This window comes from Actinoplanes sp. NPDC021490 (assembly GCF_055562135.1).
Genome location: NZ_JBVHFW010000003.1, coordinates 1 through 54,880, shown reverse-complemented (window position 1 = coordinate 54,880; position 54,880 = coordinate 1). Strand labels below are relative to the sequence as shown.

The following is a 54,880-nucleotide window of genomic DNA, read 5'->3' as shown; positions in this document are numbered from 1 at the left end:
ACGTGCTGGCCCCGGACACGCCGCGGGCATCGCGGACCACCGGCACCACGTACGAGCCCCGCAGCGCCCACCTCGAGCATTACGCCCACCGGCGGTCACAGTTCTCGGAGCTCTACGACTCCCTCGTGCGCCGCTAAGGCCCTTGGCGTTCGTCGTCGGCGATCACGTCGGCCAGCTGGGCGAAGAAATCCAGGATGACTGTTCGCCGGCTTTCCGGCAGGGCGGCGCAGACTTCGTCGATCTTCCCGATGATCGGGGCCCAGGCCCGGACCGAGGCCTGCCGGGCGGCCTCGGTCTCAGTGACCATGACGCGGCGGCGGTCGGTGGTGTCGCGCTTGCGCTCGACGTGACCGCTGCGTTCGAGCCGGTCGATCAGCAGGGTCACCGACGCCGTGCGAATGCCGAGGTGCTGTGCCAGCTCGGTGGCGCCCATCGGCCCGTGCTGCACGAGCGCGCCGATGGCCGACATGTCGGTGGCGTTCATGTGCATCCGCTCGGCCATCCGGCCGACCAGTTCCCGCGACCCGCCGATCAGGTCGCGTACGGCCAGGGTGGCGGGATCGAGCCCGGCGAACGGCTCGGGCGGGTCGTGGGGCATGACGGTATTTCACCACGCCTGAGAACTAGGTCTCCTAGTGGCTAGGCTGCCTAGAGAGGCGCGAGGCGCGGCGGGCCTGACGCTTGGCCAGGGCCATCCGCCACAGGAACGCCGGGGTGGGCGGGACCCAGCCGAGCTGGGCGGCCATGCCGAGGTCGTCGCGGTTGGCCCAGTGTTCGATCACCAGGCCGTCCCGCATGCGGAACCAGTGCGTCTGGGTGATCGCGAACGTGCGGCCGGTCGGCGGAAACGCCTGAGCCACCTCGCCGTGCTCGTCGTAGGCCACGAACGGCCCGACCTGGCGTCCCGACATCGTGCAGTGCACGACGACCAGATCGCCGTCGGACACCGCGTCGTGGACGTCGAACTTCAGATCCGCGAACCCGGATCGCAGCCAGTGGGCGGTGGCCTCGAACGCGGCCGGCCCTTGCCCCCGGCAGGCCGGCGGCTCGTCCTTGGCTTCCCGGTTGGTCGCTTGCGGATGCACCACCCGGGCCAGCTCGGCGAGGTCGCCCGAAGCCATGATGTCCATGGACCGGATGCAGGCGTCGGTGTCGATGGTGTGCATGAAGGCCTCCACAGAAGAATCGGTTACAGTGGAGAAGTATTCGATACTAGTGAACGGTACTCAATGACTCGTCGGGCATACGACAACAGCCGCCGCACCGAACAGGCGCGCCTCACCCGCCGCCGCGTGATCGACGCCGCCCGGGAGTTGCTGGTCGAGCGGGGTCCCATGGCGGTCACCATGCGCGACGTGGCCGAGCACGCCGACGTCTCGCCCGAGACGGTCTACAAGACGTTCGGCACCAAGGCCGCCCTGATCAAGGACGTGTACGACGTCACGCTGGCCGGCGACGACGAGCCCGTCCCGATGATCGACCGCCCCGACATCCAGGCGGTGTTCGCCGCCACCGGCCCCGAGGACAAGCTGGCCCGGTACGCCTTCGCCGCCCGCCGGATCGCCGAGCGCACGGGTCCGCTGCTGGCCAAGCTGCTGGCCGGCGCGCGCGGGGGAGACCCCGACCTGGCGCAGTTCCGCGAGACCACCAACCAGGAACGCATGATCGGCGCCGGCGGGGTCGTGCAGCACCTCGTGGCCACCGGCGGCCTGCGCCCCGGCCTCGAGCCCGGCCGCGCCCGCGACATCGTGTGGACGTTGATTGCCCCCGAGGTCTACGAACTGCTCGTCGGGGACCGGGGCTGGTCCCCCGAGGAGTACGAGCAGTGGCTGGCCCGGGCGCTGGCCGACGCCGTCGCCGCCCGCGGTTAGAGTCGAGGGGTGTCGGACCCTGGAGACGTGCCACCGGACATCCTGGACCGGCTGCGGCCGATCTGCCGGGGGCTGCCGGAGACGTACGAGGAACCGGCCTGGATCGGTGTCCGCTGGCGGATCCGGCAGAAGACCGTCGCCCACGTCTACACGCCGGACCCGCAGCGCTATCCGGTCTATGCCCACCCTGGAACGGCCGGCGAGGCACCCACCGTGCTGTCGTTCCGCGTACCGGTCGACGACCTTGACGGCCTGACCGCCGGCGGCTTCCCGTTCGTCCGCGCCGACTGGGGCCGCAACGTCGTCCGCGCCTTCCTCGGCGACCACACCGACTGGACCGAGATCGCCGAACTGCTCACCGACAGCTATTGCGAGATGGCCCCGAAGTTCCTCGTGGCCCGGGTCGCTCCGCCGGCCGCCGGCTGACGTCGCGACGTCGGCGACAACCTCGACCATCGGGCCCGCCGGACGGCTCGGCTTCGACGGTCACCACGGCGTACCGGGACCCGCGGCCGGTCTGCCGCAGCAGACGGAAGGTGGTCACGCGCCGATCATGTCAGCCGGATGCCATGATCTACGCGATGTCTTCCTCTGTACGTTTCGTGCGCCTGCCCCCGACGGCCCTGCAAGCCCTGCTCGACGGCGATCTGGCCGCCGCCCGCGAGGTGTCCGGGGTCCGGCTCTCGGACTGGTTCCTGTCCAGCGAGATCACCTGGCTGTGGCGGATGCGCCTCGACCAGATCGCCGGGGACCCGGCCGCGGCCGACTGGATCGTCCGGGCCGCGGTGTCCATTCCCGACGACGTGGTGGTGGGCGCGGCCGGCTTCCACGGCCCGCCGGACGGCGACGGCATGGTCGAGATGGGGTACAGCACCGCCCCGGAGTTCCGCCGGCAAGGGTATGCCCGGGCGATGGTGGCCGAGCTGCTGCGCTGGGCGGCGGCCGAACCGTCGGCGATCACGGTGCGGGCCAGCATCAGTCCCACCAACGAGGCTTCGCTGGCCACCATCGCCGGCTTCGGCTTCGCTCATGTCGGCGAGCAGTGGGACGACGAGGACGGCACCGAGTTGCTCTACGAGCGCCCGGCCCGATAGGTCAGGCGTCCACGACCGGCGAGTCGCCCCGGATCCGGGCGTGCAGGTGCATGTCGTGACGGCCGTCGGCGTGCACGGCCTCGCTGCGTTTGGTGCCCTCGAGACGGAACCCGGCCTTGAGGGCCACCCGGCACGAGGCCTCGTTACGGGTGGAGTGGCTCAGATGCACGCGGTGGAAGCCGGCGTCGCTCAGCGCCCACCCGCTGACCGCGGTCAGGGCCCGCGAAGCCACACCCGAGCCGCGGGCGGCGGGCAGCACCCAGTAACCGCATCCGGCGACGCCGTCGTCGAGATCCATGCTCCCGATGGCGATGCGGCCGAGCACTGTGTCACCGTCGCTGGTGACCGCCCAGTGCGCGCCCTTCTCCTGGAGCCAGTTCTGGCGATACAGCTCGAACCATTCCCGTACGTCATCCTCGGACGCGGGCTGGCGGGTGTGCCAGCGCTGAATGGCCGGATCCTGGTACGCGCCCAGGAAGACCGCCGCGTCGGACGATTTCCAGGGGCGCAGAACCAGGCCGCCCTCGGCGGTGAGAAGCGGTTGCGGCCCGGCGGCGATGCTGCCGGCGCGAATAGCGGGCGCAGTGGTAAGCGGCGATCTCACGGCCCCATTCTGCCCGCCGCGGCATGCCATGATGAGGCCGGGAGTGCGACGTGAACGTAGAGCTGGGCGCGGAATTCGACCGCTGGGAGCGCCGGGAGTCAGCGGTCCTGCGGTTCCTGCCGTACGCCCTCCTGGCCGTCTGCACGCTCGTCGCCCTGCTGTTGCCGCTGTGGGAGGCGTCGCACCAGCTCCCGGCGACGCTCGGGCTGTCGGCGGTGACCGCGGCCTGGATGCTGTGGTTCCACACCCTCCACCCTGGATGGCACGGCCGGACCCGGCTCATGGGGCTGTATTACGCGGTGCTCCTGGCGCTGGCGGCCGCCCTGGTGGTGATCGCGCCCTGGTACGGCCTGTTCGCGTTCGCCGGATACCCCCAGGCCTTCCTCTGTCTGCGCGGCCGGTGGCGCTACGCCGGCGCCACCGCCACCTCCATGATCATGGCGGTGTCGTACCTGGGCGGCATCGACACCCTCCGGGGCGGGTTCTGGTGGGCGTGGCTGGCTATCAGCCTGATCAGCACGGTGCTGGCCTGGGGGTCGTCGCGCCTGCTGGAGATGGCCGACCGGCGCGACCGGCGGCAGCGGCAGGCGCTGGCCGAGTTGCACGAAGCAAACGTCAGGATCGAGGCGGCGCTGGCCGAGAACGCGGGCCTGCACGCCGAGCTGCTGGTGCGGGCGCGCGAGGCCGGGGTGCGCGACGAGCGGGAACGGATGGCCCGGGAGATCCACGACACCCTGGCCCAGGGGCTGACCGGCATCCTCACCCAGCTTCAGGCCGCGCAGCAGGCGATGACCGGGCCTCCGGCGTCGCACCGGCACGTGACCAACGCGATCACCCTGGCCCGGGAGAGCCTGACCGAGGCCCGCCGTACGGTCCACGCGGTGGAGCCGGAGGTGCTGGCCCGGGCCCAGCTGCCGGAGGCGATCGGCGACGTGGCCCGGCGCTGGTCGCAGGTCTACGGGGTGGACGCGGTGCTGACCACGACCGGCGACCCGCGGCCGATGCACGCCGACGTCGAGGTGACGTTGCTGCGTGCCGCGCAGGAGGCCCTGGCCAACGTGGCCAAGCACGCGAACGCCACTCGCGTCGGGCTGACCCTGTCGTACATGGAAGATCTGGTGACCTTGGACGTGCGCGACGACGGCGTCGGATTCCGGCCCGGGGCCGAGCGGACCATCGGTTCCCCGTACGGCGGTTTCGGGCTCACCGGCATGCGGCAGCGGGTGCAGCGTCTGGCGGGCCGGCTGGACATCGAGTCGGAACCGGGCGGCGGCACCGCGATCTCGGCCTCCGTCCCGGCGCTCCCGGCCGCGGAAGGCATGTAGTAACGGCTCAGCGGGTACCTCGGGATGGACCGGGGGGTGATCATGCTGAGTACCGTTTTTGCGGTGGCCGGCACCGTACTGATTCTGTGCGGGCTGGTCCTCGTGATCGTGCAGGGAATCAGCGGTGACACCGGATACGGCCGGATGCGGGGCGAGAGCGCCGAGACCCGCCGGGCCGTGCGCCGGGCGATCCGCGAAGGCGAAGCCGATGACGCCCGGGTCGACGAGCTGGCCCGCCGGGCCCTCAAGGCCTCGCCGAAGGGCCGCCGGATGCGGTACGTGTTCGCCGTTCTCCTGGCGGCGGCGGTCGCCATGCTGATCGCCGGCCCGCACACGGCCACCGACATCGCGCTACGCGTCTCCCAGATCCTCCTCTGGGCGGGCGCGATCGTGCTGAGCGTGGTCAACCAGCGCCGCGCCGACCGCTATCGCGGGTTGCGATCCGCCCCCGCGGCGGCCGGTTACACTCCGCCGCCATGAGGTTGTTCAGGAAGAAGGCCCGCCCGGAGGCCGAGACCATCGCCGAGTTCTGGCAGTGGTGGGCCACCGCCCGCGGCGACGTGGCCGCGGCCATCGGCAAGGGCACGATTCCTGAGCTGTCCGGCGAGATCGGGCGCCGGGTTGAGGCGATCCACCCCGACCTGCACTGGGAACTGGCTCCCGGCGGCACGTCCGCGCACGCGCTGGCCGTCACGCCCGGCGGGCAGGCCGAGATTCGTGCGGTCGCCGCCCGATGGCTGGCCGCCGCCCCGCCGGCCGACGAGGTCTGGTCCTACCGCAATGTCCGGGCCGCCGACCCGACGACGTTCGAGTCCACCATCGAGCTGGGCGGCCACCGGCTCGAGCTTTCCGAGATCCGGTTCGGCTTTGCCGTACGGGATCAGGCCCGTCAGATCGATGTCGTCTGCTACCACCCCGGGTTCGCCGGCCTGCCCGACGACGCCCGGGGCCAGATCACCTTCCTCTCGCTCGACTGGGCGCTCGGCGAGAACGACGTGGAGATCTGGCTCGGCGAGATCACCTGGACCGACACCGAGCCTGCTCAGCCCCGCACTCCGGCCGAACTGCGTAAGGCCGTCGACACGGTGGCCGAGGGCGACGACTCGTGGGCGCTGTTGCAGGGCGAGCGCAACGGCCTGCCGCTGGTCGCCACGGTGGCGTCGCCGCTGCGCCCGGCCCGGTGGCCCCGCTTCGACCTGCACGTGCCCATCCGCCTGCCCTTCCAGCACTACAATCAGGGTCTGCTGCCGGTCGAGGAGTCGCTGACCGCCCTGCGCCGGTTCGAGGACGAGCTGAGCGCGGCCCTCGGCCCCCGCGGCGCGCTCGTCGCCCACGAGACGAGCGATCGGCTGCGCACCCTGCACTACTACGTCGACGCCCAGACCAACGCGCGGGCCGAACTTGAGTCGCACCTGCCGCAGTGGCGGGAGGGCCGGGCCTCGACCGCCGTCCGGCTCGATCCCTCGTTCGACCAGATCCGCCACCTCATGCAGTGACTCAGCGGAACGCGTCGACGTGACGTCGTCGGCGACGCGGCTGGAGAAGACGCTAGTAGCCTCGGGATAGTAGGTACCTGGAGGAAAGTAATGGCTTTATGGCGGAGGGCACGTGAAGCAATCGGCCGATCCTGAGCTGGCCTGCCCGGTGGCGCCGGTCGTCGACATCGTGTTCAGCCGGTGGACGACGCCCATCCTGTGGAGCCTGCACCAGCACGGCCGGCAACGGTTCGTCGAGTTGGAGCGCCGGCTGACCAGCATCACGCCCAAGGTGCTCACCCAGCGGCTGCGCCAGCTCGAACGCGACGGCCTGATCTCCCGCACGTACCACCCCGAGGTGCCGCCCCGCGTCGAGTACGAGATCACCGAGCTCGGCGCCGGCCTCGGGCCCTTGTTCGCGCACCTGGCCACCTGGGCCGACGCGAACCTGCCCGAAGTGGAGCGGGCGAGACAGGCCTACGACGCCGGGCGGTGACGCGACGGTCAGCGCGAGGCCAGGAACGTCGCGCCGGTCAGGTTCTCGGAGATCTGCCAGATGCGCTCGGCGTCCTCGGGGCTGCGCAGGCGGGTATAGACGGGCTGCTCGGCCGGTGGGCCGCTCAGATGCGCGAGACCGTTCGGACCGTAGAAGCGGCCACCGCGCGCCTCGGGGGAGGTGGCAGCCATCAGGGCCGGCCCGCCCGCCGACTCGACCGTGCCGGCCAGGATGCCGCGGCGGGAGAGCGCGCGGATCAGCCGTACGGACGTGGTGTCCTTGGCCCTTCCCAGCTGCGGCTGGGCGGCCAGCAAGTTGGTCGGGGCGATGCCGGGATGGGCGATGTTGCTGGTGATGCCCCAGCCGCCGGCCTGGGCGCGCCGGTCCAGTTCGAGCCCGAACAGGCCGAGCGCGATCTTGGACTGGCTGTACGCGCGGCGCCCGTTGTAGGACTTCTCCCAGTTCACGTCGTCCCAGTTGATCGCGCCCTGGTTGGCCGACACGCTCAGCTGCGAGGTCACCCGGGCCCGCCCGGCCCGCAGCAGCGGCATCAGATGGGCGACCAGCGCGAAGTGCCCCAGGTGGTTGCAGCCGAACTGCAGCTCGAACCCGTCCGCGGTGACCGCGCGCTCGGGCGGGGTCATCACGCCGGCATTGTTGATCAGCAGGTGGATCGGCCGCTCCTCGTCACGCAGCGTGGCCCCGAGCGCGGCGACCGACGCCAGCGACGACAAGTCGAGATCGCGCAACGACACGGCGGCTCCCGGGTGCTCCTGCTTGATGCGGGCGATCGCCTTCTCACCCTTCAGGCGGTTCCGTACGGGCATGACGACCTCGGCGCCGGCCCCGGCGAGCCGGGCTGCGATTCCCAGCCCCATGCCGTCGCTCGCGCCGGTGACGACGGCGATTTTGCCGGACAGGCCGGGAACGGTGAACCCGGAGGATGTGCGTGCCATTTGCGGGCGCCTTTCTGCGCGGTGCTGGATGCCATTTCAGGCTGCACCGGATCCGCGGGCACATCCACGGCCTGGCGATCCCAGGCTTGAAGGCCCGTCAAAGGGGGATTGGCGGGCCGAGGATGCGGTGCCGGATCGGTGATAGAACGAAACGATGATTGATCGCACCGGACTGGCCGAGTTCCTGCGCCGCCGCCGGGAGTCGCTGCAACCCGGGGACGTCGGCCTGCCCCGCGGTCAGCGGCGTCGCACGGCCGGGCTGCGCCGCGAAGAGGTCGCCACGCTCTGTCACATCTCCACCGACTACTACAGCCGCCTCGAGCGCGAGCGGGGCCCGCACCCGTCCGAGCAGATGATCGCCTCGATCGCTCAGGGCCTGCACCTGTCGCTGGACGAACGCGACCACCTGTTTCGCCTGGCCGGGCACAATCCGCCGGCGCGCGGCACGACCAGCGAGCACATCAGCCCCGGCATGCTGCGGATCTTCGACCGGCTCACCGACACCCCGGCCGAGATCGTCACCGAGCTCGGCGAGACGCTGCGCCAGACGCCACTGGGTGTAGCGCTCACCGGCGACCTCATGCGCTACACCGGTCCGTCGCGCAGCATCGGTTACCGCTTCTTCACCGACCCGGCCAGCCGCGCCCTCTACCACCCCGACGATCACCCGCTGCACGCCCGCGTGTTCGCCTCCGGCCTGCGCCGGGTGGTCACGTTGCGCGGGCCGAATTCGTATGCCGCCCACCTGCAGCGTCTTCTGCTCGACAGCAACGAGGAATTCCGGGCCGTCTGGGACGAGCACGAGATCGGCATCGGGTACAGCCACACCAAACGTTTCCTGCACCCCGAGGTGGGCGACCTCGAATTGGCCTGCCAGGGACTCCTGGATCCCGAACAGTCACATACGCTGCTCGTTTACACCGCCATTCCGGGCAGCGAGAGCTACGAAAAACTGCAACTGCTTTCGGTCATCGGCCATCAGGACCTGCTTGCCCGTACGCCGCCCGTCGCCTGACGCCGCGGGGCCAGCAGCCCGCGCGTCGGCACCGAGAACACCTGCACCGGCCGTACGCCGTGCCGGCGCAGAATGGCGTTGGCGGCGGTCGCGGCCGAGGCGGCCGAGCGTTCCATCAGCGCGCACGGGAACGGCATGCGAACCCAGTCGCCGGCCAGGAACAACCCGTCGGCGGCGGTGATCACGCCGGGGCGGGTGGCGTCGCTGCCCACCCCGAACGACGGCGCGTCGTGGCCGACCCGGCTGTCGCTGTCGACCATCCGCAGCCAGCCCGCCTCCCGCCAGATCCCGGCCAGCTGCGACCACATGTCCTCGGCCGCCCGACCGGCGTCGATGCCGGGGTCCGCGGCGTACGCGTGCAGTTCCACGACCGCGCCCCCGGTGCGCCGGGCCCATTGCGCCGCGCCGCGCTCGACCCGGTGGAACAGGCTGACCGAGTCCAGCAGGGGCTCCCCGGCGACCCCGCTGAACATCGCGCGGCCGGCGGCGACGTCCTTGTCGGTCCAGAACCGGCTGACCGCGTACGGGGAAGTGGTCGTCACGGTTTTCATCTTGCTGGTCAGCTCGCCCGGCAGACCGGCCGACGCGGCGAGGATGTCGCCCGTGGACGCCGGATCGGCCGCCAGCACCACGTGATCGGCCCGGATCTGCTCGCCGCCGGTCAGCGTGACCGTCCAGCCCGGTTCGACCCGGTCGACGGTGGCCCCGGTGCGGATCTCCCCGCCGAGCGCCTGCAGCCGGTCGCTCAACGGCCCCCAGATCGCCGACTGGTAGTCGTCGTCGGGCGCGTCGAAGTCGAGCCCTTCCGGATTACGCAGGAAATAGAAGTGGAACTGCATGATCATTTCGGCCGCCGACATCTCGGTCGCCGGGTTGAAGAACGAATGCGCGAACACGTCGAACAGCAGCGCGCGCGCCCTTTCCGGCATGGCCAGCCGATCGAGGAACTCGGCCGCCGACATGTTGTCGTACTCGCGATAGGTCTCGGCCCGCGAATAGCGCACCAGCGCCAGCGAGGCCGGACCGTCGACATCGCGCATCTCACGCATCGGCAGGCTGGGGGAGCGGGCCAGCAGGCCGAGCAGATTGAACGGCGGCCGTCCCGGCAGCCCGCCGAAATCCTCTTCGGGCCATTGCCGCGACACCACCGGATAACCGTCGGCCGGACGCAGGAACGACAGCGACGGATCGATCCGGCGCAGCATGTTGCGCCAGTTGTAGTACTGCCGGAAGAACGCGTGAAACCCGTGGCCGACCATCTGATGCGAGCCGTCGGCCAGCTTCTTCGGCCACGCCGAGAGCCGCCCGCCGAGCCGCTCGTCGCGTTCGAGCAGGGTCACGCTGACGCCGCGCTCGGCCAGCAGCAGCGCCGCCGTCATCCCGGCAATGCCACCGCCGGCCACCACCGTACGCACCGGGTGCTCGACCGTGCGGGGCAGCGAACGGTCGACGCGCACGAGACGACGGGCATGACGGCTGGTGGCAGGACCCCCGCTGATAACTGGCATACCCCCAGGTTCCCAGACGCCGGTGATCCAACCACCGGCGCGGCGGGCCGTGGCGTGCGTCGCGATCGGCTTTCGGGTCGTGTCGATCCGGGCGAGACTCGTTCGACCTGTGGGTGACCGGGCCGAGCGGCGGCCCGTCGGACGAGGAGAACGCGATGCCGAAGTACCTGCTGATCATGCGGGGCACCGACGAGTCGAACGCGGCCATGATGGCCGGCATCGAGGAGTTGATGGCCCGCACCCACGAGTTCGTCGACAAGGCGGTCAAGGCCGGTGTCCTGCTCGCGGCCGAAGGCCTGGACGACCCGGCCAAGGGTGTGGTGGTCGACTTCAGCGGCGACGCCCCGGTGGTCACCGACGGCCCGTACGGCGAGACCAAGGAACTTTTCGGCGGCTTCTTCATGGTCGAGGTCGCCTCGCAGTCGGAGGCGGTCGAGTGGGCCAAGCGGGTCCCGGTGGCCCGCGGCGCCAAGATCGAGGTCCGGCGGGTCCCCGGCGACGACGAGGTCCCGCAAGCCGGCTGATGATCGGAGGCCGGCCGGGGACGCGTACGGGGAAACCGGCCGGACCGATCTATCGTGTGCGGGTGGGTGATCGCGACGGCTTACGGACCGCGGGTCAGATCGTGCTGGGCGGGTTCCTGCTGTTCACCGGCATCGGACATATGACCTTCGCCCGTACGGAGTTTCGCGCGCAGGTGCCGGCGTGGGTGCCGCTCGACGCGGACCTGGTGGTGATCGCCTCCGGCCTGGTCGAGCTGGGCCTCGCGATCGCTCTGCTCGCGACCTGGCGGCAGCCCGCCCGCGGCATCGTGGGCGCGGTCACGGCGGCGTTCTTCGTGGCGATCCTGCCGGGCAACATCGCCCAGTTCACCGGGCACCGGGACGGCTTCGGCCTGGACACCGACGCCGCCCGGGCGATCCGGTTGCTGTTCCAGCCGCTGCTGGTGCTCTGGGCGCTCGCCGTGACCAGCGCCGTCCCGGTTCTGCGTTCCCTACGCCGGCGCCGCACCTGAGCGGCCGCTCGGCACTTCCAGGCCGGCCGCTCCCAGCACGTCGTCGGCCTCCACCTCGGCCACCGTCAGCTTGGGCTCGCGTACCCGGGGCAGTGCCCAGCCGACCAGCGCGGCGGCCAGGGCGGCCAGAATGGCGCCGGTCACGAACACGGTCACGAACTGCTTCTCCTGCGGCAGCGGCACGGATGCCGAGATCGGGTTGCGGGTCATCATGGTGATGACGAACGCGGTGCCCAGCGACATGCCGACCGAGCGGGCGATCGAGTTGACGCTGTTGGCGATGCCGGTCTCGGCCGGCTCGACGTGGGCGATGAGCAGCGCGGGCAGGGCCGCGTAGCCGAAGGTGACGGCGGTGTTGACCACCAGGGCCCCGACGACGACTTCCCAGGTGGACGCGTGCAGCAGCGCCAGCATGCCGAAGCCGAGCCCGGCCAGGACCGCGGCGATCACCAGGGTCGCCTTCGCCCCGAAGCGGGCGACCAGCCGGCCGCCGAGCGGCGCCGAGATCACGCCGCTGGCCGTGCCGGGCAGCAGATAGACCAGGCTGGCGGCGAGGACGGAGGCGCCGAAGCCGTAGCCGGCGACGTCGTGCGGCGTCTGCACCAGCGCGGAGACGGCCAGGAAGACGGCGAACATCGCGAAGCCGAGGAACAGCCCGGCCGCGTTGGCCACCACGATCGGGCGGTGGCTGAGCATCCGCGTGCTGACCAGCGGGTGGGCGATCCGCCGCTCGAACAGGACGAAGCCGGTCAGCACGACGACCGCGGCGGCCAGCGAGCCGAGCACCCGGGCCGAGCCCCAGCCCCAGCCGTTGCCCTCCTCCAGCGGCAGGATGAGCAGCACCAGGCCGAGCGCCAGCAGCGCGGCGCCGGCCCAGTCGAGCCGGCCGGTGGCCGCACCGGCGCGGCGGGGGAGTTGCCACACCCCGGCCAGGCCGATTGCGGTCATCGCGGTGGCCAGCCAGAACAGCTGGTGATAGTCGCCGCCGCCGCGCATCAGCAGCCCGGTGACCACGAGGCCGAACCCGGCGCCGACCGACAGCATGCCGCTGACCAGAGCCATCGCCGCGGTCAGGCGCTGCGGCGGCAGTTCCTCGCGGAGCATGCCGATGGCCAGCGGGAAGAGCCCGAAGCTGGCCGCCTGGGCGACCCGGCCGAGCAGCAGCAGCGGCAGGCTGCTGGTGGTGGCGGCGAGCACCGAGCCGAGCAGCACGACGACCAGCACGCCGAGCATCACCGGGCGGCGGCCGTGCAGGTCGCCCAGCCGGCCCAGCGCGGGGGTGAACACCGCGGCGGCGAGCAGGTTGGCCGTCACCACCCAGCTGGCGGCGCTGGTCGTGACGCCCAGGTCGGCCTGGATAGTGGCGACGACCGGGACCACGAGGGTCTGCAGCGCCGAGACGAGCAGCACCACGTAACAGGCGACGGGTAGCGCGAGGCGCGCTTTGAGGCTCATGAACTCGAACGCTAGACGCGTAGCCCACAGTTCTCAACACCGTGTCGAAAATTAAGGATGTGATGTCGATTTCAGCCGATGGACGGTAAAGTCGACGCCGTGCCAGCCATCCGGAGCCGCCGAGCCCCCACCAAAGGCGACCAGCGCGAGCAGGCGCTGATCGACGCGGCCCGGGCCGTCTTCCGCGACAAGTCGATCAGCCAGGTCACGATCGACGAGCTGGCCGGGGCGGCCGGCATCGCGCGCTCCGGCTTCTACTTCTACTTCGAGTCCAAGCAGGCGCTGCTGGCCGCGCTGGTCGACCAGCGCCTGGCCGAGGCCGATCTCGAGATGGCGGAGTGGCTGGCCTCCGACGGCGTCGACCGGGACGCCCTGCGCCGCGGCCTGGCCGCGGGACTGGCCCGGTGGAAGGCCGACGGGCGCTGGCTGCGCGAGGCTTTCATCACGCCCGACCCTGGCCCCGAGGTCCGGCACGTCCGTGACCGGCTGGTCGACGAGGGCTGCACGATGTTCAGCCGGCGCATCGAGCGCGACGCGCGCGCCGGCCGCACGGTGGCCGGCCCGCCCGGCCTGATCGCCAAGATGGCCGTCCATCTGCGCAGCATCACCTTCGCCGACGCGTACGCCAATCCGGGCGCCCACGACGAGGACGAGCTGCTCGACACCCTCACCGACGCCATCCTGCGCCTGGTCTACGGCCCGCCGCCCGCCGTCCGCGCCTGAGCCGGCGGTTCTTGGTGGGACGTCGAAAGTAAACATCCGGTTAATTGATTTGGATGCCATTCGGTTCTGCCGATTTACCGGTGACGGCGGCCAGCCGTATCGGAATCGAATGCGGAGTGGGCCTCGTGGGCGTTGCGAACTGGGTACGGAACCGAAAAGTTGCCACCAAGGTCATGATGGTCGCGGGCGTGGCCGTCGCCGGCACGATCGTGGTCGGGTCGCTGAGCCTGGTCGGAATCGCGGACCTGCAAGCCACCCGCTCGGCCGAACTGCAACGGGCGGTCCCGTACATCACCAGCCTGAACAATGCCGCCCTGGCTGCCAAGTCGGCCGCCAACGACGAACGCGGCTTCCTCATCGCCGGTGACGCCGACTTCCGGGACGAGGCACTGGGCCGCAAGAAGGATGTCGACGACGAGCTGCTGGCCGCCCGCGCTCTCGGCGTACCGGCCGAACAGGCCACCATCGACCGGATCAGTGCGGCCACGGATGCCTGGTTCGCCGCCCTGGAGGCCGAGTTCGCGGCCTTCGGCGGCAGTCCCCGCGAGGCGACGACTGCCGCGCTTGGCACCAACCGTGACCTTCGCAAGGTGTACGAGTCGCTGCTCGACGACGAGATCACCCGGGCCAACGACGCCTTGGTGGCCGGTCAGCAGTTCGACGCCACCGTGCAGCAGACCCGGACGATCGTGCTCACCGCCTTCGCCGTCTCGGTCCTGCTCGCCGTCGTGCTGGCGCTGCTGGTGGCCCGAATGATTGTCGCGCCGCTGCGCAAGGTGTCCACCGTGCTCGAGGCCGTCGGCGGCGGCGACCTGACCCAGGAGGCCCACGTCGATCAGCGCGACGAACTCGGGCAGATGGCGGTCAGCCTGAGCCGCGCCACGGCCGCCATGCGCGGGACCCTGAGCGACCTGTCGGCCCACGCTGTCGGGCTGGCCGAGGCCGCCGCCTCACTGACCGCCTCCAGCGAGAAGAGCGCCGCCGGCTCGGAGGACAGTGCCCACCAGGCGGCCGAGGTGGCCAGCTCGGCCGGCACGATGTCGTCGAACATCCAGACGGTGGCCGCCGGCGCCGAGGAGATGGGCGCGTCCATCCGCGAGATCAGCCAGAGCGCGTCCCAGGCGGCGCAGGTCGCCTCGCAGGCGGTCCAGATCACCGCGGCGACCAATGACGTGATGGCCAAGCTCGGCGAGTCGTCGGCCGAGATCGGCAACGTCATCAAGGTCATCACCGCGATCGCCGAGCAGACGAACCTGCTGGCGCTCAACGCCACCATCGAGGCCGCGCGCGCCGGTGAGTCCGGCAAGGGCTTCGCCGTCGTCGCCTCCGAGGTCAAGGATCTGGCCCAGGAAACCGCCAAGGCGACCGAGGACATCGGCCGCCGGGTCGCCACGATCCAGGGCGACACCAACGGGGCCATCAGCGCGATCGAAGAGATCAGCCAGATCATCGCGCGCATCAACGAGTTCCAGGTGACCATCGCCTCGGCCGTCGAGGAGCAGAGCGCCACGACGAGCGAGATGTCGCGGAGCATCGCCGAAGCGGCCGGAGCCGGCAGCACGGTGGCCGACACCGTCAACCGGGTCGCCTCGTCCGTCCGGACGACCAGCGCCGGCATCGACGAAGCACACCAGGCCGCCGGTCAGCTCGCCACCATGTCCACGGAGCTGCGACGCATCGTCGACCGGTTCACCATCACCCGCTGAGCCCATCCGGCTGACCGCCCGGCGCGGACCCGCGATGCATGATGTGGCCGGTCGCGGCGAAGGCCTCGTTGCCGGCCAGCGCGCCGGTCCGCGTCTCCGTGATGGTGAAGCCCTCGCTCAGGTACAGCTGCAAGGCGGCCGGGTTGCCGTCGAGGACGGTGACCTCCACCCGGGGCCCGGCCGCCTCGAGCGCGTGCCGCAGCAGAGCCCGGCTGACGCCCCGGCGGTAGCGCTGCGGATCCACGTACAGCCAGGTGATCTCGTCGTCGAGCGCGACGAACCCGGCCACGCCGCCGCCCGCTTCGGCCACCCCCAGGTGACCGTCGAACAGTCCTTCGCCTTCGGCGGTCTGCGCGAGCCGATTTCTCCGGGCCGGCCTCACGCGGCCGGGGCGGAGCCGGGCAGGGTGAACCAGAAGCGGCTGCCGCCGCCGGGGTTCTCGGTGACGCCGATGCGGCCGCCGTGGCGTTCGACGATGCGGCGGCAGATGGCCAGGCCGAGACCGGTGCCGGGGCGGCCGCCGGTGTTGGTGCAGCGGTGGAAGGCGTCGAAGATCCGGGAGCGGTCCGCGCCGGGGATGCCGATGCCGCGGTCGGCCACCTCGACGCGGACGGTGCCGTCGGCGAGCGTGCGCGCCTCGACCGTGATCTGCGGCGTCGTGCCCGCGGGCGAGTACTTGACGGCGTTGCCGATCAGGTTGTCCAAGACGTGCCGCAGCAGCCCGGCGTCGGCCGTCACGGCCGGCCACGAGCCGCTCAGCGTGGCCAGGACCTGACCGGGCGCGGTGATGTGGTCGGCGAGGACCTCGTGGGCGAGGTCGCGCAGCTCCACCGGCGCCAGTTCGAGGGTGTGGTCGGCCCGGGCGTACTGCAGCAGGTCCTGGGCCAGCTGGTTCATCCGGCGCAGACCCCGCTCGATGGCGGCGATGTCCTGCTGGAAGCCGTCACCCAGGGTGGTGCCGTAGTCCTCGTGCAGCATCTGCACGTGAGCCGAGACGCTGGCGAGCGGGGACTTCAGGTCGTGCGAGGCCATCGCCATCAGGGCCCGCAGTTCGGCCTCGTGGCTGTCCGCTTCGTGGGTGTCGTCCTGGGCGGGGGTGGTGGTGAGCTGGGTCGGCATGGTGTCCTCCGGTTGACTGGCTGATGGCCCCAGTCGATCGCCGGTTCGGGTGTTCACCGATCTGCGGCGAACACTTTTCGCTGCTCAGAGCGTGTGTCCGGGCCTGGCACGTCCACCGTTCGGGCAGGCCTGGCGAACAGGCCGAACACCGGAGGACCGGGCGGATAGCCTGCGAAGGTGGCCACTTTGGGTGAGCAGGAAGTAGCGCCCGGTGCTGCCCCCGTGGGGGATCATCGCCGGCTGCACGACCTGCTCCTCGAGTTGCGCCGGCGGGCCGGGGAGCCGTCGCTCCGGAAGATCAACAGCACGGCCGGGGTGTCGGTCGGGCACCTGAGCGAGATCTTCGCGGGCAAGACGGCGCCCGGCGCCGACGTGGCGGTGCGGATCGCCCAGGCGTTGCGGGCCACCGACCGCGAGCAGGCCCGGGCGCGTTTCTACGCCGAAGGCGTCGAGGCCGATCGCTCCGCGCAGCGCGCCGGTGAGGGCCGGCGGACCACCCGGCCGACGTGGGAGGGCTGCCCCTATCTGGGCCTCGCGGCGTTCGAGGAGCACCACGCGCGGATCTTCTACGGCCGGCGGGCGCTGACCGGCCAACTGATGCGGCGCCTGCGGGAGCATCCGCACGATGCGGGCGTGCTGCTGGTGCTCGGGCCGTCCGGGGCCGGCAAGTCGTCGCTGTTGCGGGCCGGGCTGATGGGGTCGCTGGCCCACGAGGAGCAGGCGACGGGTGGCCGATCGTGGCCGCGCCGGGTGATCACGCCGACCGGCGATCCGTTCCGGCAACTCGCCATCCACCTGGCCGACCTCATCGGCACCGACGCCATCTCCGTGCACGAGGCGCTGCTGGCCAACCCGGGCGCCGCGCATCTGCTTGCCGCGCAGGCGCTGGCCGCCGGCGGGCCGCCGGACGACGCCATCCGGCGCCTGGTCCTGGTCGTCGACCAGCTCGAGGAGCTGTTCACGCTCAACGCCGACACCAGCGCACAGCAGCGGTTCCTGGAGGCGCTGCACAGCATGGCCACGGTGCCGGCCGGCCCCGGCGACGCGCCGGCGGCGCTGGTGGTCGCCGGGATCCGCGGCGACTTCCTCGACCAGGCGCTGGCCTTCGCGCCGGTACGCCACGCGGCCGAGGCCGGGGTGTTCGCCGTCGGGGCGATGAGCGAGTCGGAGCTGCGCGAGGCCATCGTCGGCCCGGCCGCCGAGGCGGGCGTACGCGTGCCCGAACCCGTCTGTGCCGCGATCCTGGACGACCTGCGCGAGCGCAGCCTGCCGGTGGGCTTCGACAGCGGCGCGCTGCCGTTGCTGTCCCAGGTCATGTTCGTGATGTGGCCGGCCGGTGCCGCCACGGGTTTCACGGTGCCGGGATATCACCGCACCGGGGGCGTGGCCGACATCGTGCGCACCAGCGCCGAACGGGTCTACGAGAGCCTGGACCCGGACGGGCAGGAGTTCGCCCGGCGGATGTTCCTGCAGCTCACCACCGCAACCGACGGCAAGCTCCTGCGGCGGCCGGCTACCCGCGCCGCCCTGCGGGCCGTGGCCGGCGCCGGCGAGAGCGCCCCGGTGATCGAAGCGTTCGCCGCGCAACGGCTGCTCACCGTGGCCGACAACGGCCTGGTCACCATCGCGCACGAGGAACTGCTGCGCTCGTGGACCCGGCTGCACGACTGGCTGCGGCCCAGCCTCACCGATCAGGCCCTGCACCGGGCCCTCACCGATGACGTCCGGACCTGGCAGGAACGCGACCGCGATCCCTCGTACCTCTATCACGGCGGCCGTCTCGTGGCCGTGGGCCACGCGGTCGCCCGCTGGACCGCCGATCCCGCCGGGCAGCTACCCGTCGATCCGGCCGCCGCCGGCTTCCTGCAGGCGAGTCATCGTCGTGCCCAGCGCGGGCGGCGGGCCCGGCGGGCCGTCACCGTGGTCATGGGAGTGCTGCTCGTCGTCAGCGGCACCGCCGCCGTGCTCGCCTACCGCAACGCCGTCCACGCTGACGCGCAGCACGCGCTGGCGCTGTCCCGCCAGCTCGCCGCCGTCAGCGGCACCACCAGAGGCGCCGACCTGGCCACCTCCGAGCAACTCGCCGCCGCGGCCCTGGCCGCCGGTCCGACCGACGAGTCGTTCGACGCCGCCGGCGCGCTGCTGGGCGACGCCCGCAGCGTCCTGCCCGGCGACAACACCATCGTGTCCCTGCGCGCCGACGGCCGGCTGCTGGCCACCGCCACCGCGGCGGACAGCACAGTGCGGCTGTGGGATCCGGCTACCGGACGCCGCGTCGGCCGGCCGCTGGTGCTGCCGTCCGGACCGCTGAAGGCCGCCGCGCTGAGCCCCGACGGAGCCCGTCTGGCCACGCTGGCCAAGGACGACACGGCGGTACGCCTGTGGGATCCGGCGACCGGTCGCGAGGCCACGGCCCCCATCATCGGCCACGCCGGGCCGATCAACGGGTTCGACTTCAGCCCGGACAGCCGGCTTCTGGTCACCGTCGGCTCGGACGGCGCCGTACGCCGATGGGACCCGGCGACCGGCCGGCCGATCGGTACGCCGTCCACCGGTCACACCGGCCCGGCCCGGACCGTCCGGTTCAGCCCGCACGGCCGGTACCTGGCGACCACCGGCGACGACAAGACCGTACGAGTGTGGGATCCGGTCACCGGGCGACCGGTGGGCACGCCGGTGCCGATCAATCCCGGCCCGCACTACGGCACCACGTTCAGCCCGGACGAGAAGCTGCTGGCGGTCGCGGCCGGCGGCCGGACGGTGCGACTGTGGGACGCCGCCACCGGGCATCCGGCCGGCGTGCCCCTGACCGGTCACACCGCGACGGTGTACTCCCTGACCTTCAGCCCGGACGGCACCCGCCTGGCCACCGCGGGTCAGGACGCCACCATCCGGCTGTGGGACGCCGCCACCGGCCGGTCGATCGGCCCGCCGCTGACCGGCCACACCGCGCCGGTGCGGTCGATGCGTTTCAGCCCCGACGGCGCCCGCCTGGCCTCCACCGGAGACGACGCCACCGTCCGGCTCTGGGACCCGGCCACCGGGCGGGCGGCCGGTCCGCCGCTGACCGGTCACACCGCGCCGGTGTTCGCCGTGCGTTTCAGCAAGGACGGCAAACTTCTGATCACCGCCGGCCAGGACAGCACCGTGCGGCTGTGGGACCCGGCCGCGGGCCGCCCGCTCGGAGCGCCGCTGACCGGGCACACCAAGCCGGTGAACGCCCTGGCCTACAGCCCCGACGGCCGCCGTCTGGCCACGGCGAGCTCGGACGGCACCGTACGGCTGTGGGATCCGGCCACTCGGCGTCCGGCCGGTTCGCTGGCCGGTCACACCGGGCCGGTGCGGGCCGTGGCGTTCAGCGGCGACGGGACGACTCTGGCCAGTGCCGGCGACGACGGGACGGTCCGGCTGTGGAACGCGGCCACCGGGCGTCCGGGAGGCATCGGCCGGGGCGGGCCGATGTGGTCGCTGGCCTTCAGCCCCGGCGGACGGGTCCTGGCCACCGGCGGCGCCGACGGAAGCGTACGGCGGTGGGATCCGGCAACCGCACGACCGCTCGGCGCGGCGCTGACCGGCCACACCGGGCCCGTACGGGCGGTGAAGTTCAGCCCCGACGGCTCCCGGCTGTTCACCGCGGGCAGCGACGGCACCGTGCGGATCTGGGACGCGGCCACCGGCCGGCCGGTCGGATCGCCGCTCACCGGGCACACCGGCGCCGTCTACGCCCTGGCCGTCCGCGGCGACGGGAAACTGCTGGCCAGCGGGGGCGCCGACGAAACGGTCCGGCTGTGGGACCCGCGCACCGGCCACCGCGTGGGCGAGCCGCTGATCGGTCACGCCCAGGCGGTGTGGGCGGTGGCGTTCAGCCCCGACGGCAAGCTGCTGGCCGCCGCGAGCGAGAACCGCACCGTACGGCTGTGGGACCCGGCCACCGGCGAACGGGCCGGCGCCCCTCTTACCGGACACGCCTTTCCGGTCTATGACCTGGCGTTCAGCCCCGACGGCCGGGCCCTGGCCACCGCGAGCGGCGACACGACGGCCCGGTTGTGGGATCCGGCGGCATACCGGCGGCCCCGAACGGCTCTGTGCGACCGGTCCGGCGGCCTTCCCGAGGCCAAATGGCACCGGTACGCCGCGCACGAACCCGCGATTGACGTCTGCGCCGGCACGACCTGAGCCTCATCCGGACGCGGCCCGCGCGACCGTGCCGGCGAAGCGGTCGGCCAGGCGGGCGAAGGCGGCGGTCAGCTCGGGCGGCCCGACCACCTCGATGTCGGCGTCGAAGCGGGCGATGGCGGCGGCCAGGCTCGGCCACGACCAGGAGCCCAGGGTGAGCCGGCAGCGGTCCGGGCCGGCTTCCTCGACGATGCCGTCGCGGGTGTAGAGGGCCACGGTGGCCGCGGGCAGGTCGAGGATCACGGTGCCCTGGCAGGGCCAGCTGCCGTCGCCGGAACCGCGGAACTTCCCGATCACGTACGCCGCCACGTCGCCCCCGGGCAGCTCGCGCGGGGTGAAGCGGGGTCCGTTGGGTGTCCGTACGGTGATGCGGTCGGCTCGGAAGGTGCGCCAGTCCGCGCGGTCCAGATCCCAGGCGATCAGATACCAGCGCCCGTCCCAGGTGATCACGTGGTGGGGCTCGGCACGGCGGGCAGGCCGGTCCGGGCCGGGGTCGCCGTAGTCGAAGCGCAGCACTTCGCGGGCCTGGACGGCCGCGCTGAGCGTCAGAAGCACGTCGCCGCCGACCGCCGCGGCCGGTCGGGTGGCCGGTCGTTCGACGGCGGTGACCTGCAGCGCCTGGATGCGGTGGCGGAGGCGGGCCGGCATGACCTGGCGGATCGTGGTCAGCGCCCGGGCGGCCGCTTCGGCCAGGCCGTCACCCTCGCCCGCGCCGGTGGCCGCCACCTGCAGGGCGATGGTCAGGGCGACGGCCTGCTCGTCGTCGAACAGCAGCGGCGGCAGTTCGGTGCCGGCGCTGAGCCGGTAGCCGCCGTCGGGACCTTTGATCGCCGCGATCGGATAGCCGAGCTCGCGCAGCCGGTCGACGTCGCGGCGCACGGTGCGCAGACTGATGTCCAGGCGGTCGGCCAGCAGCGTGCCCGGCCAGTCGCGGCGCGCCTGCAGCAGGGAGAGCAGCGCCAGGAGCCGGGCGGAAGTTTTCGGCATGAATCCGAGTCTGCCCGAAGTAGGTGCCACACCCTGTCACCTACTGCTGTCAATCTTGGGTCCTCACCACCGAACAGGGAGTCACCATGGCGATCACCACCACGACCCACCTCAACTTCCGCGGCGACGCCCGGGCGGCGCTGGAGTTCTACCAGTCCGTCTTCGGCGGCCAGCTGACCGCCGTCACCTACGGCGACTTCGGCATGCCGAAGGAACTGCCCGACGCCGGCAACGTGGTCTTCGGACAGGTCACGGCGGACAACGGCTTCAGCATCATGGCGTACGACGTCCCCAGCCAGGCTGTCCCGGCCGCGCCGCTGACCGCCACCACGCGCGAGAACGGCGTGACGCTGACCGGCGAGCGGTTCTTCGTCTCCATCGCCGGCGAGACCAGCGACGAGGTCAGCGCGCTGTGGGACAAGCTGACCGACGGCGCCGAGATCGTCGAGAAGTTCGGCCCGTCGCCGTTCAGCCCCGGCTTCGGGATGCTCACCGACCGTTTCGGCGTCACCTGGATCCTGCAGGTCAGCGCGAGCTTCTGAGAGGACCGGCCATGCGCACCCGCCCTCTGGGCCGCACCGGCATCCAGGTCAGTCCCTTCTGCCTGGGCACCATGATGTTCGGCCCGTACGGAAATCCCGCCCCCGGCGACTGCGTCCGGATCATCCACCGGGCGCTCGACTCGGGGATCAACGTCATCGACACCGCCGACGTCTACGGCGGCGACGGCGAAACCGAACGGACGGTGGGCAAGGCGCTGCGCGGCCGCCGCGACGATGTCGTGCTGGCCACCAAGTTCAACGGTCCCATGGGCTCCGGCCCCAACCAGCGCGGCAGCAGCCGCCGCTATGTGGTCACCGCGCTCGAGGCGTCGCTAAGGCGCCTCGGCGTCGACCACATCGACCTCTACCAGGTCCATCACCCCGACCCGGGCACCGACATCGAGGAAACCCTGTCCGCCCTCACCGACCTGGTGCGGGCGGGCAAGGTCCGGGCGATCGGCCACTCCAGCCTGCCGGCCGCCGACATCGTGGAGGCCCAGTGGGTGGCCGAGCGGCGCGGTCTGGCCCGCTTCCGCACCGAACAACCGCCGTACTCGATCCTCAACCGCGGCATCGAACGCGACGTCCTGCCGGTCTGCGAACGCTACGGACTCGGCACGCTGGTCTGGAGCCCGCTGGCGATGGGCCTGCTCACCGATAGGCCCCGTGGCCGTCCGGACCAAGTCTCCAGCGCCCGCATGCACTGGGTGCCCAAGCACATGACCGACGAGACCAAACTCGATGCCGTCGAGCGGCTCCGGCCGATCGCCGGGCAGGCCGGGCTGTCGCTGACCCACATGGCCCTGGCCTTCGCCATCAGCCACCCGGCGGTCACCGCGGCCATCATCGGCCCGCGCACCATGGCCCAGCTGGACGACCTGCTCGCCGGCGCGGGCGTCACCCTGGGCGACGACATCCTCGACGCCATCGACGAGGTCGTTCCGCCCGGCGTGGACCTCGGGCCGATCGATGTCGCCTACGTGCCGCCCGCCCTCACCGAGCCCGAGCTGCGCCGCCGCCGCTTGTCCCGGGCTTCTACTTCGGCACCATGACTTTCTACTTCGGCACCATGACTCCTACTCCGGCATCATGACGACGATGCGGCCGGAGCGCAGGAAGTTGTCGACCTCGAAATCGGTCAGCTTCTCCCCGTTGCTGGCCCGCCAGGGGAACATGCCGGGCGACCTCTTCACGTACCACCGGTCGAGGGTCATGTCGTGGGCGGTCGTGCCGTTGGTCAAGTCAGCGGACTTCACGGTGGTGGTCACAGTCTCGGCTCCTCAATGGCGAAACGCCGGACTGGGTCTTTCAGCCGTCACTGGTTACGGATCCGCTGACCTCAGCCCTTCGGTCAGACGATAACGAGCACGGGCCGCACCTTTACCGCGTACCGGTCTTGCATCACCCCGTCGGCGGAACGGCGTTCGTCCGCGCAGGACATTTGTCACCGCGTACCGCGTATTGGCGGCTCTGCCGCGACCACGCCCGCGTTTCTAGCGTGGCAGGCATGAGTGACACGACGAGACATCACAGGCTGAGACGGTGGATCGGGCTGTTGCTGACGGCTCTGGTCACGGTGCTGACGGCACCGGAGGCGGCGGTGGCCGCGCCGGGGCCGGTCGTCCGCACCGATCGGGGGCTGGTCCGCGGCGTGACCGGCGACGGCGTCCGCACGTTCAACGGCATCCCGTACGCGGCGCCGCCGACCGGTGACCGGCGCTGGCGGGCTCCGCAGCCGGCGGCCGCCTGGTCCGGGGTCCTCGACGCCGGCGAGCCCCACGAGCGGTGCGCGCAAAACCCGATCTTCGGCCCGCCGGTCGGTGTGGAGGACTGCCTCTATCTCAACGTCACCGCGCCGGTCACGCCCGGCCGGCATCCGGTCCTGGTGTTCGTGCACGGCGGCAGCTTCCAGAACGGGTCGGGCGCCGACTACGACGCGACGCGGCTGGCCCGCCGGGGCGACCTGGTCGTAGTCACGATCAACTACCGGCTCGGGGTGTTCGGCTACCTGGGGCTGCCCGGGCTGGCCGGCTCCGGCACCTTCGGGCTGCAGGACCAGCAGGCGGCCCTGCGCTGGGTCCGGCGCAACGCGGCCGCGTTCGGAGGCGACCCGGCCGGCGTGACCGTCGCCGGGGAGTCGGCCGGCGCCGAGAGTGTCTGCGCCCAGCTGACCTCGCCGTCGGCCCGCGCTCTGTTCGACCGGGCCGTCCTGCAATCCGGGTCCTGCCTGACCGACTGGCCCGCCGGGCTGTTCCTGCCCAAGATTGCGGCCGGGTCGTCCTTCAGTCCCCGCGCGACGGTCGAGCGCACGGGGTCCGCCCTCGCCGCCCGGGTCGGCTGCCCGGCCGACCGGCCGCTGGCCTGCCTGCGCGGCCTCGACCCGGCCAAGCTGCTCACCGAGACGACCGGCACGGGCGCCGAGGCCTTCACGACCCCGGCCTACGGGACGGCGCTGCTGCCCGAGGCGCCCGCGGCGGCACTGCGGGCGGGCCGGGCGATGCGGGTGCCGGTGCTGGCCGGCAACAACCGCGACGAGCACCGGGCCATCATCGGCGTCGTCGAGATCGTCCAGGGGCCGTACACCGCGGCCGACTACGAGGCGGTGCTGCGCACGGCGTTCGGCCCCGACGCGTCGCGGGTCGCGGCCCGCTATCCGGCCGGTGCCTACGGGACGCCCGGCCTGGCGTGGGCGGCCGCGGCGACCGACCGCATCTGGGCCTGCCCGACGCTGACCACCCAGCGGCTGCTGGCCCAGCACGCGCCGGTTTTCGCATACGAGTTCGCCGAACGGCACGGGCCTGCACTGACCGACAGCTACCCGTGGGGAGCCGCCCACGGCTACGAGTTGCCCTACTTGTTCGACGTCGCCGGTTTCCTGACGGCCGGCACGGTCCAGCCCGGTCTGGCCGCCGAGATGATCGACGCGTGGGCGCAGTTCGCGGCCACCGGGCGGGCGCCCTGGCCCTCGGTCGACCCGGGCGAACGCACACCCTACGACCGGGCCTTCACCGCGGGCGGGCCCGGCCGGGTCGACCTGGGCGCCGAGCACCAGTGCGGGTTCTGGAACGCGATCGACGCCGCCGGTGGGCACCCGGCGGCGGGCCGCTGAGGGCCGCTACCGTGTCCTGCATGTCGCAGCCGGTCGCCGGGGTGCCCGGCTCGCCGGGAGTCGTCCGGCGACGCCGTGCCTTGCTGCTGCTCGCCGCGCACACGCTGTGGTTGTGGTTCCTGGTGCCGCCGGCTGCGGCGATCGCCCGGGGCCAGGTCCACCCGGCGCCGGTGGCGGCCGCCGGGCTGGCCGTCTTCGCGGTGCTCTACCTGGCGCTGGTGGCCGTGCCCGTGGCCGGCCTGGCCGTTGCCCCGGCCCGGCAGGCAGCGGGCCTGGGTCTGCTCGCGGTGCTCGGCATCGGGCTGGCCGCCGGGTTCGCGGGCGGACCGGAGGGCTGGCCGGTGCTGCTCATGTACGTGTGCTCGGCCGGCACCATCGGGCTGCCCCGGCCGGCGTGGGCGTTCGCGTGGATCGGCGGCAGTGTCGCCGCGGTGCTGACGATCGGGGCCGTTGATCGGCTACCGCTCGGTGACACCCTGCAGGCTGCCCTGGTCACGGCCCTGGCCGGATCGGTGACGCTGGGGTTCGCCGGTGTGGCCCGGCTGGTCGAGAAGCTGCGCGCCACCCAGCAGGAACTGGCCCGCACGGTGCTCGAGCGCGAACGGCTCCGCTTCGCCCAGGACCTGCACGACCTGCTCGGCCACACGTTGTCGCTGGTGGTGGTCAAGGCCGAGGTGGTGCGCCGGCTCACCCTGATCGACCCGCAGCGGGCCGCGGCCGAGGCAGCCGACATCGAGCAGATCGGCCGCACCGCGCTGGCCGAGGTCCGCCAGGCCGTCACCGGCTACCGGGAACACACGTTCCGCCGTGAGCTGGACAACGCCCGCACCGTGCTGAGCGACGTGGGCATCGCCGTCACGGTCGGCGAGACCGGGCACCCGCTCGACGCCGCGACCGGCGACGTGTTCCGCTGGGTGCTGCGCGAGGCCGTGACGAACGTCCTGCGGCACAGCCGGGCCTCCCGGTGTGACATCACGGTCGACGCCGGCCCCGGCGGGGCGGTGCTGACCGTCCGCGACGACGGGGTGGGCGGGCGCCCGGAGCCGGGCAACGGCCTGCGTGGCCTGGCCGAACGGCTCGGCCCGGCGGGCGGCACGCTCGACGTGGGGCCCGCGCCCGGCGGGGGGCTGCGGCTCACCGCCCGGTTGCCGACCGGCGCCGCGGAGCCGGTGACCGGGTCGGCTCTCCGCGACGAGGCTGCCCGCGACGATGCTGCCCGCGACGAGGCTGCTCGTGACGAGGCTGCTCGCGGCCGGAACACCGCATGATCCGGCTGTTGCTGGCCGAGGACCAGGGCATGATGCGGGGCGCCCTGGCGCTGCTGCTCGGCCTCGAACCCGACATCGAGGTGGTGGCCCAGGCCGCGACCGCGGCCGAGGCGCTGACGGCCGCGCTGAGCACCCGTCCCGACGTGGCCCTGCTGGACATCGAACTGCCGGACGGCAGCGGCCTGGACACCGCGGCCACGCTGCGGCAGCGGCTGCCCGGCTGCAAGGTGCTGATTTTGACTACGTTCGGCCGGCCCGGCTATCTGCGGCGGGCGATGGAGGCCGGGGCGGCGGGCTTCCTGGTCAAGGACGGGCCGGTCGAGGAACTGGCCGCGGCCGTGCGGCGGGTGCTGGCCGGCCAGCGGGTGATCGACCCGGCTCTCGCGGCCGCCGCCCTGTCGACGGGAGCCAACCCCCTGACCGACCGGGAACGGGACGTGCTGGCCGCGGCCGTGGAGGGTGCCACGGTCGCCGACATCGCGGCCCGGCTGCACCTGTCCGAAAGCACCGTCCGCAACTACCTGTCCGCCGCGATCGGCAAGACCGGCACCCGCAACCGTGTCGAGGCCGCCCTCAAGGCGCGCGCCAACGGCTGGATCTGAACCCGCGTCCCGAGACACCGCAGGCCCGCACCGGGCCGTGGCGAAGTCGCCCGGTTGGCGCGCGCCCGGCCGGGCATACGCGGGTCGCCCGCTGATACAGCTGTCAACAGTTGCCTTGTCCCGAGTCGCCCGCCGGCTCGTGCCGGCACCGGGAGGACGGAGCGTCACGTCATGCCGCAGTGGTTGCAAGCGGGAGGCTGGGGCCTGCTGGCCGGCTCCGCCCTGATAGCCGGCGCCGCCGTCGGCTATCTGGCGCGCATACCCGGCCGGATCGTCGCCTCCATCATGGCCTTCGGCGCCGGCGTGCTGCTGTCCACCGTCGCCTTCGAGCTCATCGCCGAGGCCGACGACCGCGGCGGGATGACCCCCACCGTGCTGGGCGCGGTGGCCGGTGCGGTGACCTACACCGGCTGCAACGTCGTGCTGGCCCGCCACGGCGCCCGGCACCGCAAGCGCTCCGGTGCCCAGCAGCCCTCCGAGGAGCAGCAGGCCGGGTCGGGCACCGCCCTCGCGCTGGGCGCCCTGCTCGACGGCGTCCCCGAGTCGATCGTCATCGGCACCAGCCTGCTCGGCGGCGGCGCCGTCGGGGTCGTCACCGTCGCCGCGGTCTTCATCAGCAACGTGCCCGAGGGGCTGTCGAGCGCCGCGGGAATGCGTAACGCCGGGCGCAGCGCCCGGTACGTGTTCGGCTTGTGGACCGCCATCGCGCTGATCAGCGGTCTGGCCGCGGTCGCCGGTTACACCCTGCTCGGGGACGCTTCCCCGGCGGTGCTGGCCGCGGTCACCGCCCTGGCCGCCGGTGCGATCCTGGCCATGGTCGCCGACACGATGATTCCCGAGGCGTTCGAACAGGCGCATTTGCTCATCGGTCTGATCACCGTGGCCGGCTTCCTCATCGCCTTCGGCCTGTCACATTCCGGCACCTGAGGTCGCGGATCGGCGGGCCGGGCTTCGCCTCCGGAGCACGAGCGGCACATTTCCCTACGCCTGTGTGTGCGGGCGCAGCGGCTGCACCGGCACGACTTCGGCCACCTCGGCGGAATACCCGAACTGAGGAGGAAACCGCTCGTTGCCGGACGCGCCGGACTTTGCGGCAGAGCCGGCCATCCCGTACGGGAATGACTGGTCTCGGGGTCTCTGGGGCGGCAATTTGTGAAACAGTTGCCGTCGAGCACTTCAGCGGGGTGCCGGCCGGTCGATTGTGGCGCAGGTGGATGTGATCCGGGATTACGCGTTGCGCGCTCGGGCCCGATGGCGGCGGGCCGATCCCGACCCTTTGCTGGTCGGGCTGACGGCTGCCACCGCTGCTGTGGTCGCGCTCTACGCCGCCGACTTCGCCTCCACCGGCGTCCAGGTCGTCGCCGCCTGGATCTTCGTGGCGGTCATCCACGTCGCCCTCGCCTGGGTCGCCCGGTCGACCGCCCGGATGCCCGGCCTGCCCGTACCAACGCGCAGGTTCTGGCGCGCGGTGGCGGCGGCCGGCGTGATCTACCTCGTCGGCGACCTCGCTCAGGTGGCCGTCGCCGCCCGTGACCCGTCGGCCCTCACGGCGGCGACCGGCGGCCCGTTCCAGGTGATCGCCCTCGCGGTGGGCAGCGCCTTGCTGATGTTCACCCTGCTCACCGTCCCCCTCGGTTTCGGCTCGCGCCGCGAACGCAGCCGTTTCTGGCTGGACGTGGCGACCGTGATGGTCGCCGCGGTCGTGGTCGGCTGGTATCTGGTCGTGCCCGAGCGTCCGGCCGCGCTGCTCGACATGGCGGCGCCGGTGCTGGCCGGGCCGGTGATCATCCTGCTGTGCGTCTTCGTGGTGGCCAAACTCGTCATGTCGGGCACCGCGCCCTTCACCCGCCTGTGCGGGCTGATCGGCGCGGGCGGGGCGGCGGTCAAGTCGGGGGCGGACGCGCTGAGCCGTGACGGGCTGCCCGACAGCCGGCTGCACTGGTACCTGGCCTTCACGGTCGCCGCGCACGCCCTGCTGACGATCGCCCTGCGGGTCAACCAGATCCAGCTCGCCGGGCACCCCGAGGTGCTGCAGCCGCGGCGGCGAAAACCGTACAGCCTGCTCCCGTACGGGTCGATCGCCGTCACCTATCTGCTGCTGACGATCGCCGTCGTGCGCGACGAGCCGGTCACCGTGGCGGTCGGCCTGGCCGGCGCCGCGGTCAGCACGCTGCTGGTGGTGCTGCGCCAGCTCACCGCGTTCCGCGACAACGCCCGCCTGCTCGACGAGCTCGACGCCAAGGTGCAGGAGCTGCACGCGACCCAGGAGGGGCTGCACGCCTCGCTGGCCGAACGCGACGCCCTGGCCGCCCGGCTGCGCCACCACGCTTTCCACGACAGCCTGACCGGCCTGCCCAACCGGGTGCTCTACGCCGAACGCCTCGACGCCGCCCTGGCCCGGGGCCACGCCGCGGTGGCCATGCTCATCGATCTGGACGGCTTCAAGCAGGTCAACGACGAGTGGGGCCACGCCGCGGGCGACGACCTGCTGCGCGTGGTCGCCCAGCGGCTGCAGGCCTGTCTGCGCGCCACCGACACGGTCGCCCGCATCGGCGGTGACGAGTTCGCGGTGCTGCTGCTGCCCGAACCGGGCGACGACCTGCACGACATCGCCGCGCGGATCATCCGTACGGTGGAAAGCTCGGTCGCCGTCGAGGGCGGCTCGGCCCGGGTCGGCGCGAGCGTGGGAATCGCCGTGGCCACGGACCTGACCGAGAACGGCGACTTCCTGCTGCGCGAGGCCGACCGGGCCATGTACACGGTCAAGCGGGACGGCAAGGGCTCCTACGCCCTGGCCCCGGCCCACTGACCCCGTTGCACTCTGCGCTTAGAACTGTGCGCTCAGTGCTGACGACAAGGCTGCAGCAACCCCGCAGGCTGGCCGAAGCGATACCTGAAGAACGGGGGAGCAACGTCATGATTCGTCGGCACATCCGGAGGACAACGGTCCGGCTTCTCACCGTCGCGCTGCTGGTGGTGGGCCTCACGGCCGTGGTGGCGGCGCCCGCCCAGGCGGCACTCGCCGATAAACGCAACGACTACAACCGCGACGGCGTCAGCGACCTGGTCGCCATCAACGAGAGCGACTACTGCCTGTACCGCTGGTACGGCGACGGCAGCGGCGGGTTCGGACGCGCCTGGAAAGTCGGCTGCGGCTGGCAGGACCACTGGACCTCGTTGAGCGCGGTCGGCGACCTCAACCGCGACGGCAACGGCGACCTCGTCGCCATCGGCGTAGGCAGCAGCGGCGGTTACTGCTTGTTCCGCTGGCTGGGCAACGGGGCGGGCGGCTTCGGCAACAAGACCCAGCTCGGCTGCGGTTGGGAGCCTTACACCTTCTATGACGAGATCGACAGGTTCGATTACGGCGCCATCTCGGCCGCCGGCGATCTCAACAACGACGGCAACGGCGATCTCGTGGGCGTCAACCGGAGCAACGACGCGTTGTGGCTCTGGTACGGCGACGGCGGCGGAGGTTTCGGCGCCGGTGTTCGGTTGGGTCCGGGCTGGGGGCCGTACAAGAAGACCATCACCGGAGCCGGCGACCTCAACAGCGACGGGAATGCGGACCTCGTCGCGATCGGTGAGTCCGAGGACAAGCTGAGCATCTGGTACGGCTTCGGCAACGGCACCTTCTCCTCCCGGACGTCAATCGGGAGCGACTGGGTTAACTATCGCGCGTTCCGCACCATCGCCGGCATGGGCGACCTCAACCGCGACGGCCACGGCGACCTCGTGGGAATCAACATCAACTCCGACGGAACAAAGCTCTACTCCTGGCACGGCACCGGTATCGGCGGTTTCACCGCGGCCCGGGAGCATGGCCCGGGTTGGTCCCTTTATCACCTGGCTCTGTAGCGGTGTGTGAGGCGGAACGGGGCACGTCCGGGGAAGTCGTCATCTTCCGAACGTGCCCCGGTGCGGTGAGCATTGGTGTGGGGGCCCGCGAATTTGTACCCTCTCGGCCCATGGATGACATCGCACGCTTCTACCGGCAGCCGAGCCCGACCTCCGGCCTCGGGCGGCACCGGGACCGGGTGTCCGGCCTTCCCGCGGACCCCGAGGCGCTCGGCGGGATCGTGCGCGGGCTGCTCATTCACAACTACACGGCGACGGTCCAGGGCCTGCGGTTCTCCGCCGAGCGCATGTCACACATGGAAACCGTCGGCGCCGAAGCGATCCTGGACAACGTGCTCGGCATCGACTCGTCGCCCCTGGACAGCGAACGGCCCGTCGAGCGAAGAATGTTCGGCTTCTGCTACCACTTTGCGCTGCTCCATTGCGCTTTGCTGCGGGCAACGGGCACACCGGCCCGCATCCGATGCGGCTTTGCCGGCTATTTCGTGGCGCAACGCTGGATCGACCACTGGGTGGTCGAGTACTGGGATGGTTCCGGCTGGATTCTGACGGACCCCCAGACCGGGCGCAGCCGGCTGACCGGTGACGATTTCCAGGACGGCGTCACCGCGTGGAATCTGTGCCGCGGTGGAGCTTCGCCGTCAACCGCCTACGGCAACGGAGAGCTGTGGGGCTGGGACGAGCTCCGGGGCAGTCTGATCAACGACGTCGCCGCTCTCAGCAAGGTCGAGGTCGCCGGCTGGTATTGGTGCGACCGCCTGCAGGTGGAGCCCCTCGACCAGCCGCACGAGGAGCTCGACAAGTCCCTCGACGTCTTCGCGGGTCTCGCGGCTGCCACAGAGCCGGTCTTCGACTTGTATCCGGAGTTTCAGCCGCCGGCGGGCGCCGTCGCGCGATAGGACGGATCAGGACGCGTCCCACTCCAGGCGCAGCGTCAACAGGGACGAGGCGGCCGTCGGGTCGTCCGCGTCGACCACCGCCAGCAGCCGCAGACCTTCGGGATCCTCGTCGACAACCGCCAGACCTTCGACCTTGTACGGGCCGTCGGCCGTGGCGGGAAGCTCGGCCACCGCCACCACAGCGTCGTCGTCGAGCAGGGCCAGCGCGGCGGCGATAACCGGGCCGTCGTCCACTGCGTTCGGGGTATCCTCGGCGGCCGCGCTGACCAGGATTCGCCCGCCGGTCAGCGCCACCGCGTCCGTGACGGCCAGCGCGACACCGTCAACAGTGCCCAGGTCGTAGCGCCGTGGCTGGCCGACACTGATCTTGTCGACGGGGCCCGTGCCCGCGGCGGCGGCCAGCAGAGCGGTCAGGTCGACGTCGACGCAACCGGTCGGCACTCCGGCGGCCGCGTTGCCGCGCTGGAACCAGCGCAAGTGGCCGCCGACCGGGCACGCGCCCTCCAGGTTCAGGTGAGCACGGGGGATGCCCAGAGCCGCGGCGACCTTGCGATACACAGGTGCCAGGTCGACCGCGGTGAAGGCGGCGTCGGCCGTGACGAGCGATGCTCGCATCCGGGTGTCGGTCGAACCGGAGCCGAGCAGCAGAACCGCTTGCCGGCCATCGACCGGAACGGGGCACGCCGCCTCGAAGTCGGGCTTGAGATGCTTCGTGCCGGCCGCCGAGCTGAAGAACTCGAGGCCGTCGACCGGCTCCACGACGCGTACGGCGGTGACCGAACCCGGCCGTAACCACGCCGCATGGGTCGCGTCGTCCTGCACGACAAGCCACCCGTCGCCGAAAGCGGCGATCGCGGACGCGGCCCGCACCGGCGAGCCGTCGTCGAACGTCAGCGACGACACCGCTTCCACGAACAGCTGCATGACTCCCATTATCCCGTGTTGACTTCAGGAAGATATCTTCCTAACGTGGGATCGTGCCCCCACGCAAACCGGGAACGCTCCTGCCGCTCGAGGCCGACATCCTCATCGCCGCGGTGCTGGAGCACCGCGCCGGGCAGGCGACGTTCCATGGCTTCGGCCTCGCGCGGATCATGCAGGAGCAGAACGGATCGCGCTCCCTCACCGCGCACGGCACGTTGTACAAGGCCCTGAACCGGCTGGAGGAGCTGGGCCTGCTGAGCTCCGACTGGGAGGACCCCGCCGAGGCCGGCACCGGCCGTCCGCGCCGGCGGCTCTATCAGCTGACCGCCCAGGGCCTGCACATCGCCGACCGGGTCCGCGCCGACCGGACGGCGGGCCGCGTCCCCCGATTCGCCCCGGGGCCGGCATGAGGACGCGGCCGTCTTGTCGCGCCGCCCACCTGGCCATCCGGTGGGTGCGGTGCTACACGCGTCAACTCCCGGCCGAAGTCGCCGAGCGCCGGCTCGGCGAGCTTCGCTCCGACCTGCACGACCACATCACGTACGAGCAAGCTCGCGGCACGGCCGACTGGCGTATCGCCCTCAGTGTCATGTCCCGCATGGCCCGGGGCCTGCCCGCCGACGCCGTCTGGCGCAGCCGCATCCGACCCTGGACAGGAGACGTCGTGAAATCCTTCGCCACCATCCTCGCCGCCGGGCTCGCCCTCGCCGCCGTCGGCGTACTGGCCATCCTGTACGGCAGCGGCGACGACTCACCGGGCCTCGTGCTCATCGGCGTCCTGCTCATCGTCGGCGCCTTCATCCTCGGCGTACGAACCGGCCACCGGCGCGGCCGCAGCCTCAACCAGCGCTGACTAGGATCCGGTGCCATGGGTGCGAAGACGGCGTTGCTGGCTTTCACGGACGGTGATCTGCGGCTGGCGCTGCTCGGCGCGAACCCGTCCACACCGGCGCAGGCGCAGACGTTGGTCCGCACCATCCATCCCGGGCAGGAAGTAACACCGTCCGAGGGCGGGTTCCTGACGAGACTGTCCTACCCGCCTGACAACTTGACGTACGCAGCCGTCCTGGCCGGCGCCGAGATCGTGTGCGACAACCGGCTTGTCCTCGACTGGCCGTCCGAACTCCCGGAGCACCTGGTGAAGCTCGGCGCGGGCCGGCGGATCGTCATGCACGGCATGCACTCGGCCGTCGACTGGCTCTGCTTCGCGGTGTGGGACGACGGGCAATTGGTCCGCTCGTTGAGCCTTTCCCCCGACGGCGGTGTCGCCGAGAACATCGGCGAGCCGTTGGAATTCGAGCGCCCGTTCTGGGCCGGCGAGCACCCGGTCGAGCCGGACCCGGACTGGGAGGACGAGGAGCCGTACCCGCTGCCGTTTCACCCGCTGGAACTGGGGGAGGAGGCGTTGCGCGCGCTGTTCGGCTTCGTACTCGAGGGCGAACCCCGCCCCGATGATGTCAACGCCGACGGCATCCGCCTGCACGGATTCCTCGTCCGTTCGCCCGAGAACCGGAGCGCGCCCTCATGAAATACACCGTCTCGATGGAGATCGCCTTACCGCGGGAGCGGGTGGTCCAGCTGCTCGCCGACCAGGCCCATCTGCCGAAGTGGCTGCGAGACCTGGTGCTTCACGAGCCGCTGAGCGGGGAGCACGGTCAGGTCGGCACCAGTCGCGAGTGGTGCTGAGGATGGGTCAGCAGGAAATGGAGGCCGTCGAGACCATCACGCGCCGCGATCCGGTGGACCGGCCGGGGATCGTCCATTTCGAGCGCGAGATCATCGCCAAGGGCATGTGGAGCGCCGCGCGTGAACGCTTCACCGAAACCGGCCCGGAGACGACGCTCTGGGTGAGCGAGAACGAGTACCGGTTCAGCAACGTGCTGATGCGACTGGTCGGCATGGTGATGCCTGGTTCCTTCCGCAAGCAGTCGCTACAGCACATGCAGGACTTCAAGGCGTTCGCCGAGCACGGCACGGACGTCCGCGACGCGAAGAGCTGAGCCGGGTCGCGTTCCCCGGTAAGTCAGGGCACCGGCGGCGCCCGGAAAACGACCAGATCCAGCCGATCGACAATCGGCCCGGCGATGCGCCCCTGATCGGCATCCTCTTGCAGGGCCGTGAGCCCTTGCTCGAACGCGTGGTCGGGCAGACCGGCGAGAGGACTCAACGAACGGGCTTTCACCTTCGCCACCACCTCGTCGGCGTTCTCGGCGAAGATCTGCTCGACCTGAACGTGTTTGACCATCACGAAATCCGCGTCGGTCAGCACGCCGGTGATCCGCTCCAGACCAAGACGCACCGCGTTGCCCTCGGCCCACGCGAGCGGAAAGTATCGGTACAGGAAAAGGTCTTGCACCGGCCCGAATCCGCCACGGATCAACAGGTGTCCCGAGGGCCGCAGAATGTGACGCAGACCCGCGGCAAACGCCGGCAGGTCCCGGACGTGATGAACAACCTGGGAAGCCCACACGGCGTCGAAGGCGCCGGCGACAAAGGGAATCGTCTCGGCGGCACCGCCGACAACCAAGGCACGCGGGAAGGCCGAGCGAAAGGCCGTTCGCATAGCCGCCGACGGCTCACAAGCGACGACGGTTGCACCGCAGAACCGGGCGAGGGCGTCGCTGAACCTTCCCGTACCGGCGCCAAGGTCGAGAATCCGGCCGCCGGCCCGGGGCAGGTACGGGCCCGCCGCGGCCATCCACCTCTCGATGTCGCGGGAATGAAGATTTCGGCCGCGGTCGTAGCCGGCCGCCATCCGCGATCCATATGTCGTCAACTGGCCTCCATCTGATTCATATCAACCTGTTCCAGATCGAGGAGGTAGCCGACGGTGGTCCAAGCGGCTTTGTGACGACGGCCGGTGGGCCGAATTACTCGCACATCGTGGCCTTGCCCCCTGGTCAGGCGGACCGCTCGGCGGACAAGCCAAGTTCGTACCGCGTGGTGCAGAAGTTCGGCCTCAGGTTCGAAACCCCCGGTCTCGTACGCTTCGGCGATGCTGAGCTGACCACGCACGCGCGTCCATGTGCCCGCCTGCGGAACGGGCGCGGCCGGATCCGAGCCGGCTTCCCGGTACACGTAAGAGATCGGGGCTCCGCGCGTCGGCCCGGCATCCGCCTCGCTGACGTAGATCCCGAGCCCGTCGACGTCGAGCATCCATCCGTCGCCCCAGATGGTGCTTTCCACAGCGACAGCCTGGCCCACAAGGTCGTAGATTCTGCGGTTGTCGGGTTGCCGGTAATCACCCGGCACCGAGGTTACCGACGGCCGGCGGTCGTCGTCCCGGTCCACAGCTGTCCGGAACCGGCAGAACAACGACAACGGCATCTCGACCACGCCGCCGACCTCGGCGGTGAATCCGTCGCTGCCCACCACGCGGTCGGGAACGAAGACATCGCGCCACAGCATGTTCATTCTGTGATCTTCCCCCGCCTCGGCTCTCAAGAAGCCGCAGCCAGTCTGTACCGTTCCGCGAGCAGCGCGACCTCGTGGCGTAACTCGGGTGAATCGAGTACCTCGAACGGCACTTCCCACCAGCTCAGATAACGGGCGACCGAGGCGGCCGTTTCCGAGCCGACGGTGACTATGCACGTATCCTCGCCATCCGGTTCCACCTGCACTGCCAGTGGGGCCCGGCGCCGGATCGTTTCGGCCGGCGCATGAAGCCGTACGCGGTAACGCTGTTGCCACGGCGCGGTCTGAATCGAGCGAACCAGGTATTGCTCGAAACCGTCCTCCGGCGCGGCCCGGGCGGTGAACCGTCGCCCGTTGGGCGTCTTGACCCGCATGCGGTCCACCCGAAAGGTGCGCCAATCGGCTTTCGCCGGATCCCAGCCGACGAGGTACCAACGGCCGGCTCGCAGCACGATGCGATGAGGTTCGACCTCCCGGTGCGCCTGTGCGCCGCTCGCTTTCGTGTACAGAAACCGGAGGCTTTCCCGCGCCTGGGTGGCCGCCGCGATGCTTTGCAGAACGTCGATTCCGACCGTCGTGCCGCCGGCAGAGGCGCTGGACGCGACCGCGCTGAAGGTGGCGAGCCTCGGCCGTAGGCGGGCCGGCAGCATAGCCACGATTTTGGTCAAAGCGCGCGTGGACGCGTCGGCGATATCGGTGATGGCGTGTGTCGCGGAACCGGTGAGGCCGACGACCACGGCGACCGCCTCGTCGTCGTCGAGCAGCAGGGGCGGAAGCCGGTTGCCGTTTCCGAGCCGATATCCGCCCGCGGCGCCCGGCACCGCCGTCACCGGATAGCCCAGCTCGCGCAGGGTCGCGATGTCGGCGCGCACAGTCCGCGGCGAAACCCCGAGCTGATGGGCGAGAGCCGGACCGGTGTGCAGGCCGGGAACCTGCAACTGCGACAGCAAACGCAGCACTCGCGCGGAAGTGGTCAGCATGCGCCCGACCCTAACTTCCAATGAGGAAGCAAGCCTGCCGCGTTGGGGAGTGGTCTGTATCCCATGAACACTCCAGTAATCGCCACCGTCGTCTTTCCCGCCCGCAATTTCCAGGCAAGCGTCGACGCCTGGTCCACCGTCTTCGGCGCCGGCCCGTCGTTCTCCAGTGGCGGCGTCGAGCGCGTGCCGGGCCAGGCCGACTTCGCCGTCTTCAAGACTCCCGACATCGAAATCGGCCTCACTTCTCTGCCCTGGACGGACGCGCCCCTTGTCTTCCTCGACACCGACGACATCGAGAAGACCCGCGGTGAGCTGATCGAAGCCGGCGCCACCGGGCTCGGCGAGGTAGCCGACGGTTCACTCGCCGTCCTCGGAACTGCGCCGGTAACCAACGGCGACCCCACCACCGGCATCGTCGACGTTCCCGGATCCCGGCTCGCCGTCGTTCAGCTCGCCGACGGCAGCAAACTCGGCCTTCGACAGGCGCTACCCAGTGACTGGTGACGTCCACGCCTGGACGTAACGTTTGGCTGGCCGACAAGCCGGGCACCGATCGTCCATGGTGGATATCACGGCCCGATCCGTTTTCGGCTACCTCATGGAACTGCTCGCCGGACTGGCAATCATCGTGGGCGTGCTGATGCTGGCCTCCAGCATCTACCGGGTCGACGTCTTCGGCATCATCCTCGCCGTCGTCCTCGTCGGCGGCGGAATCTACGTCTTCAAGCGCCCGGGCCGATCCCGCCGCGTGAGATAGACATCGCCGCCGGGACGGCCACATTAGGGTGACGCCCGTGACTTATCTTGGCGACCGCAGCTCAGCGCCGTGGCGGGTGAGGCCGGCGCCGTACGCGGTGCCTCGCCCGGTGCTCGAGTCCCGGCTGGTCAAGGCCCTCGAGTCGCAGGTCGTCGGTCTGGTCGGGCCGCTCGGCTCGGGGCGCACTACGCTCGTCCGCCGGCTGTGCATGCGGCCCGACGTCCTCGAGCGGTATCCCGGCGGCATCGGCTGGATCGCGCTGGGCCGGCCGCCCGCGGTGCCCGCTCATCTGTGGTGGAGCGACTCTCCGGCCGCCGCCGACCTGACCCGCCAGGTGATGCGTACGGTGCATGCGCTGGGTGGCGAGCCGCACGACCGAGCCGATCCCGAGCGAGCCCTGGCTGCTCTCGACCGGGCCGCCGGCCGGCAGACGCTGATCGTCGTCGACGACCTGCGCGATGCCGATCAGTTCGCCCTGCTGCGCCGGCTGCGGTCGGCGTCGCTGCTGTTCATTGCGGCTGACGCCTCGGTGCTGCCCCGGAAGACCGTGGTGGTGCCGATGGAGCCGATGGACCGCGCGGAGTCGGTGGCGTTGATTGATCGGCATGCCGCCGGGGCCCCCGCGGACCGGCTGGCGGCCCGCGCCGGGGACCGTCCTCTTCAACTCGTGCTCGCCGCCCGCATCTTCGGTCAGGCGTACCAGCGGCTGCTGGATCGCGACGAGGCCGAGGCCGTGGTGCCGTCCGGCGGGCCCGACCCGGTGTCCTCGGCCGTCTCGGTGTTGCTCGGTTTCCTGCGGCCGGAGGTCCGCGACTACTTCCGAGCGCTCGCCTCGTTTCCGCCCGACCGCGACATTCCGGTGGACGAGAACCGGATGCCGCTTCTGGAGCTGGTGGAAAGCGGTCTGCTGGAGGAGGACGGTCCACGGCTGCACGAGGCGATCCATCGGTGCCTGGGCGGTTCGGTGCGTCTGTCACCCGGGGTGGACCCGGCCGATGTGCGCCGGATGTGCCGGCGAATCGCCACCGAGGGCCTGTCCGCACTGGCGGTTGACGTGGCCGAGGCCAGGGCGGCCGACGGCTCCGACCGGCGCCTGGCCGTGCTCGCCCGGGTGCTGCGCGACGATGAGACCGTTCTCGGTCGGGTCCGTGACGCTCGGACCTTGGGGCCGGTGCTGGCCGCCCGGCTGGCCGGCCTCGTCGAGTCGGGCGACGACACCGCCGGTCTGCCCGTCCCGCATCTGGCCGTACGGTGGCCGCCGCCCGACTCCGAGTCGCCCGCGCTGCTGCGCCACATCGATCTCGGCGTCATCGAAGCCGGCACCGTTTCGTCGCTGGCTGTCGCCCCCGACGGCTCCTGGATCGCTGCCTCCTGTGACGGCTGGTGCCTGCCCAGCCGCACCGCGTTGTGGGATCCGGCGACCGGCCGCCGGCTGCGCGAGATCGAGACGGAGCTACCGGGCCCGATCGTGGTTGCCGCGGACGGCACGTGGATGGCGGTCGGCGGCGACGAGCGCGTGCAGCTCTGCGACGTGCGGACCGGCCGGGTGCGGCACGAGATCACCGGCCGGCTGCCGGTGATCTCCCCGGACGGGACGTGGCTCGCCGTGGTCGAGGGGGCCGGCACGGTACGGGTGTACGACGCGCGTACTGGCCGGCAGCGGCGCGCGATGAGCGCGCGGGGCGAATCCGTCGAGGCGCTCGTGGCCGGGCCGGATGGCCGCTGGGTGGCCGGAGCCGGTGCGCACGGGGTGCGGATCTGGGACGCGCGAACCGGGAACCGGCGTTGGATGGCGCCTGTAGCGGGCGTCACCCATCTGGTGGTGGCACCGGACGGGTCCTGGCTCGCCGCCGCCGGCGCGAGTGGGGTGCACCTGGTCGATCCGGACAGCGGCGAGTGGCGTGAGCTGCCGTCGGCCGGTTCATCCGGCTCTGCACCGGGCGAAGAGGTGCGGGCCGTCGTCGTCGCCCCGGACAGTTCCTGGCTCGCCGTCGCCTTCACGGGCCGCCCGGTGCGGCTGTGGGGCGCCGGCGACGGCCGGCTTCGACATGAGTTCCCGGCGGACGGGTCCGGGGCCGTGGTCCTCGCGGTCGCGCCGGACGGATCCTGGCTTGCCGCCGCCGGCGAGAGCCCCGCTTCCCGGGTGCGGTTGTGGGATCCGCGGACGGGCGCATCCCGGGGCTGGTTGCCGGGCACGTCTTGGGTTCGTTCGCTCGTGGTCGCGCCGGACGGTTCCTGGATGGCCACCGGCGCCACCGGCGCGGTCGATCTGCTGGATCCCGCGGGCACCAGGCCCGGCGGCGAGCCGGCACAAGTTCTCCCCGTACGCGACCTGGTGATCTCCGGTTCGTGGTTCGCCACGGCGCATCGCGACGGCGTGCGGATCTGGGAGCGGCACGCCAGCACGCCGCGGACCCGGCTTCCCGTGCCCCGTGATGTCATCTCCGTCGCGGCCGGTCCGACGTGGCTGGCCGCCGGCACGCTCGACGGCGTGCACCTGTGGGACGCGGCGACCGGCCGTGTCCTGCACACCTGGCCGGCTGCTGTCGGCCGGGGACGACAACTGGCCGCACCGGCCGACGGATCCTGGCTGGCCGCGGGCGGCGGAACGGCCCCGGTGCACGTCTGGGATCCGGTCAGCGGCCACCCGCGCCTGGTCGTGCCCGAGGGCACGGCTCCGATCGTCGCCGCGCCCGACGGTTCCTGGCTGGCCGTCTGCACCCAAGCCAGGCGGGCGGTGGAGATCTGGGACCTGGCCACCGGCGCCCGCCGGCACGTGCTGGCCAGCGAGATGGAGATAGCGGCACTGACCGTGAGCGCCGACGGCGACCGGCTCGGAGCGGCCCACGGGCCGTTGTCGCCCTACATCGACTACGTCTGGGACGCCCGCACCGGCGAACCCTGCGCCGTGAGCGACGCCCCCGCTGCCCAGCCGTCCTACTCCGGCGGTTACTCCGTCAACGGGCAATCGCTGCTCCGTATCTGGGACGGTCTGCCGGCCGACCTGCGCCACCTGGTCGCCGACGACCACCGGCGGGACCGGCTCGGCATCGTCTCCCTGGCCGTGTCGCCCGGCGGCCGGTGGCTCGCCGCACTCAGCGGCGGCCTGCCGAGCAGCACCTGTCCCGACAACGGCGAACTCCGGGTGTACGACCTGCACCCGGCCCGCCCGGCCGCCCGGATGCCCCTACGCACCACGGCCACCGGCGTCAAGTGGAGCGCCGACGGCACTGACCTCTTCGTCTGGGGCGGGGCGGGGTTGTACGGGTTCACCTGGGTGACCGGCGTCGAAGTCCCCACAGCGGCTACTCCACGGTGAGGCAGTGGCTCGGAACCGCCTCAGCCGGGCGACAGTCAAAGCCTTTTAAATGCCGCACCCGCTGCCCCCGTCAACAGCTCGCGGCGGCGTCCCCACGAGCTTCCACTCGGTTTCCTGATGTGTGCCCAAGCCCTGCTGCTGCACCCGGCTGTCATAGGTGCGGGGGAAAGAGCCATGTGTGCTCAGCCGGGCCTCCACGGAGGTCGCCGGCCGCAACTCCGTACCTGATCGGTAATGGGAGCCGGGAATGGTCGGGTTGCCTACGTCGATTCTGATGTCGATCCGGCTGGTCCAGACGGCACCGAGTTTCCGGTCGCGGGCCAGGCGTTTCTTCTCCGTGTACTGGGCGAAGCTTTCTTTTTCGAACCGGCAGATCCAGTGGTCGCCTTCTCTTTCGATGGTGGTCGCCTCAGCCGGCTCGCCCACCCACAGGGAGGAATCTGCTCTGCGGTTCACGATCAGGTAGGCCAGAACGTAGAGCGCGAACGCCTTGGCTTCGTCCGCGTCGAGGGCGGCCTCGCTGTTCCGGCGACGTCTGCGTACGAACCCGAGCAACGCACTCTTGACGCCGTCGTAGATGGCGTTTCCGATCACGCCGGTCAGGGCGGCCTCCGCGCCCCATTGCAGCGCTCGGGACATGATGACGTAGTCCAGATCCAGTCGAGGATCGGGATCCTTGTGTTCCAGGGCGGCGTACTGCTCGCTCAGGAGAGTGCGGGCGTCTTTCTCGGCATCCCGGACGCCCAGCAGGCCGCGAACCGTCCGGAGGTCTTCGGCGTCGTAAAGCACCGCCTCACGATCCCACGAGAAGGCCGCGTCAGGCGTCCGGACAGGCGGCAAAGATTGACGCCGGTCGCTGTCACGGGCTGGACAGGGCGGCCTGGAGCGCGGCGTTCGGCGGTGAGGTGACCGCGGGCGGCCGCTGCCGGATGGCGTCCCAGGCGGCCTTGCCGCTGGCGAAGTAGTCGCGTACGGCCTTCTCGGCCAGCAGGGTCGTGCCGCAGCCGTCGCATCGGGCCCGGACGCCGTCCACGTCGAGGTCCAGGCTGCGGCAGAGCGTCACCGCGCGGGACAGGTGGTAGGACTGGGTGACGATCAGGGCGCGTCGCACCCCGTACACGTCTCGGGCTCGAAGGCAGGAGTCGTAGGTGTCGAGCCCGTCGCGGTCGGCCACCACGCGGGCCGGGTCGAGCCCCAACGGCCCGGTCAGGTAGGCCGTCATCGCGGCCGGTTCGTCGCCGGACAGGCCGCCGCCGTCGCCGGAGACGAGCACCGCCCGGGCCCGGCCCGTCTTGACCAGTTCGGCGGCGGTCTGCAGGCGTCCGGCCAGGCGGGCCTCCGGTTGCCCGCTGGCGCCGACGGTCGTTCCCAGCACGATGACCACGTCGGCGGCCGGGGCGTCGGCCGCGTCGTGGACGTGGCCGGTGGCTGCCGCCGTCGTCCAGATCCAGGGCGCGCTGACCAGCAGCACCAGCACCAAACCGAGAACGACGACCCGGCGCCGCCATCTGATCAACTTCGTGCTCACCCGGGGCAGCGTAGGCGCCCGTGTCATCCCCGCCGGGGCAGCCGGGCGCACAGGCGAGACGACGGCTGCGAGAGCATGGCGTCATGGCGCTTCTTGTCGAGATTCATGTTCCGCTGCCCAGTTCCGAGGAGGTCGAGGCCGGTACGCAACCGCACCCGATCGAATGGATCGAGGAGGTGGAGGAGTTCCTGGTTGACCTGGAGGAGGCCGCGGTCTACGACGACGGTGAGGAGTTCGGCGAGGTGTACGTCTTCTTCATCGCCGAGGCGGACGAACCGACGCTCCTGGAAGTGGCGTCCCGAGTGGCGACGCTGGACGGGGTGCCGGCCGGTGCCTTCGCCATGATTACCGACGACTCTGCTCCCGAAATGGGGATGGGCCGACGTGTCGAGTTGCCGACGGCATCGCCGAGCCGTACGCCGGACGTCACGGTCGAGCTGACCACAAGGCAGTGGCAGATCATCGACGGGACCCTGGACAGTGAGGTCAGCGTGGCGGCGGAGAACGGCGACCCGCAGCGCGTCGTCGTTGCCTGTAACGCGATCCGGGCCGCGGGCCGCGATCAGGTGACGAACGGGACGCCGAACTGGCCACCGACGGAGCAGATCGTCTCCGTCACGCTGTCGAGCGCGCAGTGGCATCGGGTCTGCTCGGCGCTGCTGGAATGGGCGGACGTCTCCGACCGGGTGGGGAATGTCGAGGACGCCTCACTGTCCCGTACGGTCCACGGTCTTGTCGCTGCCCGGCTGAACGAACTCTGATCCCTGCTGCGCGGCTCGTATCGCGGCGGCGACCTGCACGACGTCCAGCTCGACAACGATGTCGTCGCCGTCGCGTACGCCTCGCTCGCTGACCGCCGAGCCGATCAGGGCGAGTTCGGCGGCATCGTCGCGAAGTTCGTATTCTTCGCGGCTCTCGTCGCCGATGTCGCCCTGTTCGTCGCGGTTCCAGGCCGCGACCGCCTGCTCGGCCAGCGATCGCGGCAACCGCACCGTGACCCGGCCGACCTGCGGCTCCACACGAGTGCCGAGCGCCGCCAGCACGGCCCGGTCCTGCCGATATCGCACGTACTGCCGACGATTGACCATGAGCCGAGACTAAACGGGGCGGGCCACAACAATTCCACAGGGAAGTGACGCCAGCCTATGGATGTCCAGCACATCGGCTGTTGAAGGAGACATCCATGAGGAAACTGGCTGCTGCTCTCGCCGCGATCCCGCTGATCGCCGGCGCCGCCGCCCCGGCCCACGCCGCCGCGCCGGGCGTCACGCCCGACATGATGCCGGCGGCCACCCTGGCCATGCTGAACGCCCGCGTCGCCGAGGACCCGGCCAACTTCATCTGGAACGAGAAGGAGAGCAAGGTCGCTCTCGGCGTGATCCACCTGCGCGACTACGACTACACGTACGGCACCCACGACACGACGATCCAGCCCGGCACCAGCACCCTGGACGATTGGAGCACCACCGCCGGCTGGTACACCGGCCCGGGCTACTGCACCCAGCAGTACCGGTCGGACTACGGCGGCCCCTTCCACCGCCAGACGCCCGACCTGCCCGCGGGCACCCACTACATCGGCGGCTTCACCACCTACGCGGTGTACGTGTACAAGAAGCGCACCGCCGCCGGCTGCTGAGGCTCGAATCCCGGGCCGACTTGATCTTCCGGGCACACTTGAGCCGTGAATCGTGACGATTTCGGCGCGGCGGTGCGCCAGTTGCGGGAGAGTACGGCCCCTGCCGCGGTCGGGCTACCGGTCGGCCGCCGCAGGGTGCAAGGGTTGCGGCGCGAGGAACTCGGCGAGCTGGCGGGCATGTCGGCGGACTACGTGCGCCGGTTGGAGCAGGGCCGCAGCCATCCGTCGGCCGGGGTGGTGAACGCCATCGCTCGTGCGTTGCGAGTGGGGCGGGCGGAGTACGAAAGGCTCTGCGCGCTGGCCGGGTACGCCGCCGCGGACGGCCAGGTGCCGAACGAGGTCGGTCCGGGCGCGATGCGGCTGCTCGAGCGGTTCACGGACACTCCGATGTTCGTCTCCGACGCGGCGATGAATCTGATCGCGGTCAACAGCGCGTTCCTGGCCCTGGGGCACTGGGAACTCACCGGCGATCCCTGGGAGTGGAACATTGCCTGGCGTACGTTCTGTGATCCGTTCAGTGGTTTCCAGCAGTCCGCGGCCGACGCCACCGACCATCAGGCGGTCCTCGTCGCCCAGTTGAGGAATGCGCTGTTGCGCTACCCCGCCGACTCGTCGCTGGCCGCGCTGGTGGACGAGATGCGTAGCCGGAGCCGCCGGTTCGACACCCTGTGGCGCGCGCCGCGACCGGTGGCGGCGTACGAAAGCAGTGCCTCGTTCCTTCATCCCGACGGCCGCGCCGTCACGCTCGTCGGCAGCCTGCTCGCCATCCCCGGCGACGATCTCGCGGCTCTGGTGCTCACCGCGGCGCCCGGCTCGGCCGACGCGGCGCGTCTCGCGGAGATCGTCAGCACGGAGGAACCGGCCATCGTCAAGGTGGGCCGGACTGGCCCAGGCTGACCGCGGCAGATCCTGCCAGATTGGGTGACGTCCACGGCGCTCACGAAGGCAGGCTCAGTAATGAAGGCAGTACGTTTCCACGAGTTCGGCGGTCCCGAGGTCCTGCGCTACGAGGACGTCGAGCAGCCCACCCCCGGCGCCGGTCAGGTCCGGATCCGGGTCGCCGCGACGTCGTTCAACGGCGTCGACGGCAACATCCGGGCGGGCTTCATGCAGGGCCCGATCCCGGTCCAGCTTCCGCACACGCCGGGCATCGATGTCGCCGGCACGGTCGACGCGCTCGGTGACGACGTGGACGAGGTCGCGGTCGGCGACCGGGTCGTCGGCTTTCTGCCGATGGCGGGGGCCGGGGCGGCCGCCGAGTTCGTGATCGCGCCGGCCGACATCCTGACGGGGGCGCCCAAGAACCTTCCGCTGGCCGACGCGGCGGCCCTGCCCCTGGTCGGCTTGACCGCGTGGCAGGCACTGTTCGACCACGGCAACCTGACCGCCGGCCAGCGTGTGCTGATCAACGGCGCCGGGGGAGCGGTCGGTGGATACGCCGTGCAGCTGGCCAAGGAGGCCGGCGCCCACGTCATCGGCACGGCCGGCCCCCGCAGCGCCGCGCGGGTCGAAGCCGCCGGCGCCGACGAGGTGATCGACCACACCGCCACCGACGTGACCGCGGCGGTGACCGAGCCGGTCGACCTCGTGCTCAACCTCGCCCCGGTCACCCCGCAACAGCTGGCCGCTCTGGTCCCGCTGATCCGTGACGGCGGCACCCTCGTCAACACCACCGTCTGGATGCCTGCCCCTTCCGACCCGCAGCGCAACGTGCGCGGCATCGACCTGTTCGTCCGCAGTGACGCCGACCAGCTCGCCGACCTGGCCGCCCGCGTCAGCACCGGGGAGTTGCGCGTCGAGGTTGCCCAGCGAGTGGCCCTGGCCGACCTGCCCGCACTGCACGCCCAGGCCGGCGCGGGCGAACTGCCCGGCAAGACCATCGTCCTCGCGCCCGCCGCGACGGCATCCTGCAGGTGATGCGGCTTGGTGGCGCCCACGATCGGGCAGGAGACGACCGGCTTGGACAGCACCCAGGCCAGCGCCACCTGGGCCATCGCGACGCCCCGGGCCTCGGCGACCTGCTGGATCGCGTGCACCACCTCCTCGTCGACGTCGCGGTCGAACGCCTTGGCCACGTTGTCCGAGGACGACCGCGCCGTCTGCTGACCCCAGGGCCGGGCGGCGCGGCCCTTGGCCAGCGGCGAGTAGGGGGTCAGGCCGACACCTTGGTCGAGGCACATCGGGATCATGTCGCGCTCTTCCTCGCGTTTGAGCACGTTGTACTGGTCCTGCATCGCCGGGAACGTGGTCCAGCCGTGCCGGTCGGCGGCGTGCTCCGCCTTGGCGAACTGCCAGGCCCCCATCGACGAAGCACCGAGATAGCGGACCTTGCCGGCCCGGACGAGGTTGTCGAGGGCCTGCATGGTCTCCTCGACCGGCGTCTCGGGGTCGAAGCGGTGGATGTAGTAGACGTCGATGTAGTCGGTGCCCAGCCGTTGCAGCGAGGCCTCGGCCTGCTCCAGGATCGCCTTGCGGGACAGGCCGCTGCCGCCCGGCCCGTCGTGCATCTTCCCGCTGACCTTGGTGGCCAGCACGATGTCCTCCCGGCGCGAGTACCGGGAGATCGCCCACCCGACGAACTCCTCCGAGGTGCCACCCTGGTAGACGTTCGCGGTGTCCCAGAACGTCACCCCGAGCTCGACGGCCTGCCGGAAGAACGGCGCCGCGGCGTCCTCGTCCAGGGTCCACTGGTGCATGCCGGCCGCCGCCCGCCCGTAGCTCATGCACCCCAGCCCGATCCGGCTCACCGGAGCCCGGTGCGGCCCAGCCGTGTGTACTCCACCGCGGTACCTCCTGCTCAGCCGGCACCACACCGTGTGGCCGGACGCTTCAGCCTCGCATGCATGCTTCGCGCCGGTTCAGCCGTCCCCGTGCACCTCGAATCGGACAATGACCACCTCACTGTCTGATTGCAGGCGCGGGTAGTAGTTCCGCAGGCCGGGCAGGACGTCGGCGGCGCGGGCGAAGCCGTCCTCGCGGGCCTCGGCGTCGGTGATGCTGTCGAGGCGTCGCGTCACGGCTGAGGTGATCCGGCCGGGGCAGGACCACCTCGTCGTCGGACTCGAAGACCAGCAGGGCCGGGCCGGCGCGTACGGGATCCTCGAAGCGCATTGTCACCCGCTTGCTGCCGTCGCGGACAGCGGGAAGGTGACTGGCGCGGAACCGCAGGCGCTGCAGCGTGGTCACCGGGGAGCGTAGCGGCCGGGACAAACCGGTCTCAGTTTCCGCGGTGGGGGACCGATGTGATGATCGTGGCGTTCTCGGGGGTCCGCCGGCTGTGGATCGGTTACTGCGCGGTCAGTGTCGTCCTGACGATCGTCCGGGTCGTCGTGGCCGAGGGGTCGACGGCGGCGGCCCTGGTGACGTACGTCTATCCGCTGTTGACCATGGCCGCCATCGGCGTCGGCATCAAGGTGAACCGGCCGCCACGCAGGTTGCCCTGGATTCTTCTGCTGATCATGACCGTGGTCGGCGGGGCCGGTAACGTCATCGTCTCGGTCTACCTGGTTCACGGCGGGGTGCCGTTCCCGTCGTCGGCCGACCTTCTCTTCCTGGCCTGCTACCCGCTGTGGCTGGCCGGTCTGATGCTGCTGGTCGACGGCCTGTCGTGGCGCCGTGACCGGGCCGGCGTCCTGGACACGCTGATGGTCACCGGTGGTCTCGGGCTCGGCGTCTGGATGCTGTTCCTGCGCGACCTGATCGGCCCGGCCATGCCGCTCGAGACCCGGCTCGTCAGCGTCGCGTACCCGCTGGCCGATCTGCTCCTGCTGGCCGGGGTCATCCGGATGTTCACCTCGGCCGTCCGGCGCGGCCCGGGCTTCTGGCAGCTCGCCGCCTCCCTCGGTGTCCAGGGCCTGGCCCACGTCGGCTTGATCTGGCAGTTGTCGCACGGCGCCAGCACCACCGCACTGGCGCCCGCGTTCGTGTTCAGCGCGCTGCTGCTCGGTGGCGCCGCGCTGCACCCGTCCATGGTGCGGGTCGGCAGCATCGACCGTCCGCCCGCCGCCGGCATCACCCCGCGGCGGGTGCTGCTGATCAGCTCGGCCTGCCTGCTCAGCCCGGTGCAGCTCATCGCCGACGGCCTGCTCACCGACGGCACGACCGACTGGATGGCCGCGTCGATCTGTTCCATCGTCGTCTTCCTGCTGCTGATCGTGCGGATCCTCGGGCTGATCCGCACCGTGCAGGACCAGGCCCACCAGCTCGAGTCGCTGGCGTATCTCGACGGTCTCACCGGCATCCCTAACCGCCGGGCCTGGGACGCCGAACTCGATCGCCGGCTCGCCGTCGCCCGCCGGTCCGGGGGCACGCTGGTGGTCGGCCTGATCGATCTGGACCACTTCAAGCGCTACAACGACATGTTCGGCCATCCGGCCGGCGACGAGCTGCTGCGCCACGCCACCTTCGCCTGGCAGCAGCAACTGCGGGCCGGTGACCTGATCGCCCGCTACGGCGGCGAGGAGTTCGGCCTGATCATGCACTGCCGGCTCAAGGACGCGGCAGTGATCATGGACCGCCTGCAGGAGGCGACACCGAACGGGCAGACCTTTTCGGCCGGGCTGGCCCAGTGGACCGGGGGCGAGTCGGCCGAGCAGCTGACGGCCCGGGCCGACGCGGCGCTCTACTCGGCCAAGCGGGGCGGGCGCGACCAGTTCTCCGTGTCCGGCCATCCCGGGTACACCGATCTGCAGGCCGACTTCGTGAGCGATGCTTCCGGGGCGGAATCCTTCAGGACGGGGAACGCAGCCCGTCCATCATGATGGTCAGCAGGCGGGCCGCCCTCGCTTCGTGCTCGTGCGGGTGGGCCACGGTGAAGATGCCGATGAGGTTGGCGGCGATGTCCTCGGCGGTGACGTCGGCGCGCAGTTCACCCGTCGCCCGGCCGGCGTCGAGGATCGCGTCGATGGCCGCGAACAGCTCGGTCTGGGTCCGGGCATGGGCGATCTCGCCCGACTCGATCATGGCGAGCAGGGTGTCGAGCATGCCCTTCTTGGTGGCGATCCAGTTCCCGAACAGCTCCGCCCACCGTCGCAGCGCCGCGGGCGGGGGCAGCTCGGCGAGCAGCTCGCGGGCGCCGTCGGTGAGCCGCGCGACCTGGTCCCGGTAGACCGCGTCGACCAGCGACTCGCGGGTGGGGAAGTGCCGGTAGAGGGTGGCGATGCCGACCCCGGCCTCCTGGGCGATCGCGCGCATCGACGGCTCGGTGCCGGCCGAGGCGAAGAAGCGGGTGGCCACGGCCAGCAACTGTTCGCGGTTGCGGCTGGCGTCCGACCGCGGTCTGCGGCTCTCTGCTCCCGCCGTTCCCGCCGTTCCCGTCAAAACGGATCACGCTCCGGTTGTGCTACGTTGACAACGTCGAAACGGAGCATAGTCCGTTTCGGTTGTCTGATGCGCTTGGAGAACACGTGAGCCCGCAACAGAGCCGAGCGGTCCAGTACGAGTCGTTCGGCGGCCCCGAGATGCTCCGCCTCCGCGAGGTCCCCGCACCACAAGCAGGCGCCGGGCAGATCCGCATACGGGTCACCGCGGCCGGCCTGAACCCGATGGACTGGTTCATGACCTCCGACGCCCGGACCGCCGCCCGGTTCGGTCTGAGCCTGCCGTGCGGGTTCGGCACCGACTATGCCGGAGTCGTCGACCAGGTCGGTGCCGGCGTGACCGCGTTCGCGGCCGGCGACCGGGTGTTCGGCGGCGCCCTGTCCCGCGCGGTCGCCGACCACGTGCTGATCGACGTGGCCGGAACCATCGCGGCGGGCGGCGACGCGCACCACACCCCCGACGGCGTCGACGACCGCACCGCGGCCACCCTCGCCATTGCGGGTTGCACGGCCGCGGCCGCCCTCGCCGTCGTCACCCCAGGCCCCGGCGACACCCTGCTCATCGGCGGGGCGGGAGGCGGAGTCGGCGTGTTCGCCGTCCACCTGGCCCGCCTCGCGGGCGCCCGGGTGATCGGAACCGGATCGGCGACCTCAGCGCCGGCCCTGCGGGCCCTCGGGGCGGACCCGGTCGCGTACGGCGAAGGCCTGGCAGACCGGATCCGCGCCCTGGCTCCCGGCGGTGTCACCGCGGCCGTCGACCTGCACGGGACCGAGACAGCGCGGGTGGCACGAGAACTCGGCGTGCCCGACAAGCGCATCACCACCATCGCGGCCCAGATCGACGGCATCACCCCGGCCAACGGCGCCAACGCCGCCCCGGGCGCCATCGAGGACATCGCCCGCCTGGTCGCGGCCGGCCGGCTGCGCGTGCCCGTCGCGGCGACTTTCCCGGTCGAGCAGATCCGCGCCGCGGTCGAGCTGCAAGCCGGCCGGCACGTGCACGGCAAGGTCGTCATCGAGCTCTAGACGAGGTTCTTGGCCAGGTTGCGGCCGGTCTCGGTGAAGCCCAGCTGTTCATAGAGGGCCCGCGCCCCGGTGTTGTGGGCGAACACGTGCAAACCGATCCGGCGCAGCCCGTGGTCGTGGCACCAGCGCTCGGCGGCCAGCATGATCGCGCGGCCGTAGCCTTGGCGGCGCAGATCGGGTTCGACGGCGACGTTGTAGATGAACGCGGTGCCGTCGGTGACCTTGATCCAGAGGAACCCGACCCGGCGGTCGCCGTCGTAGGCGTACCAGAAATGGTGGTCCGGGGTGGCGAACTCGTCGGGGAGCAGCCGCGCGTAGGTGCCGGCGGCCTCGCGGTCCGCGTCCCGCGCCGACCGGCCCGACGCGACGACGCTGCGCGCGTAGTGCGCCTCGGCGTCGGCCCGCCACGGCCCGTACTCGTCCTCGGTCATGGGTTGCAGCCGGACGTCCGTCATGATCTCAGATTATGGCGCGGCGCATGATCTGGTGATTCCGTCACCGCCAGCGCAGCGGCCCCGGATGGACGCTCCACAGCAGACGCCGCCACCAGCTGCGACGCGAGCGCAGCTCCTCCGCGTACGCAATCGCCTGGTCCGCGGCCTTGTGCGCCTGACCATCGTCGGCGGCGCCCGGAGCGAATCCGACCGTGTTGATCCCGGCCACCAGCTCGTCGAGCGGCGGCATGTCGCCTGCGGCGGGCTCCGGCGCGGCCCGGCGCAGGCGTTTCGGTGGCGGCGGTTCCTGCGCGTACGCCGCCGCCTCGCTGGCCGCCAGATGCCGCGGCACCGGCTGCCCGGCCAGCCGCAGCGCGTCACGGAACTCCGACCACGCCCCGGTGATCCGCTCGTCCGGGCTGCCCGCGGTCAGCCGCCGCCGGCGCAGCGAGCGGCGCATCAGCACGACCGTCCCCGCCGCCGCGACCAGCACCAGCAGCACCGAGCCCGACGCGCCCCCGACCACCACCGCGGCCGACGGCCCGCCACCCTCCGGGGCCGCCAGCAACGCCGGCGGCCCCGACGACGAGGGCGTGTCCGTCGGCGCGGGCGGCTCCGACGGCGGCGTCGGCGGCTTCGACGGCTTGGGTGTGAAGTCCTCCTCGACCGGTCGCGGATTACGGCTCTTGGGCATCGGGTCGAACGCCACCCACCCCAGCCCGTCGAACAGCACCTCCGGCCAGGCCAGCGCGCTCGCCGCGGTCACGATGCCGCCCGCCGCCGGCGCGTCGAACCCGACCACCACCCGGCTCGGCAGCCCGGTGAGCCGGGCCAGCAACGCGAACGACGCCGCGAACTGCTCGGAGGTGCCCATCTGACCGCCCTGCTGACGCGGCCCGAACAGGAAGAAATTCAGATTCGGATAGGCGTGCCCGCTCGGCGCATCGGCGACCTTGCGATAGTGCTCGGCCAGAAACTCCTCAATGGCCACGGCCCGATCGAACGACGCCCCATTGCCGTCGGCCAGCTGATCGGCCAGCCGCTGAATGCCATCCGGAACCTGCGCGCCCACCGCCAGATACCGCGCCACCGCATCGCCCGACGGGGAATCCGCGGTCGGCAGCAGATTCAGGTCCGGCGTCTGCAATTGCGACGTCACCGAATACTTCAGACCCGCCGTCAGCCCCTCCGGCCGGATCATCGTCCCCGTCGAGGCGTCAAAGGCCACCCGCGCTCCCTGTACGCCCGTAGGCGTCGGCACCACCGGGAGAAGCCGCCCGGTGAGCCCGTCGATAATCACGTCCTGGCGCACTTCGGTCAGCTGCGTGTCCGGCAATTTCGGCTGCGGCGGAAGCACCCGCCCCGCATTGCGATACGTGGCCCCGACCCGCCAGGTCACCCCGTCGTAGTCGGGCAGCACCGCCAATCGCAGCCGCAGCCGCTTTCCCGGCGAGGCCGACGCCCGCGACACCTTCAGCAGCGGCTCTTTCGGCGTCAGCGCCCACCCGGAAATGCGATTGAGCGGACTCTCGTCCAGGCTGTCCACTTGCGGCGGCTCCACGTATTGCCGCGGATCCACCGGCGTAGCCCCGACCTTTGCGCCCACCCACGGCCCGACCGCCACCATCAGCGCCAGCACCGCCACAATGCCCGCGGCAACACCGGCAAAAGCCCTTCCCCGTACGGCTTTTCCGGCGTCACCACCCACATCGGGCTGCTGCGCCGTACGGGCACTGGCCGCCAGCGCCACGACCGCCAGCGCGGCGAAAATCAACGTCGGCGTCCCGGCCGTATCCGCATTGGGCCCGACCAGATACAGCGCGCCCCCATAAAGGGCCGCCACCGGCAGCAGCCCGAGCAGAACCCGCCCCGCCCGCACCGCGATCTCGGCCCCCGCCAGCCCCGCCAGCCAGGCCGCGAGCACCGGCACCACCACCGTGTCCGGGGTCGGCTCGACCGGAATCATCGCCGTCAGCAGCCGCGGAATCCCGTTGCGCACACTGTCCTGCACGATGTCGGCCAGCGGATCGGTGATGTCGGCCCGCCCGGCCGCCACCCGCAGCGCCAGCACCGCGTACGCCGCCATGAGCACAGCCGACATCGGCGCCACGACCCAGTTCGGCACCCGGCGGCAGGCCAGGCTGAGCCCCACCGACCCCACCGCCGCCCCGGCCATCAGCTCCAGCAGCAACGACCCGGCGAAGACCCGGCCCAGCACCACCCCCGACAGCGCGATCATCCCCGCCAGCGCCACCGAGACGACACCGGCGCGGACCCACCTCACCATCCCCGCACCCCGTCCCAGGCGGCGGCGAACTCGGACCCGTCGGCCGCCTCGATGACGATCAGGCCGTCCCCGCCGGAGACCGGGGCGCCGTCGCGGTCACCGAACAGCCCCGCCATCACCACCGGGTAGGGCCCGCGCAACGCGCTCACCGCACCCAGATCGTCGCGGCCGCCCGGCCCGGTGAGGAACACCAGCGTGTCGCCGAGGCGCTGGGCCCGTACGCGCCGAAGGGTTGCCGCCAGATCGCCCGCAACCAGCGCCGCCTGGGTTAGCACGTCGAGATAGGGCCCGGACGCCACACCGGTCACCAGGTGCAGGCTGACCGGAATGTCCTCCCGGGCGGCGGCAGCCACAATCGACGCCGCCGCCTCACAAGCGGATTCGAACGAGTCGGCGGTGCCGTCACGCACGTCAGGATGCGCGGCCGCCCGATCGTCCAACAGCACCACAATCGTCGGCTCCGACGTGTCGAGCTGCTCACGGACCATCAGCTCACCGACCTTGGCACTGGACCGCCAATGCACCCGCCGCAGTTCGTCGCCGACAACGTATTCGCGCAACGAGTCGAACGTGATCGTGCCGTGCGGCACCTTGTCGATGCGCCCATCGAGACTGCGGGCCATCCCGGCCGGCACCGCCCGCAACAGATGAATCCGCGGATGGACCCACACTTCGGCGATTTCCCCGTACGTCCGGGCCAGCGTGATCAGCCCCAAGGGGTCGCCGCGGGTGACGCGCAGCGGCCCGATCGGCACCACACCCCGCCGGCTGGTCGGCACGGGGTAGTGGGCGGTGGTGTCCCGCCTCGGCCGAAGCCGCAGCAGCGGCACGGGCACCGACCGGTTACCGCACCGATCGGATGCGACCAGGTTGGCCGCCCGAACCCGGCTCGTGTTCCGCACGGTCAACGTCATCTGAGCCGCTTCGCCGCGAGCAACCCGGTCCGGGTCGGCCACCCGGTCGACGCCGAGCCGGGGCCGCCAGAACGCGAACACCACTGCGCACGCCAGCGCGATCCCGGCGGCCGCGCCGAGCAGCGCCAGATCCGGGTAGCCATACCGAAATCCCGCCACCAGCAGCCCTACCGCGGCAACGATCACCCCGTAACCGCGCGCCGTGACACCGGTGGTGCGCCGCCACTTCCGCAGCCCGTCGCTGGCCCGCGCGCCAAGGCTGTCCGGCGTGGCGGGGGTTTCAGGCGGCTTTGCGGCGGCGTTCCGGGCGCCTGCCGGCGTTGCGGTGTCTGGCGTGGTGGGTCCGGCGCCTACCGGTTTCGCGGTGGCTGGCGTGGTGGAGCCGCTGCCTGTCGGTTTCGCTGTGTCTGGGGTGGTGGGGCCGCTGCCTGTCGGTTTCGCGGTGTCTGGGGTGGTGGGGCCGCCGCCGGTGGGCGGGGCGCAGCCCACCCGCCGCGGCGGCGCTACGGTGGGCGGGTGAGTGGTAACGCCCCCGCCCGG

At 71.4% G+C, this 54,880-nt stretch carries 58 protein-coding genes and 2 pseudogenes (1 of these 60 cut by a window edge); 37 read left to right on the top strand and 23 right to left on the bottom strand.

The genetic code is table 11. The features are described from left to right. A protein-coding gene (locus tag ACZ3I4_RS08425; RefSeq protein WP_465381224.1) for an FGGY family carbohydrate kinase crosses the window boundary here: on the top strand, positions 1–137 show its end. Its footprint begins 1,342 nt before the window's first position; only the last 137 of its 1,479 coding nucleotides appear in the window; the start codon falls outside the window, past its left edge; it ends in the stop codon at positions 135–137. Here the strand turns inward: ACZ3I4_RS08425 and ACZ3I4_RS08420 are convergent. Then, positions 134–598, bottom strand: a complete 465-nt coding sequence (locus ACZ3I4_RS08420) for a MarR family winged helix-turn-helix transcriptional regulator (RefSeq protein WP_465381223.1) — start codon at positions 596–598, stop codon at positions 134–136. The genes ACZ3I4_RS08425 and ACZ3I4_RS08420 overlap by 4 nt on opposite strands. A gap of 34 nt (positions 599–632) precedes the next feature. Next, entirely contained in the window at positions 633–1,166 is a 534-nt protein-coding gene (locus ACZ3I4_RS08415) for an ester cyclase (RefSeq protein ID WP_465381222.1), read from the bottom strand. 63 nt (positions 1,167–1,229) lie between these two features. Here ACZ3I4_RS08415 and ACZ3I4_RS08410 point away from each other — a divergent pair, with 63 nt between their 5' ends. The 3 genes from ACZ3I4_RS08410 (at position 1,230) to ACZ3I4_RS08400 (ending at position 2,965) form a co-directional block, all read left to right on the top strand. Next, complete coding sequence (locus ACZ3I4_RS08410; protein WP_465381221.1) at positions 1,230–1,871, top strand: TetR/AcrR family transcriptional regulator; 642 nt, start codon at positions 1,230–1,232, stop codon at positions 1,869–1,871. Between the two features lie 9 nt (positions 1,872–1,880). Further along, complete coding sequence (locus ACZ3I4_RS08405; protein WP_465381220.1) at positions 1,881–2,297, top strand: MmcQ/YjbR family DNA-binding protein; 417 nt, start codon at positions 1,881–1,883, stop codon at positions 2,295–2,297. Positions 2,298–2,452: 155 nt separating this feature from the next. Beyond that, on the top strand, positions 2,453–2,965 hold the full coding sequence (locus ACZ3I4_RS08400; protein ID WP_465381219.1) for a GNAT family N-acetyltransferase: 513 nt from the start codon (positions 2,453–2,455) through the stop codon (positions 2,963–2,965). Between the two features lies 1 nt (position 2,966). On the opposite strand, the gene ACZ3I4_RS08395 is transcribed toward ACZ3I4_RS08400, so the two are convergent. Further along, positions 2,967–3,569: a GNAT family N-acetyltransferase gene (locus tag ACZ3I4_RS08395; RefSeq protein WP_465381218.1), complete on the bottom strand. Its 603-nt coding sequence runs from the start codon at positions 3,567–3,569 to the stop codon at positions 2,967–2,969. A gap of 50 nt (positions 3,570–3,619) precedes the next feature. Here ACZ3I4_RS08395 and ACZ3I4_RS08390 point away from each other — a divergent pair, with 50 nt between their 5' ends. The 4 genes from ACZ3I4_RS08390 to ACZ3I4_RS08375 all read left to right on the top strand — a co-directional run bounded on the left by ACZ3I4_RS08390 (position 3,620) and on the right by ACZ3I4_RS08375 (position 6,865). Next, positions 3,620–4,894, top strand: a complete 1,275-nt coding sequence (locus tag ACZ3I4_RS08390; protein ID WP_465381217.1) for a sensor histidine kinase — start codon at positions 3,620–3,622, stop codon at positions 4,892–4,894. Positions 4,895–4,957: 63 nt separating this feature from the next. Then, entirely contained in the window at positions 4,958–5,374 is a 417-nt protein-coding gene (locus tag ACZ3I4_RS08385) for a hypothetical protein (protein ID WP_465381216.1), read from the top strand. After that, positions 5,371–6,390: a hypothetical protein gene (locus tag ACZ3I4_RS08380; protein WP_465381215.1), complete on the top strand. Its 1,020-nt coding sequence runs from the start codon at positions 5,371–5,373 to the stop codon at positions 6,388–6,390. Before ACZ3I4_RS08385 ends, ACZ3I4_RS08380 begins: the two co-directional genes overlap by 4 nt. Before the next feature lie 112 nt (positions 6,391–6,502). Beyond that, positions 6,503–6,865 carry a winged helix-turn-helix transcriptional regulator gene (locus tag ACZ3I4_RS08375; protein WP_465381214.1) on the top strand — a complete coding sequence of 121 codons (363 nt, stop codon included), beginning with the start codon at positions 6,503–6,505 and terminating at the stop codon, positions 6,863–6,865. Between the two features lie 8 nt (positions 6,866–6,873). Here ACZ3I4_RS08375 and ACZ3I4_RS08370 read toward each other — a convergent pair whose 3' ends face one another. Further along, entirely contained in the window at positions 6,874–7,821 is a 948-nt protein-coding gene (locus ACZ3I4_RS08370) for an SDR family oxidoreductase (protein WP_465381213.1), read from the bottom strand. Positions 7,822–7,975: 154 nt separating this feature from the next. Here ACZ3I4_RS08370 and ACZ3I4_RS08365 point away from each other — a divergent pair, with 154 nt between their 5' ends. After that, on the top strand, positions 7,976–8,836 hold the full coding sequence (locus ACZ3I4_RS08365; RefSeq protein WP_465381212.1) for a helix-turn-helix transcriptional regulator: 861 nt from the start codon (positions 7,976–7,978) through the stop codon (positions 8,834–8,836). On the opposite strand, the gene ACZ3I4_RS08360 is transcribed toward ACZ3I4_RS08365, so the two are convergent. Further along, entirely contained in the window at positions 8,800–10,293 is a 1,494-nt protein-coding gene (locus ACZ3I4_RS08360) for an FAD-dependent oxidoreductase (protein WP_465381211.1), read from the bottom strand. The two genes, ACZ3I4_RS08365 and ACZ3I4_RS08360, sit on opposite strands and share 37 nt — an antisense overlap. A gap of 206 nt (positions 10,294–10,499) precedes the next feature. Here ACZ3I4_RS08360 and ACZ3I4_RS08355 point away from each other — a divergent pair, with 206 nt between their 5' ends. Together ACZ3I4_RS08355 and ACZ3I4_RS08350 are read left to right on the top strand one after the other, a co-directional pair. After that, on the top strand, positions 10,500–10,868 hold the full coding sequence (locus ACZ3I4_RS08355; protein ID WP_465381210.1) for a YciI family protein: 369 nt from the start codon (positions 10,500–10,502) through the stop codon (positions 10,866–10,868). Between the two features lie 62 nt (positions 10,869–10,930). After that, positions 10,931–11,359 carry a DoxX family protein gene (locus ACZ3I4_RS08350; RefSeq protein WP_465381209.1) on the top strand — a complete coding sequence of 143 codons (429 nt, stop codon included), beginning with the start codon at positions 10,931–10,933 and terminating at the stop codon, positions 11,357–11,359. Here ACZ3I4_RS08350 and ACZ3I4_RS08345 read toward each other — a convergent pair. Then, complete coding sequence (locus tag ACZ3I4_RS08345; RefSeq protein ID WP_465381208.1) at positions 11,339–12,814, bottom strand: MFS transporter; 1,476 nt, start codon at positions 12,812–12,814, stop codon at positions 11,339–11,341. The genes ACZ3I4_RS08350 and ACZ3I4_RS08345 overlap by 21 nt on opposite strands. Positions 12,815–12,913: 99 nt before the next feature. On the opposite strand from ACZ3I4_RS08345, the gene ACZ3I4_RS08340 reads away from it, so the two are divergent. Together ACZ3I4_RS08340 and ACZ3I4_RS08335 are read left to right on the top strand one after the other, a co-directional pair. Beyond that, positions 12,914–13,537, top strand: a complete 624-nt coding sequence (locus ACZ3I4_RS08340; RefSeq protein ID WP_465381207.1) for a TetR/AcrR family transcriptional regulator — start codon at positions 12,914–12,916, stop codon at positions 13,535–13,537. Between the two features lie 125 nt (positions 13,538–13,662). Continuing rightward, on the top strand, positions 13,663–15,243 hold the full coding sequence (locus ACZ3I4_RS08335) for a methyl-accepting chemotaxis protein (protein ID WP_465381206.1): 1,581 nt from the start codon (positions 13,663–13,665) through the stop codon (positions 15,241–15,243). On the opposite strand, the pseudogene ACZ3I4_RS08330 reads toward ACZ3I4_RS08335, so the two are convergent. Together ACZ3I4_RS08330 and ACZ3I4_RS08325 are read right to left on the bottom strand one after the other, a co-directional pair. Next, positions 15,233–15,601, bottom strand: a pseudogene (locus tag ACZ3I4_RS08330) (GNAT family N-acetyltransferase); the annotation flags it as partial. The gene ACZ3I4_RS08335 and the pseudogene ACZ3I4_RS08330 sit on opposite strands and share 11 nt — an antisense overlap. Before the next feature lie 20 nt (positions 15,602–15,621). Continuing rightward, positions 15,622–16,362, bottom strand: a complete 741-nt coding sequence (locus ACZ3I4_RS08325) for a sensor histidine kinase (protein ID WP_465381205.1) — start codon at positions 16,360–16,362, stop codon at positions 15,622–15,624. 177 nt (positions 16,363–16,539) lie between these two features. Between ACZ3I4_RS08325 and ACZ3I4_RS08320 the strand changes: the two genes are divergently transcribed. Next, positions 16,540–20,538 carry an nSTAND1 domain-containing NTPase gene (locus ACZ3I4_RS08320; protein ID WP_465381204.1) on the top strand — a complete coding sequence of 1,333 codons (3,999 nt, stop codon included), beginning with the start codon at positions 16,540–16,542 and terminating at the stop codon, positions 20,536–20,538. 3 nt (positions 20,539–20,541) lie between these two features. On the opposite strand, the gene ACZ3I4_RS08315 is transcribed toward ACZ3I4_RS08320, so the two are convergent. Next, the gene (locus tag ACZ3I4_RS08315) at positions 20,542–21,525 is read right to left on the bottom strand and encodes a helix-turn-helix transcriptional regulator (protein ID WP_465381203.1); all 984 of its coding nucleotides are present in this window, start codon (positions 21,523–21,525) and stop codon (positions 20,542–20,544) included. Positions 21,526–21,611: 86 nt separating this feature from the next. Between ACZ3I4_RS08315 and ACZ3I4_RS08310 the strand changes: the two genes are divergently transcribed. Together ACZ3I4_RS08310 and ACZ3I4_RS08305 are read left to right on the top strand one after the other, a co-directional pair. Next, positions 21,612–22,067 (top strand): VOC family protein, encoded by a 456-nt coding sequence (locus ACZ3I4_RS08310; RefSeq protein ID WP_465381202.1) that lies wholly within the window; start codon positions 21,612–21,614, stop codon positions 22,065–22,067. Positions 22,068–22,078: 11 nt separating this feature from the next. Continuing rightward, on the top strand, positions 22,079–23,119 hold the full coding sequence (locus ACZ3I4_RS08305) for an aldo/keto reductase (RefSeq protein ID WP_465381201.1): 1,041 nt from the start codon (positions 22,079–22,081) through the stop codon (positions 23,117–23,119). A gap of 24 nt (positions 23,120–23,143) precedes the next feature. On the opposite strand, the gene ACZ3I4_RS08300 is transcribed toward ACZ3I4_RS08305, so the two are convergent. Beyond that, positions 23,144–23,335, bottom strand: coding sequence for a hypothetical protein (locus ACZ3I4_RS08300; protein ID WP_465381200.1), 192 nt, complete (start codon positions 23,333–23,335; stop codon positions 23,144–23,146). Positions 23,336–23,574: 239 nt separating this feature from the next. Between ACZ3I4_RS08300 and ACZ3I4_RS08295 the strand changes: the two genes are divergently transcribed. The 7 genes from ACZ3I4_RS08295 (at position 23,575) to ACZ3I4_RS08265 (ending at position 31,803) form a co-directional block, all read left to right on the top strand. Beyond that, on the top strand, positions 23,575–25,176 hold the full coding sequence (locus ACZ3I4_RS08295; protein ID WP_465381199.1) for a carboxylesterase/lipase family protein: 1,602 nt from the start codon (positions 23,575–23,577) through the stop codon (positions 25,174–25,176). A gap of 20 nt (positions 25,177–25,196) precedes the next feature. Then, entirely contained in the window at positions 25,197–26,444 is a 1,248-nt protein-coding gene (locus ACZ3I4_RS08290; RefSeq protein ID WP_465381198.1) for a sensor histidine kinase, read from the top strand. Beyond that, on the top strand, positions 26,441–27,046 hold the full coding sequence (locus ACZ3I4_RS08285) for a response regulator (RefSeq protein ID WP_465381197.1): 606 nt from the start codon (positions 26,441–26,443) through the stop codon (positions 27,044–27,046). Before ACZ3I4_RS08290 ends, ACZ3I4_RS08285 begins: the two co-directional genes overlap by 4 nt. Before the next feature lie 171 nt (positions 27,047–27,217). After that, complete coding sequence (locus ACZ3I4_RS08280) at positions 27,218–27,973, top strand: ZIP family metal transporter (RefSeq protein ID WP_465381196.1); 756 nt, start codon at positions 27,218–27,220, stop codon at positions 27,971–27,973. Positions 27,974–28,256: 283 nt separating this feature from the next. Further along, entirely contained in the window at positions 28,257–29,855 is a 1,599-nt protein-coding gene (locus ACZ3I4_RS08275; protein ID WP_465381195.1) for a diguanylate cyclase domain-containing protein, read from the top strand. A 26-nt stretch (positions 29,856–29,881) separates the two neighbouring features. Then, complete coding sequence (locus ACZ3I4_RS08270) at positions 29,882–30,904, top strand: FG-GAP repeat domain-containing protein (protein WP_465381194.1); 1,023 nt, start codon at positions 29,882–29,884, stop codon at positions 30,902–30,904. A gap of 110 nt (positions 30,905–31,014) precedes the next feature. After that, on the top strand, positions 31,015–31,803 hold the full coding sequence (locus ACZ3I4_RS08265; protein WP_465381193.1) for a transglutaminase-like domain-containing protein: 789 nt from the start codon (positions 31,015–31,017) through the stop codon (positions 31,801–31,803). A gap of 6 nt (positions 31,804–31,809) precedes the next feature. On the opposite strand, the gene ACZ3I4_RS08260 is transcribed toward ACZ3I4_RS08265, so the two are convergent. After that, positions 31,810–32,727 (bottom strand): DUF6910 family protein, encoded by a 918-nt coding sequence (locus tag ACZ3I4_RS08260; RefSeq protein ID WP_465381192.1) that lies wholly within the window; start codon positions 32,725–32,727, stop codon positions 31,810–31,812. A gap of 53 nt (positions 32,728–32,780) precedes the next feature. Between ACZ3I4_RS08260 and ACZ3I4_RS08255 the strand changes: the two genes are divergently transcribed. From ACZ3I4_RS08255 to ACZ3I4_RS08235, 5 genes are read left to right on the top strand one after another with little or no spacing between them, the layout of a single operon-like run. Further along, positions 32,781–33,137 (top strand): PadR family transcriptional regulator, encoded by a 357-nt coding sequence (locus tag ACZ3I4_RS08255; protein ID WP_465381191.1) that lies wholly within the window; start codon positions 32,781–32,783, stop codon positions 33,135–33,137. Continuing rightward, positions 33,134–33,580, top strand: a complete 447-nt coding sequence (locus ACZ3I4_RS08250; RefSeq protein ID WP_465381190.1) for a hypothetical protein — start codon at positions 33,134–33,136, stop codon at positions 33,578–33,580. The genes ACZ3I4_RS08255 and ACZ3I4_RS08250 overlap by 4 nt, the downstream gene beginning before the upstream one ends. Before the next feature lie 15 nt (positions 33,581–33,595). Continuing rightward, a complete protein-coding gene (locus tag ACZ3I4_RS08245; RefSeq protein WP_465381189.1) occupies positions 33,596–34,255 on the top strand; it encodes a DUF6928 family protein in 660 nt (219 codons plus the stop codon). Then, the gene (locus ACZ3I4_RS08240) at positions 34,252–34,413 is read left to right on the top strand and encodes an SRPBCC family protein (RefSeq protein WP_465381188.1); all 162 of its coding nucleotides are present in this window, start codon (positions 34,252–34,254) and stop codon (positions 34,411–34,413) included. Before ACZ3I4_RS08245 ends, ACZ3I4_RS08240 begins: the two co-directional genes overlap by 4 nt. Positions 34,414–34,415: 2 nt before the next feature. Beyond that, positions 34,416–34,727 (top strand): SRPBCC family protein, encoded by a 312-nt coding sequence (locus ACZ3I4_RS08235; protein WP_465381187.1) that lies wholly within the window; start codon positions 34,416–34,418, stop codon positions 34,725–34,727. A gap of 23 nt (positions 34,728–34,750) precedes the next feature. On the opposite strand, the gene ACZ3I4_RS08230 is transcribed toward ACZ3I4_RS08235, so the two are convergent. The 3 genes from ACZ3I4_RS08230 to ACZ3I4_RS08220 are packed head-to-tail and all read right to left on the bottom strand — an operon-like array spanning position 34,751 to position 37,121. After that, a complete protein-coding gene (locus tag ACZ3I4_RS08230; RefSeq protein WP_465381186.1) occupies positions 34,751–35,482 on the bottom strand; it encodes a class I SAM-dependent methyltransferase in 732 nt (243 codons plus the stop codon). A 17-nt stretch (positions 35,483–35,499) separates the two neighbouring features. After that, positions 35,500–36,141 (bottom strand): hypothetical protein, encoded by a 642-nt coding sequence (locus ACZ3I4_RS08225; protein ID WP_465381185.1) that lies wholly within the window; start codon positions 36,139–36,141, stop codon positions 35,500–35,502. Between the two features lie 26 nt (positions 36,142–36,167). After that, positions 36,168–37,121: a helix-turn-helix transcriptional regulator gene (locus tag ACZ3I4_RS08220; protein WP_465381184.1), complete on the bottom strand. Its 954-nt coding sequence runs from the start codon at positions 37,119–37,121 to the stop codon at positions 36,168–36,170. Positions 37,122–37,184: 63 nt separating this feature from the next. Here ACZ3I4_RS08220 and ACZ3I4_RS08215 point away from each other — a divergent pair, with 63 nt between their 5' ends. The 3 genes from ACZ3I4_RS08215 to ACZ3I4_RS08205 are packed head-to-tail and all read left to right on the top strand — an operon-like array spanning position 37,185 to position 41,197. Further along, positions 37,185–37,625 (top strand): VOC family protein, encoded by a 441-nt coding sequence (locus tag ACZ3I4_RS08215; RefSeq protein ID WP_465381183.1) that lies wholly within the window; start codon positions 37,185–37,187, stop codon positions 37,623–37,625. Between the two features lie 55 nt (positions 37,626–37,680). Further along, complete coding sequence (locus ACZ3I4_RS08210) at positions 37,681–37,878, top strand: hypothetical protein (RefSeq protein WP_465381182.1); 198 nt, start codon at positions 37,681–37,683, stop codon at positions 37,876–37,878. 37 nt (positions 37,879–37,915) lie between these two features. Then, positions 37,916–41,197, top strand: coding sequence for a hypothetical protein (locus ACZ3I4_RS08205; RefSeq protein ID WP_465381181.1), 3,282 nt, complete (start codon positions 37,916–37,918; stop codon positions 41,195–41,197). A gap of 45 nt (positions 41,198–41,242) precedes the next feature. Here the strand turns inward: ACZ3I4_RS08205 and ACZ3I4_RS08200 are convergent, their stop codons facing one another. Continuing rightward, a complete protein-coding gene (locus tag ACZ3I4_RS08200) occupies positions 41,243–41,986 on the bottom strand; it encodes a hypothetical protein (protein ID WP_465381180.1) in 744 nt (247 codons plus the stop codon). Between the two features lie 70 nt (positions 41,987–42,056). Then, the gene (locus tag ACZ3I4_RS08195) at positions 42,057–42,725 is read right to left on the bottom strand and encodes a SanA/YdcF family protein (RefSeq protein ID WP_465381179.1); all 669 of its coding nucleotides are present in this window, start codon (positions 42,723–42,725) and stop codon (positions 42,057–42,059) included. Between the two features lie 83 nt (positions 42,726–42,808). Between ACZ3I4_RS08195 and ACZ3I4_RS08190 the strand changes: the two genes are divergently transcribed. Then, positions 42,809–43,486: a hypothetical protein gene (locus ACZ3I4_RS08190; RefSeq protein ID WP_465381178.1), complete on the top strand. Its 678-nt coding sequence runs from the start codon at positions 42,809–42,811 to the stop codon at positions 43,484–43,486. On the opposite strand, the gene ACZ3I4_RS08185 is transcribed toward ACZ3I4_RS08190, so the two are convergent. Next, positions 43,433–43,813, bottom strand: a complete 381-nt coding sequence (locus tag ACZ3I4_RS08185; RefSeq protein WP_465381177.1) for a hypothetical protein — start codon at positions 43,811–43,813, stop codon at positions 43,433–43,435. The genes ACZ3I4_RS08190 and ACZ3I4_RS08185 overlap by 54 nt on opposite strands. 95 nt (positions 43,814–43,908) lie before the next feature. On the opposite strand from ACZ3I4_RS08185, the gene ACZ3I4_RS08180 reads away from it, so the two are divergent. From ACZ3I4_RS08180 to ACZ3I4_RS08170, 3 genes are read left to right on the top strand one after another with little or no spacing between them, the layout of a single operon-like run. After that, positions 43,909–44,361 (top strand): hypothetical protein, encoded by a 453-nt coding sequence (locus ACZ3I4_RS08180; protein ID WP_465381176.1) that lies wholly within the window; start codon positions 43,909–43,911, stop codon positions 44,359–44,361. 45 nt (positions 44,362–44,406) lie between these two features. Continuing rightward, positions 44,407–45,258 (top strand): helix-turn-helix domain-containing protein, encoded by an 852-nt coding sequence (locus ACZ3I4_RS08175; RefSeq protein WP_465381175.1) that lies wholly within the window; start codon positions 44,407–44,409, stop codon positions 45,256–45,258. A gap of 60 nt (positions 45,259–45,318) precedes the next feature. Next, entirely contained in the window at positions 45,319–46,278 is a 960-nt protein-coding gene (locus ACZ3I4_RS08170) for an NADP-dependent oxidoreductase (RefSeq protein ID WP_465381174.1), read from the top strand. Between the two features lie 29 nt (positions 46,279–46,307). On the opposite strand, the pseudogene ACZ3I4_RS08165 reads toward ACZ3I4_RS08170, so the two are convergent. After that, a pseudogene (locus ACZ3I4_RS08165) lies at positions 46,308–47,057 on the bottom strand (aldo/keto reductase); the annotation flags it as partial. A gap of 162 nt (positions 47,058–47,219) precedes the next feature. After that, positions 47,220–47,378: a hypothetical protein gene (locus ACZ3I4_RS08160; RefSeq protein ID WP_465381173.1), complete on the bottom strand. Its 159-nt coding sequence runs from the start codon at positions 47,376–47,378 to the stop codon at positions 47,220–47,222. A 228-nt stretch (positions 47,379–47,606) separates the two neighbouring features. On the opposite strand from ACZ3I4_RS08160, the gene ACZ3I4_RS08155 reads away from it, so the two are divergent. Further along, entirely contained in the window at positions 47,607–49,121 is a 1,515-nt protein-coding gene (locus ACZ3I4_RS08155; RefSeq protein ID WP_465381172.1) for a GGDEF domain-containing protein, read from the top strand. Here ACZ3I4_RS08155 and ACZ3I4_RS08150 read toward each other — a convergent pair. Then, positions 49,090–49,596 (bottom strand): TetR/AcrR family transcriptional regulator, encoded by a 507-nt coding sequence (locus ACZ3I4_RS08150; protein WP_465381171.1) that lies wholly within the window; start codon positions 49,594–49,596, stop codon positions 49,090–49,092. The genes ACZ3I4_RS08155 and ACZ3I4_RS08150 overlap by 32 nt on opposite strands. Before the next feature lie 170 nt (positions 49,597–49,766). On the opposite strand from ACZ3I4_RS08150, the gene ACZ3I4_RS08145 reads away from it, so the two are divergent. Next, the gene (locus ACZ3I4_RS08145) at positions 49,767–50,705 is read left to right on the top strand and encodes an NADP-dependent oxidoreductase (RefSeq protein ID WP_465381170.1); all 939 of its coding nucleotides are present in this window, start codon (positions 49,767–49,769) and stop codon (positions 50,703–50,705) included. Here the strand turns inward: ACZ3I4_RS08145 and ACZ3I4_RS08140 are convergent. Genes ACZ3I4_RS08140 through ACZ3I4_RS08130 form a run of 3 tightly spaced genes read right to left on the bottom strand, consistent with a single transcriptional unit; the run spans position 50,702 to position 54,574 of the window. After that, positions 50,702–51,160, bottom strand: coding sequence for a GNAT family N-acetyltransferase (locus tag ACZ3I4_RS08140; RefSeq protein ID WP_465381169.1), 459 nt, complete (start codon positions 51,158–51,160; stop codon positions 50,702–50,704). The genes ACZ3I4_RS08145 and ACZ3I4_RS08140 overlap by 4 nt on opposite strands. Positions 51,161–51,200: 40 nt before the next feature. Next, positions 51,201–53,426: a transglutaminase TgpA family protein gene (locus tag ACZ3I4_RS08135; protein ID WP_465381168.1), complete on the bottom strand. Its 2,226-nt coding sequence runs from the start codon at positions 53,424–53,426 to the stop codon at positions 51,201–51,203. Continuing rightward, positions 53,420–54,574, bottom strand: coding sequence for a DUF58 domain-containing protein (locus ACZ3I4_RS08130; protein ID WP_465381836.1), 1,155 nt, complete (start codon positions 54,572–54,574; stop codon positions 53,420–53,422). Before ACZ3I4_RS08130 ends, ACZ3I4_RS08135 begins: the two co-directional genes overlap by 7 nt. Positions 54,575–54,880 lie beyond the last annotated feature (306 nt).

Excerpts from the sequence above, each read along its gene's own strand:
- ACZ3I4_RS08155 (WP_465381172.1), top strand. The coding sequence starts at position 47,607 with ATGATCGTGGCGTTCTCGGGGGTCCGCCGGCTGTGGATCGGTTACTGC.
- ACZ3I4_RS08345 (WP_465381208.1), bottom strand. The coding sequence starts at position 12,814 with ATGAGCCTCAAAGCGCGCCTCGCGCTACCCGTCGCCTGTTACGTGGTG.
- ACZ3I4_RS08265 (WP_465381193.1), top strand. The coding sequence starts at position 31,015 with ATGGATGACATCGCACGCTTCTACCGGCAGCCGAGCCCGACCTCCGGC.
- ACZ3I4_RS08310 (WP_465381202.1), top strand. The coding sequence starts at position 21,612 with ATGGCGATCACCACCACGACCCACCTCAACTTCCGCGGCGACGCCCGG.
- ACZ3I4_RS08410 (WP_465381221.1), top strand. The coding sequence starts at position 1,230 with ATGACTCGTCGGGCATACGACAACAGCCGCCGCACCGAACAGGCGCGC.
- ACZ3I4_RS08220 (WP_465381184.1), bottom strand. The coding sequence starts at position 37,121 with ATGCTGACCACTTCCGCGCGAGTGCTGCGTTTGCTGTCGCAGTTGCAG.
- ACZ3I4_RS08250 (WP_465381190.1), top strand. The coding sequence starts at position 33,134 with ATGAGGACGCGGCCGTCTTGTCGCGCCGCCCACCTGGCCATCCGGTGG.
- ACZ3I4_RS08355 (WP_465381210.1), top strand. The coding sequence starts at position 10,500 with ATGCCGAAGTACCTGCTGATCATGCGGGGCACCGACGAGTCGAACGCG.
- ACZ3I4_RS08170 (WP_465381174.1), top strand. The coding sequence starts at position 45,319 with ATGAAGGCAGTACGTTTCCACGAGTTCGGCGGTCCCGAGGTCCTGCGC.
- ACZ3I4_RS08210 (WP_465381182.1), top strand. The coding sequence starts at position 37,681 with ATGGTGGATATCACGGCCCGATCCGTTTTCGGCTACCTCATGGAACTG.
- ACZ3I4_RS08295 (WP_465381199.1), top strand. The coding sequence starts at position 23,575 with ATGAGTGACACGACGAGACATCACAGGCTGAGACGGTGGATCGGGCTG.
- ACZ3I4_RS08245 (WP_465381189.1), top strand. The coding sequence starts at position 33,596 with ATGGGTGCGAAGACGGCGTTGCTGGCTTTCACGGACGGTGATCTGCGG.
- ACZ3I4_RS08190 (WP_465381178.1), top strand. The coding sequence starts at position 42,809 with ATGGCGCTTCTTGTCGAGATTCATGTTCCGCTGCCCAGTTCCGAGGAG.
- ACZ3I4_RS08290 (WP_465381198.1), top strand. The coding sequence starts at position 25,197 with ATGTCGCAGCCGGTCGCCGGGGTGCCCGGCTCGCCGGGAGTCGTCCGG.
- ACZ3I4_RS08280 (WP_465381196.1), top strand. The coding sequence starts at position 27,218 with ATGCCGCAGTGGTTGCAAGCGGGAGGCTGGGGCCTGCTGGCCGGCTCC.
- ACZ3I4_RS08225 (WP_465381185.1), bottom strand. The coding sequence starts at position 36,141 with ATGAACATGCTGTGGCGCGATGTCTTCGTTCCCGACCGCGTGGTGGGC.
- ACZ3I4_RS08365 (WP_465381212.1), top strand. The coding sequence starts at position 7,976 with ATGATTGATCGCACCGGACTGGCCGAGTTCCTGCGCCGCCGCCGGGAG.
- ACZ3I4_RS08380 (WP_465381215.1), top strand. The coding sequence starts at position 5,371 with ATGAGGTTGTTCAGGAAGAAGGCCCGCCCGGAGGCCGAGACCATCGCC.
- ACZ3I4_RS08370 (WP_465381213.1), bottom strand. The coding sequence starts at position 7,821 with ATGGCACGCACATCCTCCGGGTTCACCGTTCCCGGCCTGTCCGGCAAA.
- ACZ3I4_RS08185 (WP_465381177.1), bottom strand. The coding sequence starts at position 43,813 with ATGGTCAATCGTCGGCAGTACGTGCGATATCGGCAGGACCGGGCCGTG.
- ACZ3I4_RS08235 (WP_465381187.1), top strand. The coding sequence starts at position 34,416 with ATGGGTCAGCAGGAAATGGAGGCCGTCGAGACCATCACGCGCCGCGAT.
- ACZ3I4_RS08215 (WP_465381183.1), top strand. The coding sequence starts at position 37,185 with ATGAACACTCCAGTAATCGCCACCGTCGTCTTTCCCGCCCGCAATTTC.
- ACZ3I4_RS08180 (WP_465381176.1), top strand. The coding sequence starts at position 43,909 with ATGAGGAAACTGGCTGCTGCTCTCGCCGCGATCCCGCTGATCGCCGGC.
- ACZ3I4_RS08325 (WP_465381205.1), bottom strand. The coding sequence starts at position 16,362 with ATGCCGACCCAGCTCACCACCACCCCCGCCCAGGACGACACCCACGAA.
- ACZ3I4_RS08305 (WP_465381201.1), top strand. The coding sequence starts at position 22,079 with ATGCGCACCCGCCCTCTGGGCCGCACCGGCATCCAGGTCAGTCCCTTC.
- ACZ3I4_RS08260 (WP_465381192.1), bottom strand. The coding sequence starts at position 32,727 with ATGCAGCTGTTCGTGGAAGCGGTGTCGTCGCTGACGTTCGACGACGGC.
- ACZ3I4_RS08285 (WP_465381197.1), top strand. The coding sequence starts at position 26,441 with ATGATCCGGCTGTTGCTGGCCGAGGACCAGGGCATGATGCGGGGCGCC.
- ACZ3I4_RS08135 (WP_465381168.1), bottom strand. The coding sequence starts at position 53,426 with ATGGTGAGGTGGGTCCGCGCCGGTGTCGTCTCGGTGGCGCTGGCGGGG.
- ACZ3I4_RS08415 (WP_465381222.1), bottom strand. The coding sequence starts at position 1,166 with ATGCACACCATCGACACCGACGCCTGCATCCGGTCCATGGACATCATG.
- ACZ3I4_RS08140 (WP_465381169.1), bottom strand. The coding sequence starts at position 51,160 with ATGACGGACGTCCGGCTGCAACCCATGACCGAGGACGAGTACGGGCCG.
- ACZ3I4_RS08420 (WP_465381223.1), bottom strand. The coding sequence starts at position 598 with ATGCCCCACGACCCGCCCGAGCCGTTCGCCGGGCTCGATCCCGCCACC.
- ACZ3I4_RS08400 (WP_465381219.1), top strand. The coding sequence starts at position 2,453 with ATGTCTTCCTCTGTACGTTTCGTGCGCCTGCCCCCGACGGCCCTGCAA.
- ACZ3I4_RS08230 (WP_465381186.1), bottom strand. The coding sequence starts at position 35,482 with ATGGCGGCCGGCTACGACCGCGGCCGAAATCTTCATTCCCGCGACATC.
- ACZ3I4_RS08240 (WP_465381188.1), top strand. The coding sequence starts at position 34,252 with ATGAAATACACCGTCTCGATGGAGATCGCCTTACCGCGGGAGCGGGTG.
- ACZ3I4_RS08315 (WP_465381203.1), bottom strand. The coding sequence starts at position 21,525 with ATGCCGAAAACTTCCGCCCGGCTCCTGGCGCTGCTCTCCCTGCTGCAG.